Genomic DNA, 57,671 nt, shown 5'->3' with positions numbered 1-57,671 from the left:
AATCCATTCTGGTTTGAGCACATAATTTTCAGGATCAGCCATGTAGGAATCAATCGCTTGACGATAGACATTCACGACGGTAGCCACATAGTGAATGGACTTCATACGTCCCTCCACTTTAAAGCTGTCTACACCTACATCAATCAGATCAGGGACATTTTCAATCATACACAGATCCTTGGAACCCATAGAAAAGGCATTATCGCTCTCTTCGAACAGTGGAAGCTGGTTAACACCAAGCTGGAACTGTTTCAGTGCATTGCTCTCCTGTGCCTCTTCCTCAGATATCCAAACCTCACCTGGGCGGGCATCCTCAAACAAATCGTATTTCCAGCGGCAAGACTGACAACATCCTCCACGATTGGAATCACGGTCTGTAAAGTGATTGGACAACACGCAGCGGCCGGAAAATGAAGAGCACATCGCACCATGGACGAATGCTTCGATTTCGATGTCCACATGCTTTTTAATTTCTTCGATTTCCTCCAGACTGGTCTCACGTCCCAGTACCACACGCGGTAGTCCCTCGTTTTTCCAAAACTTTACCGCTTGCCAGTTCAGTGTGGACTGCTGTGTACTCAAATGCACTTCCAATCCAGGAACAGCACGCAATGCCACGGATACAATAGCCGGATCAGCGACGATAACGGCATGAATTCCTGCCTCGTACAGATTGCGCAAGTATTCTTCGATTCCGGCAATATCCTCATTGTGGGCATAGATATTGGTGGCTACAAGCACCTTAGCACCGTACTTGTTAGCAAATTCTACACCTTCGCGCATTTCTTCAAAACTGAAATTATCGGCGTTAGAACGCAGACCATATTTTTGTCCACCAATATATACAGCATCCGCGCCATAGTGAACGGCAAACTTCAGCTTTTCCAGATTTCCGGCAGGAGCCAATAGCTCCGGCTTATCCAGACGATTCCGTTTACCTATATATTTTCTTGTTTTGGTTATCGTCCCCATGACGTTCCCCCCTCTGTGAATTCATTTTAAAATTAATAAACCTGCTCTTTATAGAAAAATCCGAAGGAAAGTTCCCGTTCCGGATCTTGAAGACGGCGAACTTCATCCAGCCAGCTTTCATCATAAGCATAAGCATCCGGGTCAGCTGTATAATTATCTATGGCTTTACGATAAGCACGAACAACCGCCTCATTGTAAGCCGTAGGTTTCAATAAGCCCTCGATCTTAAAGCTATGCACGCCCGCCTCCATCAGAATATGCAGGTCCTCCATGATACAAAAATCATCTGAACTCATAATATGTGTCCCATTAATATCCTCGTAGATGGGGAACTTCTCTTCCTTTCGCTCTGCTTCAATCAGAAACAAGCCGCGCCCTCTACCCAAATCGCCTTCTACATTACGTCCCTGGTGCAGCATATAACTTTGAACAAGCTTACGCTTGGAGTGATAAATATTGGTCATGCCATGTACCTGAACCTGTGCTTCTATGTTCAACTTTGGTATCATTTCGGTAATTTCATCCATACTGAGCTCACGAGCCAAAATGACCCGGGAGGCTCCTTTTTCACCCCAATAGTTGGCGGTTGCGAAGTTGGTGGAGATCATCTCACCGTTCCAGAACAGCTTAAGATGCGGGGCGTACTCCTTCACGGCCATGAGCACTGCGGGATCATTAAACTCAATGGCGTCTATGCCGCATCCAGCTAGGGTCTGCACATATTCGGGAAGGAGCGGCAATAGCTCGTTCGTCATCAAATTCGTCATGGATACGTATACCTGCGCCGTATGCTTCCGTGCCTCTTCCACCACTTCACGGATTTGGTCCGGTGTAAAATGTCCCGGCAGCCGCATTCCAAAGCGGTCATCTCCAATAAGTAATGCAGTAGCTCCAGCCTCCAGCATATGGCGGGCATCCTCCGGAGAGCTGGCAGTTGCCAGTAGTTCGGGTTTGTAAGCCATAGGCTCACCTCCTAATTTGTCTTACGGTTACTTACCTGAATGTTATGCAAATGTTCTTTATACGTTTTGGCAAACAAATGTTCATGTGTCCCATCTTTTTTGGTCACGTAAAACAAATAATCTGTAGCTTTCGGCTGTAAAGCCGCTATCACTGATTTCAGACTGGGACTTGCAATCGGCCCTGGTGGAAGTCCCTGATGCATATACGTATTATAAGGGCTTTCCACAGCCAAATCCTTGTAATACAGCCGTTCCTTTTGCTTATCCAGCATATATTGAACTGTAGCATCAATTTCCAGCTTCTTATCCTGTTTGAGTCGGTTATAAATGACGCCAGCTACTACAGACCGCTCATCTTCCACAACCACTTCGCGCTCTACGAGAGAAGCAACTGTCAGCAGTTGATGCAGCGTTTCACCCCGCTGTTTCAGCTTCGCATCCAAATCGGAAACAGTTTCCAACCGCTTTTGTGTCTGTTCTAGCATCACCTGTATAATATCTTTGGCCGTACTACCCTTTTTCAGCTCATAGGTTTCCGGGAAAAGATAGCCCTCCAGCGCATAGCGAAGCCCCGCCTGCTTTGGAATGTCCCGCACTAGCGCGACGTCAAAAGCGGACGGATCGTTGGCCAGCTGCAAAAATTGCTGCCGGTCTGCCAGTCCTTCCTTTTGCAGCTTATCAGCCATCTGTCTAATCGTAAAACCTTCCGGGATTGTAAAACGAATCATTTCCTCTTTGACAACATCTCCAGCCGATAACTTAGTAATCAACTGATCAAAGGTTGCGCCAGGCTTCGCCTCATATTTTCCGGCCTGAAATGCGCTTCCTTGCTGTTTGAATTTTACATAAGCCTTAAACACGAGCGCATTACGTATAAGTCCCTTTTGCTCCAGCGTATCTGCAATAGCCGATGTTCCTGTTCCCTGCACCACCGTAAAAGCAACAGGTTGTGTTTGGGGCTGAACAGGCTGCATGGCATTCCAAATATAGAGGGCTGCACCTCCTGCTATAATGATAAGCAGTAGAAATAACGTAAACATCCTTGTCCTTCGCTTCACATCCACCCAACTCCTTCACAGCCAAAAAGGGCGGACTGGTCCGCCCTTTCAGGTTTGATCTCATCGTTATCCAGACTTACAGTTCTTCCGGCAACGTACATTCGTCGTACAGCTCGGAAATATCTTCCCACTCATCATCATCTTCAATGGTGGTGATGGAGATTTCGCCGTCTGTGGATAAGCTTACATGGTAAAGTTCATGTTCGCCAACAGCAGCCCCAGGTCTACGCAATACGGCGTACCGTTGCTCACCTACCTTGAACTCTGCTTCCAATTCCATGCGCATCGCATGGCCCTGTTCATCCTGCAGCTCTACATCGCCGTCGAACGTTTCCTTCAAATCAGAGGTCCAACTCAGGTCTTCACGTGAATAGATCGTCATTTCCCGTCTTCCTCTTCATCTTCTTCTACAAATGTATTAAAGGTCTCTTCGACGATTTCCCATTCGGCATCGTCTTGGATCACAAACAATTTAATATCATCGCCTTCTTCCTCGTAACGGAAGGCGTACACATCGGACTCATCAGCTTCAGGGTCCACTGGCGCAACCATCATGTACTTCGCTTCGGAACCATCTACCTCAAACTTCATAATGACCTCGAACTCTTCCTCGTTGCCCTCGTCATCGGCAATATAAATAATTTCCGGCTCTTCTTCCATACCCACTTGATTTTCAGCCATTACGAAATCCCCCTCACCCTGTACTGTGTGCGTCCAAATAGTTTTGCAAGATCAGGCTTGCGGCCAGTTTATCTACCACCTGCTTGCGTTTTTTTCGGCTGACGTCGGCCTCCAGAAGCGTACGCTCCGCCGAACGCGTCGTCAGCCGTTCATCCCAAAGGTGAACGGGTAAACCCAGTAACTCCTTGAGTCGGTTCGCAAACTCGATGCAAATCTCACCGCGTGGACCCACGGTTCCGTTCATGTTTTTTGGCAAACCTACAACAACCTCGCCCACCTCATTGTCACGAACTAAATTTGCAATTTTACCGAACTCGCTGTCGTCACCGCGTCGTTCTATGACTTCCAATCCTTGGGCGGTCCAGCCGAAGGCATCACTTACGGCGACCCCAATTCGGCGATCCCCGTAATCCAATCCCATTACTTTCATGCCTGTCTCCTAACGGTGCTTGGCGAGATAGAAACGAACCAACTCTTCAATCAACTCATCGCGCTCTTTTTTACGTACCAGGCTTCTGGCATTATTATGCCGTGGCACATAAGCCGGATCACCGGATAGCAAATAGCCGACGATTTGATTGATCGGATTGTATTCTTTTTCCACCAGCGCATCATATACGGTCAACAAAATCTCCTGAGCAGAAGCTTCCTTCTCATCTGCCTTGACATTAAATTTGACCGTTTTGTCCATGGAATCCATTGTTGACACCTCGCTTCCACAAAACATGTGTACATGTTTATGCCAGCTTATTCTTTTACATCATACCATAAGCAAAGCCCTACAAGGAAATATCTAAGCCCGTTTTTTCCCAAAAATCCGCAAAAATTATCGAACTTTATCCTTGTGAGGCTGCCGACACCAGTTCATGCGCACGTTGAAGTGCTTCGTCCAGCTTGCTGGCATCCTTACCACCGGCTTGCGCCATGTCAGGTCGTCCGCCACCACCGCCACCGCATACGGCAGCAATTTCTTTCACGAGCTTGCCTGCATGAAGTCCAGCCTTGGTATGCTCTGCCGGAACTGCTACGACAAAATTAACTTTGTCGTCCATTGCAGCGCCGAGCACCAGCACAGCAGCCGGAAGTTTCCCTTTCAGTTCATCAGCAATCGCACGCAACGCATCCATGCTGGAAGCCTGCACGCGTGCAGCCAACAGCTGCACCCCGCCTACTTGCACGACCTGATCGGTCAGCTGGCCCGCCTCAATAACGCTCAGCTTGCTTTGCAGCGATTCATTTTCACGACTGAGGTCTTTAATTTGTTGCTGCAAAGATTCGATACGCTTTGGCACCTCAGACAGCTTGGATTTTACAAGCCCAGCTGACACCTTCAACAGCTCTAATTGACCTTCCATATATTCAAAGCCAAAACGTCCGGTCACCGCTTCGATACGACGTACACCTGATCCAATGCCGCTCTCGCTGACAAGCTTGAACAAGCCAATTTGCGAAGTATTGCTGACATGACAGCCACCGCATAGTTCAATGCTGTAATCGCCAACCTTAACGACCCGTACGATATCTCCATACTTTTCACCGAACAGCGCCATTGCTCCGAGAGCCTTGGCTTCATCAATCGGTTTCAATTCAATATTAACGTCCAGTTGGCTCCAGATGGCACGGTTTACACGCAGTTCAATATCCGCCAGCTCTTCTGGTGTAATGCTTCCAAAATGGGAAAAGTCAAAACGCAGACGCCCAGGCTCAACCAAAGAACCCGCCTGATTGACATGGTCACCCAGCACTTCTTTAAGCGCTTTGTGAAGCAAATGTGTAGCCGTATGGTTTTTCTCAATTTCTCCACGTGAAGCTTGATCTACTTCTGCTTTCACCGTATCGCCCACGTTCAACTCACCAGCTTCTACAACAACCTGATGCACATGCTGACCTTGTGGCGCCTTAAACAGTCCTTCGACCTTCGCGGTTACCGTACCTCCACGCAGCAAGCCTTGGTCACTGACTTGTCCTCCGCTTTCGGCATAGAAAGGAGTCACATCCAGCACGACCTGACAAGACTGCCCTTCACTAACACTGTCCACCAGTACATCTTCATATACAATCGCCACAATTTTAGACTCAGTTACGAGGTCATTATATCCAACAAATTCACTTTTAACCGCCAGTCCGGACAAAGCTCCGCCCTGAATCTTCATGCTCGCGCTGTCCTGATGAGCATCACGAGCGCGTTTGCGTTGCTCCTGCATCGCTTCATCAAAGCCTTCACGGTCTACTTTCAAGCCCTGCTCGTCCGCATAATCCTCTGTGAGATCGAATGGGAACCCGTACGTATCATACAGTTTGAAAGCATCTGCTCCGCTAATGACATTGCGACCTTCGGCCTTCGCCTGAGCACTGATATCGGACAAAATTGCCAATCCATCTGTCAGTGTTTCATGGAAGCGTTCCTCTTCCGTTTTGATCACTTTGATGATGAAATCACGCTTGTCCACTACCTCAGGGTAATACACACCCATGACATCCCCAACGGTTTTCACCAGCTCAAACATAAATGGACGGTTCATGCCCAGCATTTTTCCATAGCGCACAGCCCGGCGCAGCAAACGGCGAATCACGTAACCCCGTCCTTCATTAGAAGGCAGCACACCGTCACCAATTGCAAAAGCTACGGTGCGGACATGGTCAGCAATAACCTTAAGAGCCACATCACTGTCCACATTTTCGTTATATTTTACTCCCGCCATCGCCGCTGTTTTTTGGATTAGTGGCTGGAAGATATCCGTATCAAAGTTGGAATCCACATTTTGCAAAATGGATGCAAAACGCTCTAATCCAGCCCCTGTATCAATATTTTTGTTTGGAAGCGGCGTATAGCTACCGTCTTTGTTATGGTTGAATTGTGAGAATACGAGGTTCCACACTTCCAGATAACGCTCATTTTCTCCCCCCGGATACATTTCAGGGTCCGTCATGTCGCTGCCGTAGGCTTCGCCACGATCATAAAAGATTTCCGTACAAGGTCCACAAGGGCCTTCACCGATATCCCAGAAGTTATCTTCCAATTTGATGATACGCTCGGCAGGAAGTCCAACTTTTTCGTTCCACAGCTTGTACGCTTCCTCATCCTCAGGATACACAGTTACAGCCAGACGTTCCGGATCAAAACCAATCCATTTTGGATCCGTCAGAAACTCCCATGCCCATGTAATGACTTCTTCCTTAAAATAGTCACCAATGGAAAAGTTGCCGAGCATTTCGAAAAAGGTGTGATGACGGCGCGTTTTGCCGACATTCTCAATGTCGTTCGTCCGGATACATTTTTGCGAATTGGCAATACGTGGATTTTCTGGCTTCACACGTCCGTCAAAATAAGGCTTAAGCGGTGCCATACCCGCATTAATCCACAGCAGGGAAGGATCTTTATGTGGAACAAGCGGCGCGCTTGGTTCAATCACATGTCCCTTGCTTTCAAAAAACTCCAGCCATTTGGAGCGGATTTCACTAGCTTTCATATAAGTAGCCTCCTAATTATGGTGTCACTGGTTCCTGGCACAGGCCATAAAAAAACAGAAAAACGCCCCTGAACGGATCAGGGACGATTGTATCGCGGTACCACCCTGGTTAACGCCGTCCCCTCTGTACGAAATGCCCATGCGCAAGCTGCACACCAACATTTGCTTAACGGACGATCGATCGCCTTGTTTTCACTGGTAACGGGAGCATCCCGGCGGGTTCAGCCCGCACTTCGAAATGAGCTTTCCCTACTGGATAAACACATTTAAACATACTCAACTCAGTATATCCGTGTCATTTAGCCGTGTCAACGCGATTTCAGACAAGATACATACGGTGTATGGACAAAATCAGATTGTTTTCCGCTTCACGTAATAAGCAAAAAAATGCTGAAGTCCTACCTTTAAGACTGCCATCACGGGAACCGCTAAAATCAAGCCGGTAATTCCCGCAATTTCCCCACCCACTAGCAGAGCGAAAATAATGGCTATCGGATGCAGATGCAACGTTCGTCCCACCACCTGGGGAGAAATGACATTGCTCTCCAACACTTGAATACAGGTGTTAACGACCACGACCAAAAGCACCATTTTTAAGGAGACCGTAGAAGCCATGACTACTGCCGGAGCGGCTCCCAAAAAGGGGCCCAAATACGGAACGATGTTAAAAATTGCAACCACTCCTGCCAGCAACAGCGCATAAGGCATGCCAATGAGCATATATCCGAGATAAGCCATCACTCCAATAATGACGCATACCAGTAATTGTCCCCTGACATAGTTGCCAAGCGCCTGATCAATTTCCTTAAGTACCGTTACAATCGCCTTGCGACGAGAACGCGGGAGGTAAGACACAATCGTCCGCTCGAACACATCAAAATCCTTCAAAATATAAAAAATGAGGAACGGTACAATGAACACATTGAACAGCATATTGATCATCCCGCCGATGTTATCCATAAAGTTAGAAATCCCTGTTGCCATCCGATTCTCTAGTTGGAAAAACCATTGATTCATACCCGTTCGCACCCCTTGGGGCAAAATGCCGCTATCCATATTCGTCATTAATCCTTGTGCATGCATGGTCAGCTCAGGCAGATGCTCATTCAGCTCATCCAGTTGTTCAATGAACATCGGAATCAGGTTCATCAGAATCACAACGAGACTGGCTAAAAACACAGCATAGATGAGCAGCACAGCTACGCTTCGAGGCACCTTGCGACCGCCCAGCATACTGACAACCGGATTAAGTACATAGGAGATGATCATCGCTACCGCAAACGGAGCAATGATTGTTTTCAGAAATTCGTACAAATGCAAAAACAAAGGTCGCAGCAGCCAGATAAAATATAGAATGACAAGTCCCAGCAGCGTCCATATTCCGTACCGGAACAGTCTACTTTTCGTTAATTGCTCCATTTCGTGCCCCCTTACTGGACTAGCCTCCTTTAAGTATATGCCTGTACCTCTACTTTAATCCTTCCCGCGAGTCTGGAATGCCCCATAGATTACCATTGTAAAAAAATGATGAAAACGGATGAAAACAATTAACAAAGTCATTCCATCTGACGATATAAGTACAAAGCACTACTTTAAGTTTTCACATTTCTGAAACATCGGGGGTCGTTACATGAACTTAAAAATCAAGCTTATTCTCCTTTTCACTTGCATTGTTATCGTTGCAGCTGGGCCATTGTCGATCATTAGCATGACAAGCGTTAAAAATCAGGCCAATCATGATATCCAAGAGCTTATGAACAGCAAAACCTCCGAAACCGTCAATCAGCTCGACGGATGGATAGGTGGTAATGCCAAAATTATTGAAACATTGGCTGCAGGTCTGGAATCCAGCGATATTTCATCAGATGCCAAAGCCGTATCTCTGAAGGCAGCTTTTCAAAACTATAAAGATCAAAATATTTCCAATATTTACGCAGGCTTTGAAGATGGAGCCTACTGGGATGGATCTGGCTGGTTTGAAGCAGGTTATGATCCTCGCGCTCGACCGTGGTACAAGGATGCCAAAACCAAGGGAGAAATGTATTACTCGTCCCCGTACATTGATGCAAATAGTACGAATTTCACCATTTCTATTGCGAAGCCTCTCAAAAATTCGAATGGCTCCGTCTCTGGTGTGGTCAGCGAGGATATAATGCTCAACGATATGACAAAAATAATTAAAAGCATAGACCTGAACGGATTGGGCTACGCATTTTTGATTGACCAAAATGGAGCCGTGATCGCGCACCCAGACAACAAGCTGGCTGGCAAAAACCTCAAGGACAATCCCGAGTTGGGTTCATCAACCGCAGCCCTGCTGAGCGCAGCTTCGGGAGAAACAGACTATAGCTATAATGGTAGTGACCGTCAGCTTTATTTTAAAAAGATGCCTAGCACAGGCTGGATTGTAGGGTTGTCCATTTCCAAAGATATTGCTTTTCAGGAGTATTACTCCACTCGTAATATGTTGATTATAACGGTTGCTATCATCTTGGTTGTCGCTATGCTGCTGGCGATCTGGGCGGCAAACAACTTTATTAAGCCGATTCGCAGACTCCAAGCGAATGTCAAACGTATAGCTGAAGGCGATATGACCGCTCGTGTGGATGTTAAAGGTAAAGATGAAATTGCCAGCCTGGGGACAGATTTTAATATCATGTCTGATAATCTCTCTCACCTGTTGCGCAAGGTATCAGATACGGCGGGCGATGTCAGCTCAGCTTCCCATGATATGCATCAGCACGCTAAGGATACCGGAACCATCGCGTCACAAATCTCCAGTGCAGTTCAGGAGCTTGCCCAAGGAGCGAGCGATCAGGCTGAGGCTGTATATTCCGGCTCTGAGAAGCTGACTCACATGACAGGCTCCATCGACCAGATTGGCGAAAGTGTTAAACGGACCCAAACTGCCGTATTCGAAACAGATTCTGCCGTGCTTGCAGGGTATGAAACAGCAGAACGTCAAGCGAAACTGGCCGCCGAGTCCAGACAAACGACGACTGCGGCAGGAGAAGCCGTAGATTCGCTCGCGCTGAAAACTCAGGATATTGAGCGGCTGGCCGGGGCCATCCACGATATCGCCGCACAAACAAACCTGCTGGCCCTCAATGCATCCATCGAAGCGGCACGGGCCGGAGAACACGGACGAGGTTTTGCCGTCGTCGCGGGAGAAGTGAGAAAGCTGGCTGAACAAGCGGGCAGTTCCAGTGACAGTATCATGAGTAAGCTGGAAGAAATTAAAATTGCAGGAGTACAAAGCGCGGAGGAAATGAAGAAGGCTCTTGCTGTAACTGTAGAACAGGAGCATGCTGCCATTGCAACGAGACAGGCGTTTGAATCCATTCGTGGGGCTTCTCAGCATATGCTTGCCCAAATTGAGGACGTTACCGCCGCTACAGATCATCTCCGTGTGAATGCTGGACATATTTCCGATGTCATTTCCAGCGTTGTCGCTGTTTCTGAACAAAGTGCAGCATCTACAGAGGAAGTGGCTTCCTCTGTGCAAGAACAAGGTCATGCCATGAACAATATTGCCGACCTTTCTGCCAAACTCGATTCTCATGCAGATCTTTTATTGGAAGAGGTCAAACGCTTTAAATTGTAGAACTAACCATCTTCACAAAAACGGTATACAAAAGAGGGTGCCCCAGCCAATATGGCCGTTCGGGGCACCCTCTTCGTTGTTTTTATCAAGCATTATCCAACCTACTAAGCGTATGTAGATCACACCTCTTAGCAAGCAGCCTGTCCACTTTCGGTGTCAAGCTTAGGAAGAAGCATGAATTTGCGGCAAGTCCTGTTGTGCCATCTCATCTCCAAAGAATAGGTCGTCCAGCGAACTGAGCGTTCCATCCTCTTCCACTTGGTAGACAGACATTTTTTCACCATTCACCTGAAGTTCGATAAAGCATCCCCAGCAATAAAATTGATGGGAGCCGATTTTGCCGATATCTTTGGAATTACAATTCGGACATCTCAATAAACTCACCCTATCCATTAACAGAATATATGGCTTTTTCCAGACGCTGCTCGCTTAACGGGGGAACCATAACAGCATTTTCCCCGATGGACATATCTTCGGTGCAGGGCAGCCATTTCCGCCCCTCTATAATATCCGATACAAAACCATCGCTGATTTCCAAGCCTATTATGTTATTGCCCATTTCCTGGTCAAAATAAACATCCGAGATGTGCCCGAGCATAAGCCCTTCCTCTGTTAGCACGGATAGATCCTTCAGTTTACCGGGTCCAAGCAAGTACGTATGTTGTATATCATGGGCCTCCGTTTTACGGACAGCCTGCTGATTGCGAATCATGATCGCATCCTCACCGTAAGCAACGATGTCATCCCAAGCAACCATTTTCACGTGAGAAGAAAAAAGCCCTTTTCCTTCCAACTCGATCCCTGTGATCCGCCAATCAGCTGTCACCATAAAGTCATGTATTTTACCAATCTGCTTCCCGTCCTCCACATCGAAAACGGCAAGTCCGATCATATCTTGAAGCTTCATATATAGGGTACCTCCTCATTCTGCAATCCGAACGAAGGTGCGGTCCTTTTCCTACATGCCTGTCAGACCTTGCTTCCGTTCATGCAATGAAATGGAAAACCGCCCCTCCCTTCTTATTAAAATGCGGAGAAATCCCTAGTACCTAGTACGCAGCCGCTTCCATATGGTTTCAATTTTCTTGGCCGTGTATTCCATTTCTTCCGTAGTATTACCCAAACCGAAGCTAAACCGAATCGCTGAATGTAAAACATCTTCAGGAAGATCCATCGCCTGCAATACATGCGATAGCTCTAGAGATCCGGAAGTACAGGCTGATCCGCTTGCTACTGCGATTCCTTCCATGTCAAGGTTCATCAGCATGGTCTCTGTACCAATGGCCGGAAAGCTAACATTAAGGACATTAGGTAAAGAATGATCAGGATCACCGTTAATTACAAAATTTTGGCTACCCAGAGTGTCTTCCAACCCTTTAAGCAGTGTCTGGCGAAGAACCGTATCGTGCACCCCACGCTCCTCAATGGAAGCATTAGCTAGAGTTGCGGCTTTAGCCAGACCCGCAATACCGGCGATGTTTTCTGTCCCGGCACGGCGTTTCTTTTCCTGAAGTCCCCCATGCATTAGCGGCTGAATGCGTGTACCTTGGCGGATATATAATGCACCCACCCCTTGTGGTCCGTTAATCTTATGACCCGACACACTCAGTAAGTCAATTGGGAGATTCCGGCAGTCGATGGATATATGACCGTAAGCTTGAACCGCATCTACATGGAATACAATGCCATGTTCTCTCGCAATCTGCCCTACTTCTGAGATCGGCTGAATGACGCCCACCTCATTGTTGGCATACATCATGCTGATCAAAAAAGTGTCCGGACGAATGGCAGCCTCGATATCCGCAGGGTTCACGCGTCCAAAACCGTTGACCGGGACATAAGTCACCTCATACCCCGCTTTTTCCAGCTCATCACAAGCATGAAGCACTGCGTGATGTTCAACCGCGGTTGTAATCATATGCCCGGAAGTACGGCCGTCTGCCGTAGCCGTCCCAAACAGGGCCAGATTATCGCTTTCTGTCCCTCCGCTCGTAAATATAATTTCTTCAGGCTTGCAGCCCAAAGAGGCCGCAACGGCATCCCGAGCAGCGCTGACGGTGCGCTTGGCATCGCGGCCAAAGGCATGAACGCTCGAAGCGTTGCCATATTGGCCGGTCATGATGTCCATCATAGTCTGCGCAACCTCAGGATGCATAGGAGTCGATGCGGCATGATCCAGATAAATTCTGTTCATGTTAATCCACCTCAAATATAGAACATGTAATTGTCCAATTCATCATGTTCTTGGTATGTGATCAAGTCCTTAAGTGTAGTAGAATCCAACACTTCAGCGATGCTGTCACGAATCCGCAGCCACAGCTGACGTTTTGCCGGATCGTCTTCTTCCGTGAAATCTACCGGAGATATCGGACCTTCCAGTACACGAATGATGTCTCCCGCTGTTACTCCTGCCGGTTCATTCGCCAAAATATAACCGCCGTAAGCACCACGGATACTTTTTACCAAACCTGCATTACGCAAAGGCGCGATGAGCTGTTCCAGATAATGCTCTGACAACTGATTTTTTTCGGCAATACTTTTCAAAGAAGTTGGACCTTCGCCAAACCTGGCTGCAAGTTCCATCATAATGGTCAGGCCATAACGGCCCTTCGTTGATATTTTCAATTGTGCCACCTCACTTATAGTAACAATTCCGTTAAACACGCGGAATAACTGGTGTTGTAAACCTCTCTATTCCGATCCTAACCCTCAGCTTATGTTAACATATTAGGGCAGGTAAAGGGAAACATTACGGTAACAATCTTAAAAAAAGTTGCTTTCGAGCGATTTGGAACAGCTTTAGCCCATTTTATATAGCTTTCTTCCATCGTTCGCCGTGTCGTTTGATCGTCCAAACATCGTATCTTATTATCGTTTATGTTACAATAGGTGGGTTCTACAACAATATTGAAAGAATTGGGTGATGACCATGGCTAAAGCCAATCATGAAACCCGTGTCGTCGTCGGGATGTCCGGTGGCGTCGACTCATCCGTTACCGCGCTGCTGCTGAAGGAGCAGGGCTATGACGTAATCGGCATCTTCATGAAAAACTGGGATGACACGGATGAATTTGGCCGTTGTACGGCTGAGGAGGATGCGGAGGATGTGCGCCGCGTCTGTGAACAGATCGACATTCCTTACTATACCGTCAATTTTGAGAAAGAATACTTCGATAAAGTATTCTCCTATTTTCTTGATGAATATAAAGCTGGACGCACACCCAACCCGGATGTCATGTGTAACCGTGAAATTAAATTCGGCGAGTTTCTAAATAAAGCGCTGGATTTGGGAGCAGATTATGTTGCTACTGGACATTATGCACGGGTTGTGGAAGAAGACGGCCACTTTACTTTGCTGCGAGGTGTGGATAGCAACAAGGATCAGACTTATTTCCTAAATGCATTAAGCCAAACACAGTTGTCCCGAGCGATGTTTCCCATCGGTCATCTGCCGAAACCAGAAGTACGTAAAATTGCGGAAGCTGCGGGACTGTATACGGCCAAGAAGAAAGACAGCACAGGCGTATGCTTTATCGGCGAGCGTAATTTCAAGGAGTTTCTGAGTGGATATCTGCCTGCAAAAGGTGGAGACATGGTGGATATCGCTACTGGTGAAGTCAAAGGACGTCACGATGGTCTGATGTACTATACACTGGGTCAACGACAAGGCTTGGGCATTGGCGGATCGGGTTCAGGCGAACCGTGGTTTGTAGCGGATAAGGATCTGGAGAAGAATATTCTGTATGTGGTACAAGGTGATCGTCACCACAGTCTGTATTCTACCAGCCTGATTGCAACGGACGTGAACTGGATTGAAGGCGCAGATACTCGTCCGACCAGCGAATTCCGTTGCACAGCCAAGTTCCGTTATCGCCAACCTGATCAGCAAGTAACTTTACAATGGCTTGCGGATGGAACCGTGCATGTCATATTCGATGTACATCAAAAGGCCATTACGCCTGGACAAGCTGTTGTATTTTACGACGGGGAACGCTGTCTGGGTGGCGGAACCATTGATAAGGTTGAAAAACTTCAGCCTGAAACAGTTTAAATAAAATGACCATTTTGCATTGATATAGCAGGGAATTAAAAAAGTCGTCTCTCCAGATTTGGGAGGCGACTTTTTTAATGAAAGATGTTTTTAGTAATGGCTTGTAAAGAATTGATAATCTGCTCTTTATGATGTCTGTCATGCTGGACAAACATTCCTTGCAAAAATTTTCCATGGTGTATGCACGTCCCTTTTTTAATCCATTGGTATGCTTCCCATTTTAAAATAGGAACCGTCATATTTAAATAAGATCGCTACAAGGGACTTCTAACTTCTTCCCTATGTAATCCTTTTCGAATTAACTTGAAAGACCATTAATACATAAGGAACTTTTGATAACATCCTCATTTGGGTATATGATGTAGACAAGATCATACTTCAATTGAAAAGGAGCGTGCCTTTATGTCTGATTCATTAGGAATGCTGACACCGGGTAAAAAAGTTTCTTTGAAAGAATGGGACCCCAAGGATACGAAGAATATCAAAAATAAAGAAGAAATCCGACAGGAAACAGATCAATTGAAGGAACGCTTCACGGAATTACAAAGCAAATTATTTACAGAGAAAAAACAATCCGTTTTGTTTGTATTTCAGGGTATGGATTGCAGCGGCAAAGATGGCGTCATCAAACAGGTATTTTCCAACCTTAACCCTGCGGGGGTGACTGTCCACAGCTTTAAATCACCTACGGCTGAGGAATTAAGTCATGATTTCTTGTGGCGTGCTCATAGCGTTACTCCAGGACGTGGATATATTGCAGCATTTAACCGTTCTTATTATGAGGATGTGCTGATTACACGTGTTCACGGACAGATATCCGATAAGCAGGCCAAACGGAATATTAAGCATATCAAGCATTTTGAACAGTTGTTGCTGGATAATGGTGTAAAGGTGGTTAAAATCTTTTTACATATTTCAAAGCAATTTCAGTTAGAAAAGCTGATCGACCGGATTGAAAAGCCTCACAAAAACTGGAAACTCGATCCAAGTGACTTGCAGGAACGAAAATTTTGGAAGCAATATACCCAGTATTATGAGGATGTATTAGAGCTAAGCGCAACCAAACAAGCTCCTTGGTATGTCGTTCCTTCAGACAACCGTTGGTATAGGGATTATACTGTGCTACGGATTGCCGTCCAAACGCTGGAGGAAATGAAGTTGTCTGATCCTGATCCAAGACCTGAACTTGAATCCCTTTTACCTGAATTGTACAAAGAACGAGATAAAAAATAGCTGTATAGGTACAGCACTAAGCTTCCGAAACCTTATCACGGCTGAAAATGCCTTGAGTACGGGATTGGAAGCTTTTTATTGCATTTTTACGTGTTATTTCGAAAATGTATAAAGCTTAACTGACTCTGTACCCGATAGCCGCAGCTACAACTCCTATCACGACAGAGGACAGTACATACGTAGCCATGCGTCGGTATTCTTTACGCTCCATCAGTTGAAGAGATTCATAGCCAAATGTGGAAAAGGTGGTGTAGCCGCCACAAAAACCTGTTCCTAGCAGCATCCAGAGTGCAGGAGACAAATGGTTTTGCGTAAACTCGCCATAGAGCCAGCCTAGCAGCAATGAACCGCTGACGTTAATGATCCACGTCCCCCACGGAAATGCGGTACCAAACCTCTTTCCGGCCCACATGCCAAGCCCGTATCTCGCCAGTGTACCCACGATACCGCCTGCCGCTGCCCACCAGATCATAAGCGTTCCTCCTTGGGAGCAGCCTGCGTCATTTTTGAACCTAGGCGGATACCTATCCATGTCAAAAACAGCCCTCCGCCTACGCTAAGCAGCAGGTACAACACAGCCGTCATCATACGATCGTGAACCGTGAGGCGGACAGCATCCACTGCAAAGGTGGAAAAGGTGGTAAAGCCCCCTGTAAAGCCTGTTCCGATGGCAAGTCGCAATCGCGGCTTGATCCGCCATGATCGCAAGGTTACCGTAAAGAACCAACCAAGAAACAGGCAGCCGATCCAATTGATTAGCAGCACACCAAGTGGAAAATCCGCACCCGCCGCAGGCAACAGCGATTGCAGGCCATAACGGGTAGAGGTTCCAAGCGCTCCGCCCGCGGCAACGAATAGCACGTCTTTCATCTTCTTATCCCCTTCTTCGCTCTTGCACGATCATGGTGTAACGTGACGATTTCGTACACACTCTGTATATTAAGTCGTACATATATATTAAGACTGGGAATCCCGCCACCGCTGGTTTTGCCTGATTTTGGATTCATTCCCCTGCTCAGTAGCCTGGTAGAAGGTTTGGTCTGCTATCGAATCGGGCAAATATTGCTGCTTCACATAATGATTCGGATAATTATGTGGATATTGATAGCCAACATGACCGAGCTTTTCCGAGCCTTTGTAGTGTGCGTCACGCAAATGGAGTGGCACCTCGGCCGATTTGATATCGTCCATAGCCGACATGGCCCGTGAAATCGCCGTATATACGGCATTCGATTTGGGGCTTTCCACGGCGAACAAAATGGCCTGTGCAATGTTCAGTTTGGCCTCGGGCCAGCCGTTATTGCGATAGGCTTCAAGCGCACTCACCGCTTGCACCATTGCCTGCGGGTTCGCCAGGCCAATGTCTTCACTGCTCGCCGCGATGAGGCGGCGGATAAAGGTCATCGGGTCCATGCCGAGCTTTTCTACGGCATACAGGAACCAGAACAGCGCGGCGTCGCTAGAGCCGCGAATGCTTTTGTGAAAGGCCGACAGCACGTCATACTGCGTGGATTCATCTGCTTTGACAATCGGGCGGCGAATGGATTCCTCTGCGACTTCCAGTGTCACGTGAATCGTGCCGTCTGCCAGCGGAGGCGTCGTGAGCGCCGCCAGTTCTAGCGCGTTCAAAGCGCGGCGGATATCACCGTTCGCCATGGACGCGATGTGAGCCAGTGCAGCTTCATCTACCTGAAGCTGCATGTAGCCGAGCCCTTTGTCCGCATCACTCAAGGCGCGGCGCATAGCAGCCAGCGAATGCTCCTGCGTTAGCGCTTCAAGCTGGAACAGCGTAGAACGGCTCATTAAAGCGCCGTTGACGTAGTGAAAGGGATTTTCAGTCGTGGCGCCAATAAACACGATCGTGCCCTTTTCCACCGCAGGCAGCAGTGCATCCTGACGTGAACTGTTAAACCGATGTACCTCGTCGAGAAACAAAATAGTTTTTTTGCCATACATCGATTTATTCGTCTGTGCACGGTCAATGACTTCTCTTACGTCTTTCACAGATGCTTCTACAGCATTCAGACGTACAAAATCGCCTTGCGTGTGTTGCGAGATGATATGTGCCAGCGTTGTTTTGCCGCACCCCGGTGGTCCGTACAACAAAATAGAAGAGACCTGATCTGCCTCTATAGCTCTTCGCAGCAGCTTACCCGGACCCACAACATGCTCCTGTCCAATATATTCATCCAGCGAAGTCGGACGCAAGCGATCCGCAAGCAACCGATTGCTTGGCGTTGACTCTTGGGAATATGAAAATAAGTCCATTTCATTCACTTCCTTATGGTTTATGAACGAACACTTTCTCTTTTTCTTCGAAAACCTACTATATTATGTTCGCTCATACGGTTAAAAATCATGAAAATTCAAGTCATCTATAATCCTGATACAGTGTAAACCGCCTCTTATTCTACCATATCCGTTAACAAGTTGCAGATAGCATGGTCACGGCACAGCTGTAGATCTCCAAGTCAGTCGCCCACAAAAAAAGAAAGAACAGCCTTAGACGAAAGATGAATTTCGTGGCTGTTCTTCGACTGACATGACTTCCTAATTTCCATCACTAAGATAAACATTAAACAAAAAGGAATACAACAACTCAGGCGATGCTTTACAACGCTTTTCTGTTTACTCCGTCTGTGCCTGTACGTAACTAGGAAGTGAGCCATCATGCAATAGCCACAGCTCATGCAGCGCACGGGTACATCCTACATACAGCAGCTTGGCATCCCATGCCCGTTCTCCATAATGCTCATGGTCGGCATCCGCCACAATAACTGCATCGAACTCCAGACCTTTGGATAGGTACACAGGCAGTACCGACAATCCGCCTTCATATTGCTTTTTACCACCGTCAATCAAATTCACATCCAACCCCGCACTTGTGAAAACCTCATGTAGCTCCACAGCCTCTTTTAAGGTACGGGTCAGCACAGAAACAGTACGATACTCCTTGGAGGACAGCTCTTTTAGAGCGGTGAGCAAACTCTGCTCACGCACCGATGAGTCGTAAGACATCGTACGCACCGGATCGCCACTACGAAATACCGGAACTGCCGTAATACCGCCGCGAACTCCCTGCTCCAAAATCGTGTTTGCAAATTCTATAATTTCCAAGGTTGATCTATAGCTCCGCGTAAGTGCAAAATACCCTGTATGTTCCGGCGCAAAAAGAGAACTCATTTCCTCCCACGCATGTACGCCACGGTATTCATGAATACCCTGCGATAAATCGCCCAGTATAGTGAAGGAATGCCCTTTCACGAACAAATCCAGCAATGCGATATGAAAAGGTGAAAAATCCTGCGCTTCATCAATGACCACATGGTCAAAACGTTGAGATGACTCTACCTCATGAATCAGCACGTGAAGATACACTAACGCAGTCAGATCTTCTTCACGGATAATCTGTTTTCGCAGGTCCGACTGTGTGGTCTTAAAAATAGCAGTCGGCAGAGAAGCCTTCATCTCCGCAGCCGTATCTGCGGGTAACCCTTTAGCTGCCTGAAAAAGCTGCTTATAGAGCGTCAGTGCGTCATATTGTGGCCATTTTTTAGCATATGCCTTTTCCCGTGTCCCTGCCTTTTTCTTGCGTTCCTTGAGCGCTGCCGCCGAAGGCGACTTTTTCAGTTCCATTTCAATCCAGCGGTGCACTCTTGCCAGCACACGCTCCTTCCGCTTCGCGAGCGGATAAGGCTTATATTCCTCATTAAACCAATTCAAAATCTCAGCTTGTGGCAGCACCGCTCCATCCCATGGTGAAAAATCCCCCTCGGGCACGGAGATGGGCTCCAGTCGTTCAACAAAAGCTTGAAGCAACTCCATAAAGTGAACCGAGCCCTTGAATCTTCCCGGCGCCTCATCCATGGATTCCTTTCTCAGACTGCCACTCTCAAACCAATAAGATAATGTTTCGGCAGGATCAGCCAAAGGTAAATCCAAACCCAATAAGTCCAGTGCCCAGTCTGCAAATGTACTTTGCTGAATATTCCCGACCCCCAGCTCTGGAAGTACATCTGAAATATAGTCAAGGAACATATGGTTTGGTGCGAAAATTACCATTTTGTCCGCTGATACCTGATCCTTGTATTGATACAGCAAAAATGCGAGACGATGCAGCGCTACCGTCGTCTTGCCACTACCCGCTACCCCCTGAATAACGAGGGCTGTATTTTTGGCCGCGCGGATGATCTGATCCTGCTCCGCCTGAATGGTAGACACGATATCCCGTAAACGGTTATCCTTGTTTTCTCCCAAACGATAAACGAGAAACTCATCAGAAACGGCAGGCTCGTCGCTTTCACGATTATATGTATCGGCTACCCGTTCCAGGATTTTTTTGCGAATGACAACATTACGCTTCAGATAGACCAAGCCCTCAATGGTTCCCTCAGGAGCTTCGTAAGACGCGGTTTCTTCACCACCTGTAAACGAATAAAACAAGCTGGCAATCGGTGCACGCCAATCAATCACCAGCGGATACGCTGACGTTTCTTCACGCTCCACTCCAATTTTACCGATATAAAGCGGCTTCCGCTGCCCTCTGCCACGCTCGTCAAAATCCATACGACCAAAATAAGGCTCCTGTGAGCTTTTGGCCAAAGCCTGACGTTTTTCCTCCCGTGCCGATTCCAGCACTTGCTCCGTAAAATCATGCCCGGTGTACACCGGCGTATTGCGAAGCCGTTCCAATCTCCGATCAATTTCCTCCATAGCAAGCGACAGCCTATGCTGTTCTTCTTGATAGGCACTTTGAAACTCATTCTCCATTTCAGTTACCTCCTAAGAATATCAAGTCTCGATTTCTGCATCGCATTCACTTGCTCCGACACAAAAAAAGGAAAGTAAGCGTAACACATTTAACCATAAAAATCCAACCTTATTTCCTAATACGCCTTTTTCCCTATTCTTTTACAAAAGTATGAAGCTTTGCGGCACCAGTGGAGCGTGTGACTTGAATCCGAAGAAGCGGAGCGATCGGAGGATCAAATCACACGCGAAGCGGCCTCTAATACTCCATACTTCTTTCCCCCATCTCCACAAACTGCTTTTGAGCCAGCTCACGGTACACCTGATGGGACTCTAATAACTCAGTATGAGTTCCTGCACCGGTCACCTTGCCCTTGTCCAACACGATAATCTGATCGGAGTGAACCACTGTAGACAAACGATGAGCAATGACAATCGTCGTGCGTCCTTCCATCAAGTTCGCTAGGGCCTTCTGTACCTCATGCTCAGATGAGCTGTCCAGACTAGATGTAGCCTCATCCAGCATGAGAATGTCAGGGCTACGAAGAAGCGCACGCGCAATAGCGATCCGTTGACGCTGCCCTCCAGACAGCTTCATTCCCCGTTCTCCCACCTCAGTGTTGTAGCCTTGAGGTAGATCCATAATAAATGTATCCGCATACGCCATCGTGGCTGCTCGTCTCACTTCTTCCAAGTCAGCTTCGCGCCCCAAGCCATATGTAATGTTATCTCTGACCGTTCCGGTCATCATTGAGCTTTCCTGCGATACATAACCAATTTTGGAGCGCCAGGAGGAAAGTGTATATGACGATATCGGTTCGTCTCCATAACGAATTTCCCCTGTATCCGGCACATAAAAGCGTTCCAACAATGAAAACAAGGTGGACTTCCCACTTCCACTCGGTCCCACGAATGCTGTCGTCCGGTTAGCCGGGATGACCAAGTTCGCATTATGAAGGACCTCTTCACCTTCAGTATAGGAAAAGGCAACATCACGAAGTATAATATCTCTGCTCTCTTTTGCCGCTTCCTGCTTCAACTCGAGCGGTTCCTCTTCATGATCTAAAATAGTCTGAATCCGTTCAGTAGCCCCAACCACCTTTTGTAGACGTGAATACAGGGTCGTGAATTGTGCCATCGGTGTGATCACCTGAAACAGCAGCAAAATAAAAGCCACCAAATCCCCAGCGGTCAGCACACCCGATGCGACACGAACACCACCAACACCCAATATAATGACCAGCACTGCAGTCAACAAGAAGGTAGAAATGGGACCTACAAGGGCTAGGATGCGTGACTCTTGCAAACCGAAGCGGAACATCCGGTAAATACGATCCTCACCGGCCTGAGCCTCTCTGCTTTCGGTTCCATAGGCCTTCACCAGTCTGATTTCGCCGATAACCTGACTCAACACTGAGGTCAGATCTGCCATCTCATCCTGCTGTTTTTTGGAGATACGGTACATTTTTCTGCCTACAGGAAATAAAATTAGGGCTGTTAGCGGAACAATAGCCATAATAATGAGCGTCATCACCCAATCCAGATAAAATAACAATGCAATACCACCAATAATTGCAATCACATTAGAAATCAGATTGACTAGATACTCCGTAATTAAGTTCATAATCAGGCTTGTATCATTGGTGACACGACTCATCGTATCTCCTGACCGATTTCGATCAAAGTAAGGGATAGGTAGAGATAAGATTTTATGCCATAAGCGTTTGCGCAAATTAGCCACAATCTTATGCCCAGCATAGTTCAACATATAGATAGAAACCGCCGAAGCCACCGCTTGAAGCACAAAAGCGCCAAGCAGACCAACAATGACCATACGGTTTAATGAAGAAAAGGTCAAGCCATCAATCAACCCTTTGGTCATCATGGGTACGATTAAACCAGCAGTGGTCTGAATCAGCGTCAGAATCAGGGCGATGATCAGAATGGCCTTGGGCGGATGCGCACTCGCAATCAATTTGATAAACCGCCCCATGCCAGCCTTATCGGGTCTTTTACCCGGCTTTTCCTTCATCCGGTCCTCCTGCTCATCTCGGTGTATATGATGTTCTTTTTCCATATACCATCAACCTCGCTTCCTGTCTGACCATTCTTGTTCAAACAACAACACCCGCGCTCTGCGCGGGTATGAACAGTACAATCTATCTTCGAGTTTACTACACCAGAGAATGAAGCACAAAGTTAGCCACAAACAGTACAGAAATGATATATAATGCGACAGGCACTTCCTTGCCCCGTCCTGCTGCCAGCTTGGCTACGGGGTATGCAATAAAACCAAATGCCATCCCGTCTACAATACTGTAAGTAAAGGGCATCATTACCATGATCAGAAATGCAGGAAACGCTTCAGTAAAATCACTGAAATCCATCTCTCGCACATTTTGCACCATTAGACCCCCAATGATGATCAACACGGGCGCAATGGCACTGTCAGGAATATAAGCCAACAGTGGAATAAAGAAAAACGTCGCCCCGAATAAAATAGCAGTTACCAGCGGTGTCATTCCCGAGCGTCCCCCCGCTGCAATACCAGCCGTTGATTCCGCAGCGGCTACCGCCGGACTGCTGCCCAAAATACCGGCAAAGATATTGGTTACAGCCAACACACGCAAGCTGTTTTTAAATAAATCCGGTCTTCCGATCATGTTGGTTTGTGCAGTAATCATACCAATATTCTCGAATAGTACAATGAGTAGGAGCAAAAAGACAGCGATCCAAAAAGCTACCGAGACAATGCCTGAAAAGGAAAGCTCTCCAAACAATTGCCCATACTGTCGCACCGTTTCTGAGGTTCGTACCGTGCTTGTAGGCTCTACAGCTCCCAGTATATAAGCAAGCCCAGTTCCCGCCAAAATGCTAATTAGTAAACCTCCCTGAACGTTACGCACAAACAATACAATAGCGAGCAGCAACGTTACACAAGCCGTAATTACCTTGGGATCATTAAAATGGCCAATAGCCACAAAAGTCGTCTGATGAGCAATCACGATGCCGCTTTTTTGCAATCCGATAAAGGTTAAAAACAAACCAATGCCTACCGTAATTCCGTGCTGCAAATTATGGGGAATCGCTTGGCTAATCAGCTTGTACAATGATGTAAAGGCCACAATGGCGAATAAGATCCCTGTGATGGCAACCACCATTAACGCTTCCTGCCAACTCAGCTTCATAGAATGTACGAGCGTATAAGTGAAAAAGGCATTAATCCCCATCCCTGGTACAACGACCATTGGAGATTTCCCACCAAAAGCCATAAGCAGGCAGCCAATCATTGATGTCAGCAGTGTCCCGAGCATCGCCCCTTGGAGAGGAATCCCGGCATCTGCCAAAATAGTTGCATTAACCATAACAATGTATACAACGGAAAAATAAGAAATGGCCCCAGCGGCTAATTCCTTTTTCCAATGATGCTCGGGCTTGAAACCGAGACTTCTGGACCACAGTCCATCCTTCATACCAAAACCCTCCAGCAAGTTGTTCAATCTGTTTGCAGTAAGCTGCGCTTTTTCAAAACAAAAAAGAGCTGTAGCAACTGTGACACAAAGGATGTGATGCACAGAACTACAGGTCTTAAAGTGAATACATACTGATGTAAATCTACGAATGAACTGCCATGCTATTTTTGCAACTTACACACCAGCATGTTCTAACAAATCCTTCACGGCTACACTAACCATGATCAGTCCTGCTACCGGAGGTACAAATGCATTGCTTGCAGGCGGCTGCTTCGCCTTCCGGATTTCAGGTGCGTTTGCAGGTACAATTTTTTTTGTAATTTCTTCACGTGGCTTCATTGGTTCTTCATCGGAGAATACAACCTTGACGCCTTTGGTAATACCTTCCTTGCGCAACTTGGTGCGGATGACACGGGCAATCGGGTCCATTCTCGTCTGGGAAATATCTGCAACTTGAAAACGACTCGGATCCATTTTGTTCGCAGCCCCCATACTGGAGATCATCGGAATCCCCCGTTTCAGGCATTCCTTAATCAAATGAATTTTGTAAATAATCGTATCCGAAGCATCCAGCACATAATCCAGTTCGTACTTGAACAGCTCCTCATATGTTTCTTCCGTATAAAACATGTTCAGTGCAATCGCTTCACATTCAGGATTAATCAGCTTCACACGCTCTACCATCAGATCAGCCTTTTTTTGGCCTACCGTCGTTGTCAACGCATGTATCTGGCGATTAATATTGGTGATATCTACAACATCTTTATCAATCAAAATGATACGTCCAACACCCGTGCGCGCCAGCGCTTCCACTGCAATCGAACCGACACCGCCGATACCCAGCACGGCCACCGTGCTATTTTTCATAACCTCTAGACCTTCAGTTCCGATGGCCAATTCCGTTCGTGAAAATTGATGCAACAATATGGTATATCCTCCCTCACTGATTTAAACTCTATGCCTGAACTCCAGCATACAAACCACGAACCCATTATCCATATGAGGGTAACGGGTTCATGGCATTCTATAAGCTATCTCATGCCAATGGATGGCACTTGCAAACGTCTTAAGCTTTAGGAGCAACAGGCTTCGGAGCAATACGGATATGAAGCTGTTCCAATTGAGCTTGATCTACTTCGGCTGGTGCATCCATAAGCAGGTCTGTCGCACTAGCTGTTTTCGGGAATGCAATCGTTTCACGCAGGTTTGTACGACCTGCAAGCAACATCACGAGGCGGTCAAAACCGAAGGCAATACCACCATGTGGAGGCGTACCATATTCGAACGCATCCAACAGATAGCCGAATTTATCAGTAACTTCTTCCGGCGCCAGGTTGAGAGCTTTGAACATTTTCTCCTGAACATCACGTTTGTAAATCCGCATCGAGCCGCCGCCCACTTCGTAGCCGTTCAGTACGATGTCATAGGCTTGAGCACGAACTTGACCTGGATCGGTATCCAAGAGGCCAAGGTCTTCGTCCTTCGGACGGGTGAACGGATGGTGTTCCGCCACATAACGTTTTTGTTCTTCGTCATAGCCGAGAAGCGGGAAGTCTACAACCCAGGCAAATTTGAATTTGTTATCGTCGATCAGTCCCAAATGACGGCCAATTTTCAGACGAAGTGCGCCCAATACATCAGCAACTACCTTTTTATTATCCGCAGAGAAGAGTAACAGATCGCCTTCTTCGGCTCCTGTGCGCTCCTTCAATGCTTCGATTTCTTCCGGTGTGAAGAATTTAACGATAGGCCCCTTGAATTCGCCTTCCTTCACTTGAATCCAAGCCAAGCCTTTAGCTCCATAGCGTGCAGCGTAAGGACCCAGGTCATCAATCTCCTTACGACTCCAAGTGCCACATCCTTTGGCATTGAGGACTTTTACTTCGCCACCCTTTTCAATTACGGAAGCGAATACTTTTACACCACTAGTTGCCACGATATCATTGACTTTAATCAACTCAAGGCCAAAACGCAGGTCCGGCTTGTCCGAGCCGTATTTGTCCATCGCATCAGCATGTGTAATCCGTTGGAACGGTGTTTCCAGTTCTACCCCAACGGTTTCTTTGAACAATTTCACCATAAGACGCTCCATCATTGGCAGCAAGTCATCCTGTTGCATGAAGGAGGTCTCGATGTCGACCTGCGTAAATTCAGGCTGACGGTCAGCACGCAAATCTTCATCACGGAAACAACGTGCAATTTGGTAGTAGCGCTCCAGGCCACCCACCATCAGCAATTGCTTGTACAGTTGTGGCGATTGCGGCAAGGCGAAAAACTCACCTTCATGCACCCGGCTAGGTACCAGATAATCACGTGCGCCCTCTGGGGAGCTTTTCGTCAAAATTGGTGTTTCCACCTCGACGAACTCTTCTCCGTCCAGGAAGTCACGGAATATTTTTGCTGCTTTGGAGCGCAGTTTCAACGTCTGGTACATTTCCGGACGACGCAGGTCCAAATAACGGTATTTCAAACGCAGAGACTCGTCCACTTCTACACCATTTTCAATGAAGAACGGAGGTGTTTTGGACGCATTCAATACTTCAATTTCAGTGACACGCACTTCAATTTCACCTGTAGGCAGGTTCGGGTTAATCGTTTCTGCATCACGCTTAACAATAGTACCGGTAACCTCAAGCACGTATTCACTACGAACACGATCCGCAATTTGCAGCGCGTCACCGGAATATGCCGGATTAAACACAATTTGTACAATTCCGCTACGGTCGCGCAGGTCAATAAAAAGTACGCCCCCCAAATCACGACGGGTTTGTACCCAACCGTTCAATGTAACTGTTTCTCCGATATGCGCATGAGTCAATGCGCCGCATTCATGACTCCTTTTCATAATACACACTCCTGTTTATGTTTAGTAGTTAATGCTATATGACAACCAGAGGAAGCTCCACCGATTGATGTTACACCATTTTCTTTAGCCTAATTCTTCCACCAGCTGATCCAGCTTAACGGTACGCTGCTCGCCAGTTTCCATGTTTTTCAGTGCGATTTCACCTTGAACCAGCTCATCCTCACCCAGAATCGCAGTATACCTTGCTTTAAAGCGATCGGCTGATTTCATCTGCGCCTTCATTTTACGTCCCAGATAATCTCGCTCCGCGGAAAATCCGGCTTGACGCAACTTGAATAGTTGTTTGGTTACTTCCGTTTCTGCTGCTTCTCCCAACGCTACCATATAGATATCTAATGGCTTGGCTTCGTTCAGTTTGACACCTTGATGTTCCAGGATCAGCTGAATTCGCTCCAGTCCAATGCCAAAACCAATGCCCGGCTGATCCGGTCCGCCCAAATCTCCAACCAATCCGTTGTAGCGGCCGCCTCCACCGATCGTATCTATGGCACCAATTCCTTCAGCTTTGAATTCGAACGCTGTCAACGTATAATAATCCAGCCCCCGTACCAAACGCGGGTTAACTGTATATTCCACGCCCATGGCATCCAAATTTTGCTTCACTTTCTCAAAGTGTGTGCGAGATTCCTCGTCCAAGCTATCCAAAATCGAAGGTGCACCTCCAAATTTGTCCTGGTCATCTTTGCTATCCAGCACTCGCAGCGGATTACGCTCAATGCGTGCTTGGCTCTCCTTGGTCAACGTATCCTTAATTGGCATCAAGAAGTCCACCAGATGCTGACGATAAGCTGCCCGGCTGGCTGCATTACCGACGGAGTTAATCTCCACCTGTACTCCTTTCAAGCCCAGCTCACGGCAGAATTGATACCCGAAAGCAATAACTTCTGCATCCAGCGCCGGATCGACCGCACCAAATGCTTCAATTCCAAATTGGTGAAACTGGCGCTGACGCCCAGCCTGTGGACGCTCATACCGGAACATCGGGCCGATATAATACAGCTTAGTTACATCCGGCTCCCCGTATAGTTTGTTCTCCACATAGGAGCGGACAACCCCTGCTGTTCCTTCCGGACGCAAAGTCATGCTGCGCTTCCCTTTATCCTCAAAAGTATACATTTCTTTTTCCACCACATCCGTCGTTTCACCCACACCTCGAACGAACAAATTCGTTTGTTCGAACATTGGCGTACGAATCTCTCGGTAATTAAAGCGGCGGCTAATCTCACGGGCTTTTTCCTCGACAACTTGCCACTTTTCTACACTGCCCGGCAGCAAATCCTGTGTTCCTGTCGGTTTTTGAAAGGCCATTAACGTATCCCCCCATCGTTGTATTTCGTATTGTGCACTTTCTTCTTGCTCCACTTTCAATATAAAACAAAAAATCCCTCGTCCTGTTAACATTAACAGGGACGAGGGATTGTCGTTTACAATCACCCGTGGTACCACCCACATTCCGGAGTTTGCCCAGACAACCAGCATAAGAATCACTCATTGCCCGTCAGCATTATGCTGACTCCGCTCATACGTATAACGCCCGTAACGCGCAGTACGGCTATTATGCAGGACCATCCACTGTAGGCACAGTTGCAATGCACTTTCAGTAGGGTTTCCTCAATTGTTCGCCGCCTGTTCTCGGGGAGGTCATTCATCCGCTCATCAAGGGAATTTTTACAGCCTGGAAATTCCTCTCTGCGCTTGTGGGTTCGGAGTACTTGGTCCCGTCATCAAATCATTTTTCATTATTTTATGATTTTAATGAACCGCTTCGACAAAGTCAAGACATTCTCCCTATAATCAGACAAATAAGGCTTATAAAAAGAAAATAACCTGCGGAAACGGTCCGCAGGTTCAAAAAGATATATCAAAAGGGGGTCATGCTGTTATTATAAACAACGAATATTAAGGAATGATGTTTCGAATATTACAATTGTATTACAGTCACTCTTTTGCGGCTAAATCCCTCAAGTATCGACAATCTTGTGGCGCGCTCTCAGCTTTAATCCAACTGCGATACATATCCACGATTGGAACGTAGCTTATAAATGACCTCATCATAATCGGCGTCATTCACCTTTGCTGATAATACATACCGCAATTCATCTTGATCACCGTTAATATACACATCTGTCGCACGGAGCAACCCCCCATCATGATTCGTTGTTCCGTTCCGATCTTCATCCAGATCCCTTTGGGCTGAGCCAGAGTTAATCTGGTCATCCTTCGCATCTGGTAGAATATTCTCGCCATAAGCACCCGCCGCAGGGATTGCCGCACCCGCAGAGCCTCCTGTGCTCACAGAGCCTGTATTGTTATAGGGGACCAGCGGAATTAAAACTCTCGTCTCCCGGCCGAGCGTATCACCCAAAGCACCTACTTCCAAATGTTCGGTTCTATAAGCTTGAAGCGAAGCTCTGGCACCCTCAGCTTCATCTTCTGTGCGAAAATAAGCCTGAATCTGTTTTGCCATATCAAATCCTCCTCGTTTGGGAATTGTACTGGCATTAATCTAAAGAAATATTCGCGTTCAGCTTACAATACTTTTAATAACTCACGCACAAAGGCAGGCTCATCCTTAGGGGTCCGAGACGTAATAAAGTTACCATCCACAACCGCCTCTCGATCCTCAAAATGAGCACCCGCATTAATCAAGTCATCTTTCAATGGAGGATAAGCTGTAATCGTCCGGCCTTGTAACAAATCAGCACTCGCCAAAATTTGTGGTCCGTGACAGATAGCGCCTATCGTTTTTTTGGACTCATTAATTTCAGTCACAAATTTCAGAACATTTGCATCTAGTCGTAGATTTTCCGGGGAGGATCCGCCGGGAATAACAACTGCATCATAGTCACTTGATTTCACATCTGCAATGGCTTTTTCAATAGTGTAGCTTGCTTTACCTTGCTTACCGCTCACTTTTTCACCTTGCTTCAGCCCAACAATATCTGCCTCATGTCCAGCCTTTTTTAATTCATCATAAGGTACCTTCATTTCGGAATCTTCAAATTGGTCAGCCAATAAAAATGCAATTTTACTCATTAATGTTCAGATCTCCTTTCCGGTTATCCTCAAAACAAGTTTAAAATTAAGTTTGTTTGTCTATCACGCTTTGTTATTACCCGCTTGATTAGTTTTTATAACAATTCGCAGCGGTGGAAAAGAAAAAGGAGCCTTTCGGCTCCTGCACTAATTCAATGCTACATATTTTGTTTTTGACCTCTTTGTGCTGCTTTCGGGTAGAACCTCATTAACGCTCCATTTAACCCGATGTTACCTGCGCGGCAAAGCACCGCGTCCCGGCTTGTCGATGGCTGTTGCAACATGCTGCAATAACGTATCAGCATTACGAGTAAGGCTGATTGCCTCCTGCATACTACCGGGAAAAAGCAGCACAGTGCTTCGATGCCCGTCCATTTTTGGGGTTTGACGCATAGCTTCGTCTCTCCTGTCACCCTTAGGCTATCCGCCTGGCTAATCACCAATCAGGATGACATTATGGTCCCTCTGAACAGCTATTTTATTCTACTCAGATCACGCCATGAATGCATAGTTACGAACGTTCGGTATCCAAAATCAGTGTCACTGGGCCCCAGTTCGTCAATGAAACATCCATCATAGCCCCAAAAATTCCCGTTTCTACCTCCAGGCCCTTGGCTCGAAGCTGACTGTTGAAGAAATCATACAGCTTCTCCGCTTCCTCTGGTTTGGCCGCCCCCATAAAGTTAGGCCTTCTTCCTTTACGGCAGTCACCATACAACGTAAATTGAGAGACAGACAAAATGGCTCCACCGACATCCAGAACGCTGTCATTCATTTTACCTTCAGCATCCTCAAATATACGTAATCCCGCTGTTTTATCCGCCAAATAAACGGCATCGGCTGCTGTATCTCCCTGACCAATACCAACCAGCAGCATTAATCCGGTTCCAATCTTGCCGACCACCTTTTGATTCACCGTCACCTGAGCGTCTTTACAGCGCTGAATAATGATCTTCATCGCCTATCCGATATCTCCTTTAACCTTCCCTTTTAAAAGGTGCTCACAGCCGTATTACGGCTCTTTTCGCAGCCTATGGGTCTTTCTACCCAAGATGTGTTACAAAGGCTATAAACCTATCTGTACGCTTAATAAGGTTATTGCATAATCCGATGCACAGTGTATACATCCTTCACCCGTTTAATCCGTTCGACAACAGAATGCAAATGATCCGTGTTGCGAATGAGAATCGTGATGTGAATCATCGCCATTTTATTTTTATCTGTACGACCTGTAACGGCCGAGAAGCTGGTTTTGTTCTCAGAAATGGCCTGAAGCACTTCATTCAGCAAACCGTTGCGATCATGCCCCGTAATCTCAATATCGACGCTGTAATTGACTTCCGCTGCTTCTTCCCACTCCACTTCAATCACGCGCGCCTGATCTTCGCCCGTACCCGAAGGAATATTCGGGCAATCCGTCCGGTGAACGGATACGCCGCGTCCACGTGTTACATAGCCGATGATGTCATCTCCCGGTACGGGATTACAACATCGTGCAAAACGAACGAGCAAATTATCGACGCCTCTGACGCTGACACCGTTGGTCGGTGTTTTTTTCCGTTCGCCCTGCGGCTTGTACTCCTTGACCTCGGTCGTCAATTCGATCAACCGTGCCTCTTCTTGTTCCTTACGCAGCTTCTCTGTCAAACGTGTACAGACCTGCGCTGCGGTTATACCACCAAAGCCAATCGCAGACAGCATATCTTCGGAATCGTTAAAAGAGAACTTCTGTGCCACTTCCTGAAGCTTGTCGTCGCTCATCCACACCGATGGCTCGATATCCCGTTTTCTTAGCTCACGTTCCAGATTTTCGCGGCCTTTTTCAACATTCTCCTCACGCTTTTCTTTCTTGAACCATTGTTTGATTTTACTGCGCGCGTGAGAGGACTGAGCAATTTTGAGCCAGTCCTGACTAGGTCCATAAGAATGCTTGGACGTCATAATTTCGACAATATCACCGGTTTTAAGTCGATAATCCAAAGGTACGATTCTTCCATTTACCTTAGAGCCAATCGTTCGATTGCCAACTTCGGTATGAATACGGAAAGCAAAGTCCAGCGGAACGGATCCGGCCGGCAACTCAATGACCTCTCCCTTAGGAGTAAACACAAACACAAGGTCTGAGAAAAAGTCCATTTTGAGCGATTCCACAAATTCCGACGCATCCTTCGCCTCATTTTGCAGCTCCAGGATTTCTCGAAAAAAGGTGATTTTATCCTCAAAGTTAGTGTTGTTTGCTCCGTTGCCTTCTTTATAGGCCCAATGGGCCGCAATCCCGAATTCAGCGGTACGGTGCATATCCACTGTGCGAATTTGTACCTCGGTAGGCTCCCCGTTGGGACCTACTACTGTCGTATGAAGGGACTGATACATATTGGCCTTAGGCATAGCGATATAATCTTTAAACCGCCCCGGCATTGGCTTCCACAACGTATGGATAATCCCCAGTGTGGCGTAACAGTCTTTAATGTTATCCACAATAATTCGAATCGCCAGCAAATCATATATCTCATTGAATTGCTTGTTCTTCGTCGTCATTTTTTTAAACACACTGTAAATATGTTTAGGGCGTCCGGACAGATCAGCCTGAATGCCCATCTCTTCCAGCTTCTCTCTGATACGCTGTATGACATTATCAATAAACTGCTCCCGCTCGGCCCGCTTCTTATGCATCAAATTAGCGATGCGATAATACTGCTGAGGATTCAGATAGCGTAGAGCAATATCTTCCATTTCCCATTTAATGGCTGAAATACCCAGTCGATTCGCAACCGGACAGAAAATCTCCAACGTTTCATAAGCAATCCGACGCTGGCTTTCCTCTGACTGATATTTCAAAGTACGCATGTTGTGCAGACGATCTGCTAGCTTAATGACGATGACACGAATGTCCTGCGCCATAGCAATAAACATTTTTCGATAATTTTCGTTCTGTTGTTCTTCCTTGGAACGGAACTGGATACGCTCCAGCTTCGTCAGACCATCGACAAGCATCGCACATGTATCGCCAAAATGCTCGCGAATCTGCGCCAAAGACACCGTCGTATCCTCCACAACGTCATGTAAAAGAGCGGCGATAATGGAGATGGTATCCATCTGCATATTAACGACGATATCAGCAACCGCAAGCGGATGCAGAATATAAGGTTCACCGGACTTACGAGTCTGGCCGGAATGGGCCTGCTCGGCAAAATCATAGGCGTCCCTGATGCGGATAAGATCTGCTTCTCTGGTATAGGCCCCGGCCTTTTTAAGTAATTGCTCTATCCCCATTCTGCTCTATTCCGTGTCCTTTCTATGCAAAATGGAACCCGCCGATCAATGTCGCGCAAAGGTTCCCTTTTAAAAGTGATTTCCTACAATTATGACGGTTAGCACGTCGCACGTCAACTATTACAGGTTTGGCATTGTCGCATTATTCTGTCACACATGGATAAGTAAAATGAGGATTGTTGACGAAATGAAACGAATTATATTGAAAAAATTACGAAAAGTAATTAATGTATATAAGAATAATTGAAAGAACTAAGGAGTGAACTGCGTTGCAACGCGAAATTCAAGTTAATGAAAAGCTACCGGCAGGACCCGGGTTCCTGCTCAGCGTACAGCATTTGTTTGCCATGTTTGGCAGCACTGTGCTGGTACCGAATATTTTCGGCGTCGATCCCGGCATGATTTTGCTAATGAACGGTATTGGCACATTGTTGTACATATGGATCTGCCGCGGCAAAATTCCCGCCTATCTCGGCTCTAGCTTCGCTTTTATCGCTCCCGTCAGTCTTGTGCTTAAAAACAATCCCGGCGGCAACGGCTATGCTATGGCCCTCGGTGCTTTCATCGTTACAGGTATTATTTTCTGCCTCGTCGCACTGGTAATTAAATATGCCGGAACCCGTTGGCTGGACGTCGTTTTTCCTCCAGCTGTTATGGGCTCCATCGTAGCCTTAATCGGTCTGGAACTGGTTCCGGTTGCAGCAGGCATGGCAGGCATTATCAATGCCGATCCTACTAAAGCCTGGACTCCAGATCCCAAAACGATTACTCTTTCGCTCGTTACACTCGGGGTCACTGTTCTGGGTGCAGTGTTGTTTCGCGGGTTTGCCAAAATCATTCATATTCTGATCGGTATCGTAGTGGGCTATGTGCTTGCTTATTTTATGGGCATGGTCAATACACAGGCCATTGCAGACGCTCCTTTTTTCGGACATCCTGCAATTACCACTCCCGTTTTTAATACCTCTGCTATGCTGACGATTCTTCCTGTTGCTCTGGTTGTCATCGTAGAGCATATTGGTCACTTACTTGTGACTAGCAACATTGTCGGGCGCGAGTTGTCCAAAGATCCTGGTCTCCATCGCTCTCTGCTAGGTAACGGTATTTCCACCGTCATTTCCGGTTTTGTTGGTTCTACACCTAATACGACTTATGGTGAAAATATTGGTGTCATGGCATTAACTAAAGTGTACTCTGTATGGGTCATTGGCGGAGCGGCTGTCATTGCCATCTTGCTGTCCTTCTCAGGCACGTTCTCAGCGATTGTTTCTAATATTCCAGCTCCAGTTATGGGCGGCGTATCCTTACTATTATTCGGTGTCATCGCTGCCTCCGGTCTAAGAATCTTCGTTGAGCAAAAGGTGGATTTCGCCAAGCCAACCAACATGCTGCTTGCGACCATCGTGCTTGTTGTCGGAATCAGTGGTACTACGCTCACTTGGGGTGCTGTAACCCTGAAAGGTATGGCATTGGCTACAATCATCGGCATCATCCTCAGCTTGTTCTTCAAGCTGATTGACGTGCTCGGCTGGTCCAACGATAAATCGCAGGAACCTTTAACCGAGAAAACACCAGATTGATATCTGTTTTTAAACTTTAAAACGCTGCTCCATGAGTCACGTATCAATACGCTTGAGCTGTTAAGATAAGCGTGTAAGGATCCGTCTCCCATGGTGTCGGCGTTTTTTTATGCACGGCCTTTTTAAACCTTCATCCATCTTCAGAGCACCCCATCCAAGTCAGTTGCAATAACTGCTTTAACCCTCGATAAGCAACGAGCAGCATTTTTGACTTATTTCCGTATCTAGCTTCTGCTTACAAAAAATAAAACAAAAACTGATTGAAATCAGTATGACCACTATGCTCCTTATGACCACCTCTGCTCCTTTTTTTATTGTTCATAGACATTTACGAAATTTTTTCATACCTATTTTCCAACAAAGAAACAAAATAGTCCGATGGAGCAACTCTTTAGATAAAGAGATGTTCCATCGGACTATTTAGGCGATCCGCACATAATTATTTCCCGGGAAACCCGGGTTTCAAAATACTTAATACGTAATCAGGGTGAATACATCTACATCAGTCAGTTTCGCCCGACCGTTTAAGTCAGACAGCTCGATAAGAAAAGCAGCCCCTGCCACATTACCACCAAGCTGGCGTACCAAGTTCACGGATGTAGCAATAGTTCCACCTGTAGCAAGCAGGTCATCAGCAATCAGAACATTTTGGCCTGGCTCTATAGCATCCTTATGCATCGCCAGCGTATCTTTACCATACTCCAAACCGTATGCTTCCTCAATGGTTTCCCCAGGGAGCTTGCCACTTTTACGGATGGGAATAAAACCAACACCAAGCGCATAAGCCAAAGGAGCACCAACAACGAACCCACGTGCTTCTGGCCCTGCAATCAAATCAATTTTCAAATCCGATACCAGTTCCTTCATATCGTTGATAGCCTTGCGGTATAGTTCACCATTTTTCATCAGGGTCGTAATGTCCTTAAAACTAATCCCTGGTTGTGGAAAATCGGAAATCACCCGAATATATTCTTTGTAGTCCAACTTAGTTCCTCCTACTGTAAACTTCAAATTAGTATATACATTTTACAACATAAATTGCGAAATAGTATCTCAAGACGCACCCTTCATAAGCGACATAATCCAGCTCGTCATCTGGGTAGTGTCCGCATCCAACAAGTACTTCTCCATCTCAGCCATATTATACAATTCCTGATATCGTGGAGAAGCTGTTAAATCCCGCTTAGGCGGATTGGATACAAAACAGAATTGACCATCTGTACGCGTCATAAACTCAAGTTCTTCGAAGATGTCCAACACTTTGGATAACATGCGTACTGAACAGGAGCACTGTCGGCTAAGAGCAGGCAGCATTGCTTTTTCATCAACAGGCTGTGTCCCCATTCGGGAAAGCACAACGTAAATACGCTTGAACAGCTCTCTGTCGGGGCTTACGAGTCGACCGCCACGCTCACTGACCGAATGAAGGAGAAATACGTTCTCTACATTCTCAAAGGTAGACCATAATGCCTGAAACTGATCCGGTGTATCCGGCGGCTCTAGTACGAACAGCGACTTTACAGAGTGCTGTGCATCTCTTTGACCATCACTGGGAATAACGCTGCCATCTTTATCGTACAACCATAAGGATTCAGCATCCACGGAGCCCGAGGGACGAAGCCTAGATGACGGGTGGATCAACACCGCAACGTCTTTCTTTCTTTCCTCTATGCGTGGATGAAAGATCTTGAGTCCCCGCTCTAATTCGGCAAAAGGGTCCGACACTCCACGATAATCAAAAATTTGCGGCTCCTGCACTCGAATGTCCTGCATCATTAGCTGGAGAGACCTTTTACCGTTCCATTCGTTAATTGACAATTCACCCAGCAGATCTATCTCCGTTTGTTGCTGTAAAAAATCAGCCAAATCGCCACGACGGAAGGCAATCGCGTCCAGCGATAAACCGTTCTGCTCCAGCAAGAGCTTCACATGATTTTTCTCACGTCCCATTTTACGAGCTTCACGCAATTGCAGTCCCTGTAATACGAATCGTGGAGAAGGATTCCCCATACCAAAAGGCTGAAGCAACTCCAGTTCTTCAACCACTTGCAAAGATACCTCGTCCAAACGACAGACCATATCAGCTTCAGCTACAGGAATGAGATCTTCTGGTGTCAGAATGGAACCCGCATAGCGGTTCAGCTGCTCTTCAAACAATTCCAGATTGTCACGGGACAGCGTCATACCCGCAGCCGAAGGATGACCCCCAAAATGCTCCATAAGCTCATGGCTGTCCGTAAGAGCACTGTAAATATCCAATGCAGGAATAGAACGGGCAGAACCTTTGCACATGCCTGTCTCAGCATCTATACCAAGAATAATGGTCGGTCGATAATAACGATCCAATAGCTTGGATGCCACAATTCCGACAACGCCGACATTCCAGCCTTCACCAGCTAACACAATAACTGACGGAAGCTTGCCTCCATTCAGTTTGGATGCCAATTGTTGCTCGGCTTGCTCCACAATACGTTCGACCACCTGTTGACGCTCACGATTGAGCAGGTCCAGCGCATGCGCAAGTTGATCTGCTTCTTCCTCTTTTTCTGTCGTCAGCAGAGAAACTGCTCGTCCCGCATGATCCAAGCGCCCGCTGGCATTAATCCGCGGAGCCAATGCAAATGCGATGTTGACTGAAGTCACTGTAGATATATCCACGCCCGCTACATGGAGCAACGCACGAATACCCGGAAATGCAGAGTTTCTCATGGATTGAATCCCTCTGCGTACCATCGTCCGATTTTCACCATGTAGTGGCATCAGATCGGCTACCGTGCCGATAGCGGCGATTTCAAACCATTCCTCCGGCACCTCACCCAACAGCGCCTGGGCGAGCTTCAGGGCAACACCAACACCTGCAAGACCTTTAAATGGGTATGGGCAACCGGGTAGCTTCGGATTAATCAAAGTATATGCCTCGGGAAGTACAGCAGGCGGCTCATGATGATCCGTCACAATAACATCTATCCCCAAGGAAGTTGCATAAATAATTTGCTCTACTGCACTAATTCCCGTATCTACCGTAATGACCAGCGTAACTCCCTGCTGATGAGCCCAATCAAGGGCATGATTATGCAGACCATATCCCTCATTAGAACGATGGGGAATATAAATATCATAAGAAGCCTTCAGAAAACGCATGAGCTGAATCATCAATGATGTACTGGATACGCCGTCCGCATCATAATCGCCATAGATTAATATATGCTCGCCACGTTCCAGAGCCTGGCGAATTCTCGGCACGGCTTCTTTCATACCAAGAAGCAGAAAAGGGTCGTGTACATCGTCCACACTTCCGTACAAAAAGCGGTTTGCTTCCCCGGCGGTAGTGACGCCCCGGTTCACTAAAAGCCGGGACAACAATGGTGAAATCCCCAGTTCTTCTGTCAACAGCTGAGCCGCTTCCAGGTTAGCCTCTGGGGTCTTCCATCTGTACTGCGAATGAAGCAATCCTATTCACCTTTCTTTCATAGTCGTCCTGCCCTATTGAAGCAAAGACGACACATCATTATCTGGCAGTTCATGATTGGATTTGTAAGGATACCCGGCTTGATAAGAAATGAACTGCATTTGTACATGGGTCACCTGTGGAAAACGGGCTAACAGTAAATTTTTTGCTCGATCGGCAATTTCCTGCGCTTCCTGTACCGTAATCCGCGGGTTCACACTTATCGTTACATCCACTGTTATGAAATGGCCTGTTTCCTGGGCATGTAAGTGTTCAACCGTTACAATACCATACACCCGTTGAATCGTCTCCATAAAGCGTCGGGAGTCTTCCTCCTGCAAGGGCTGTGCAGGAACCTGGTAAGCGGTATTCATTACCATCAAATATCCTTTACGCAGCACCAGACAGGCTACCAGCAAAGCTGCGGTTGGATCAAGATATAATAATGCAGGCCATTCCATTGCTTCGCCAGTCATTGCACCGATCATGCCGATCAATGCAATCAACGATGCATACAGCGAGTAACGTTCATGGTTAGCGTACCGATCTGCTTCCGCTTTATGACCATGTTTAATCGAGTAGCGATATTGAAACTGAAATAGCGCCTCTCTCAACACCAACGCAATAAATACGGTAATTAATGCATACAGACCGGGAGCCTCCGGTTCCGAACTGCTTAATGAACGAACCGCCGAGATAGCTAGCTGAAGACCGCTCATCAGCACTAAAATAGCCAGCACCACAGATATGACCGTCCGAACCTTTTCACCGTTCCGCAACCGTGCCAGCATTCCGTGCCCTGTAGCACCCTTGGAAAACAGAAGCTCCTGCAAACGGGAAGCACTATCCGCAGCCGTGTGCAGTGCATCCCCCAACAACGCCTTGCTGTTTGCAGCATAACCGACGGTTCCCTTTAGAACAGCCAGCGCGAGATTACCTACAATCCCGCTCAACGCCGCAGTTTCCAATGATCGGCTGCGTTCGCTATTCACAACGTTTCCCCCTCAATCCTGAACTAACCCTTTCCCAATAAAGCTCATTCTAAAATAACCGAATTTCTCAAAACCAAAAACCATTCACATTTAAGTGCCACTACTGTGCCTTACTCAAGGTAAATCTCAAAACCTTAGAAAACCGCGCCCAAGCAGACGCGGCTTTCTCTTTAATTTATACTACTGGTATTTGCGTAACTTAAGACTTTGCAGTTTTGACCGCGCCCCCGCCAGCTGTCGGGGATTTTTGTTTTCCTTTCAATGCCACCCACAGCGGGCTGGCAATGAAAATGGAGGAATAAGCACCAAACAACAAACCAATGACCATTGCAAGTGAGAACATACGGATCGATTCGCCGCCAAATATGAACAAACATACGGAGGCAATAAACACCGTAAACACGGTTGCAAGTGAACGAGTCATTGTCTGCGCAATACTGTGATCAACTACCTGCTCTAAGTCGTCTCTGGACTTCTTCTTCGCAAATCGTAGATTTTCCCGAATACGGTCAAAAATAACGACGGTGTCATTAATGGAGAAACCAACAATCGTTAGAATTGCCGTAATAAAGGTCAAATCCACCTCAAGCCGGAAAATCGAGAAAATACTGATAACGAGGAAGGCATCATGCAACAACGAAACGATGGCTGCAATGGCAAACCGCCATTCAAACCGGATCGAAATATAGACCGCGATGGCTACACATGCTAGCAAAATCGCCCATATTGCATTCCGCTCCAGTTCTTGTGCCATTTCCGTATCTACTGTATTGACCTCAAAGGAAGCCTTTGGATCAAGCTCTTTATTAAAGGAAGTCTTAAAGTCATTCACTTGCTGATCCGTCAAAACCTGTGAGAAGCGAATGCCGAAACGCTCTTTCCCCGGTGTATAATCCACCTCTTTACCGATCTTCTGCTTGTCCAGCAAAGTTTGAATCTGTTCCTGCGTAACGACTTTAGTCAAATTGACATCCACATTGGAACCGGAACGAAAGTCTACCCCGTAATTCAAGCCGAATATCGACAAGCTCAGAATACCAAGCAGTGTGATAATAATCGAGAACGTGTAAAACCACTTGCTCATCTTGATATATTTATAGTCCCAATTAAAGCGCACTAATATCACTCTCCTTCACACCAAAATACTTGGGCTTCTTCACAGCATCCGCTTTAACCAGCAGATTGAGCAAGAAGCGGGAGAAGAAGATATTCGTCAAGATACTGGTGACAATATCAACGATAAGCACCAGAGCGAAACCTCTAACGGAGCCTGTTCCGAGACCAAACATAACCGCTGCCGCTATAATTGTCGTAATATTGGCATCCATAACGGTACGGAACGAAGCCTTACTACCTGCGATAACGGAAGAACGAATCGTTTTGCCCGTCTTGATTTCTTCTTTAATCCGTTCATACGTAATAATATTGGCATCGACTGCCATCCCGATCCCGAGCACGAAGGCGGCGATACCTGGGAGCGTGAGCACGAATCCACCCAAGTAGAAGATCGCAAGCACCAGCCAAGTATGAACGATGAGACAAAAACTGGCCACTAATCCTGGTATACGGAACATCGCAATCATAAATACCAGAATAATGATTGAGCCGATCAACCCAGCACGAATCGTCTGATCCAGTGACAATTGACCCAGCGTAGCACCTACACTCTGAGAATATTTTTCCGTCAGTTTGAGCGGAAGGGCACCCAGATTAATCGTATCCGCCAGTTTATTCGCTTCATCACGAGTGTAGCTACCTGTGATTGACGCGCTACCGTCCGTTAATTCCCCACGTACTGTAGGTGCAGACAGCAATTCCTGATCCAGGAAAATAGCTAATTCTTTATTCAGAAGTCGCTTTGTGATTTCTGCAAATTTAGCTTTGTCCTTCACTTTGATACTAATCTCAGGTTGATTCAGCTGGTCATAGCCTACAACAGCGCCATTCTCCACAAAATCATTACCGCGGAGCTCAATTTTGCTGTATTGGCCTGGCTTTTTAGCATCTGCTGCCGTTGCACTGCGGAACGTTAATTCTGCAGGCTTTTTCAGCATGGAGCGGACTTCTGCCTCATTAGTGACACCAGCAAGCCGCACGCGAATTCGGTTGCTTCCCTCTGTTGTTACTTCCGGCTCAGTCGTACCGAGCGCATTAATCCGTCTCTCCAGACTTTGAGCTGTTTGTATAAGAGACTGTCTGGTTACACTCTGCCCGGCTTCCAAAGGCTGGGCTTCATATAAAATCTCAAAGCCTCCCTTTAAATCGAGGCCTAATTTTAAACTGTTCAGTAGGCCCGGGCTTGTCCCGATCATAACACCAGTAGTTATGAGCACGACCACGATGAAACTTAGAATTCTCTTCATTCCGTCCCATGTTCCCCTTTCATTCTCAATATTCCTATTATAGCTACCCCTCAAAAAGCAGTCAATTTGAACGCAAAAAAAGACCCCCTTCTATTCGAAAGTGGAGCCCCGTAATGCGGACATAGTCAAATAGTTCATAAAGCTCGTCGCTTTAAGGGAAAGTATATCGTTAACGAGCTTGTGCAGCGGAGGGATACCCTCCTTTTCATATTTATGGCTGACGCAATTCCACACGTCCTTACTTGTGACATGCTCATAACCTACGAGAATCAACTCGTCCGCCTTACTTTGACAGAGCATCTCAATTGCGTCATCCCAATCCTGCTCATCCAGCTCTTCCATACCCACGATGGCCGTTCCTCCTCCCAGCGACTACCGGTTCCGCAGATCAGCAATTAGCGGGGTTATTGACTGCTTTGTAGAACATTTCTGTCCTGATCCTGGAAAACCCTTCTTTTCGTTGAAAATAGCCTTAAATCAACAATATATGCATTCATTTCGCTCGTCAATAGCAGAATTCACCACTCTCCCTCTTGTTGTCTAAATCACTTTGTTTCTGAACGGAAAAGCTTGTCATGAAGATGGACAGGTCCAGCATATCTTCTAAAGTAATGTATAGACGCAGAATTACATTTTGGGGAAGAGGGAGTTGCGATTGAAAAAGCAGACATTCATCCATGGAGCAATTATTTTATTGGCAGCAGGAATTATCAACCGGATACTAGGTTTTATTCCCCGAATCGCACTCCCGCGTATCATCGGCCCCGAAGGAGTTGGCTTGTACCAACAGGGGTATCCCTTTTTTATCGTTCTGGTGACGCTTATTACAGGGGGAATCCCTCTTGCGGTAGCCAAGCTAGTAGCCGAAGCCGAAACGGCGGGACAGCCCGAAATGTCGCGGCGTATTTTGCACACCAGCCTGCGCTTCACCATTACACTCAGTCTGATCGCCATGGTGCTCTGTCTTGTGTTCGCGCCTTGGATCACAAGCCATCTCCTGACCGACAGCCGCGTGTATTATACATTCGTGAGCATGAGCCCAATGATAGTCATTGTAGCTGTTTCCTCAGCTTATAGGGGCTATTTTCAGGGAAAGCAAAATATGATTCCTTCTGCCACCTCCTCCATTGCGGAGACCGTTATGCGCATTTTTTGTGTCATTTGGTTTGCTTACTTGTTACTTCCTCATGGGGTAGCCTACGCTGCTGCAGGTGCCATGCTCGGTGCTCTGGCGGGCGAATTCATTGGCATGATTGTGCTGCTATGGCAATACGTGTGTAACCATCGAAAAGATCGCATCCTTCAGCCGAAGTCGCCTATCCCCTCCTCTGAGGTTCAACCCGAGCAATCATCCGTTTTGTCACGTCTTATGTCTATATCCGTTCCCGTTACTGCTGGAAGGCTTGTTGGTTCCTTATCCTATTTGCTCGAATCTATCTTGTGCATGCGTAGCCTCGCCGTAGCAGGCATTGCAACTGGCGTGGCAACCGCACAATATGGAGCCATGCAGGGCATGGTCATTCCTGTATTATTACTACCTGGGGTTCTTACCAGTTCGCTAGCAGTTTCACTCGTTCCTTCGTTATCCGAAGCAGCAGCCAAGGGGCATATTACAGCCATTCACAAACGTCTACATCAATCGCTTCGGCTCGCTTTGGTTGCAGGAGCCCCCTTTGCCGTAATCATGTATGTTTTGGCAGAACCTCTGTGTCTGCTACTCTATAATAATGGCGATATTGCAGGCATGCTTAAGCTCATGGCACCTTTTGCTCTTTTTATGTACATTCAGGCCCCGCTTCAGGCAGCACTTCAGGCATTAGACCGTCCTGGAAGTGCCTTATTAAATACCTTTATCGGAGCCGTTATCAAAATTGCGCTAATCGTCTGGCTTGCTTCCCAACCTCAGTACGGTATCTACGGAGCTGTCATCGCCATTTGTATTAACAGTGCCATTGTTACACTCCTTCATGGCTTCAGTGTCAGCAGACTGCTTCGCTTCCGCGTACGTTTGCTCGATTTCTGGAAGACCGGGATAGGTATGATCATCATGGCAGCAGCAGTATTATATACCTACAGACATCTAACGATGTTCAACCAAATGTGGCTTCAGTTTATTTTTGCCGCAGGTTTGGGAATTATACTGTACCTTTTCCTAATGACCTTGATCAAAATGATTGATTGGGACAACCTTACACGCATTCCAATCCTGAGAAGATGGTTTAAAGCATAGGAAATCTAATCCGAAGATTTTCCATAGGCCGGTGGTGTAATATACACATCACCTCTATGGTTAACCGAGCATAAAAAAACATCCTTAAAATCTTTGTGTCCCTTTGCTTGAATCTGATTTTTAAGCCAAAAACGGTTCATATCCATCCGTTCCAAATTTCGATCCAGCACCTTGCCATCCATGATTAATGGAATAGGCAGTCCCTCATATCTAAACTTTCCACCGATTTGTGGAGAAGGATGGACCTTATTCACCTGTTGCTCTTTGTTTATCAAATCTGTTCCGTTTAATTCTTGCTTCATTTTTCCGTGTTCCACTCCATCGTTATCATCCTTACCTATAACCGTTAGCTTACCTGTCGTTTCCAAAATAACATATTCGACTTCGTCCAGACTTTCTATATTTTGTTCACGAAGTTGTAACAGCAAGTCATCTAAATTGTAACGTTGTTTCACCATTTCGTCCTTGTTTAATTGTCCATTGGAGTACAATACACTGGGCCTACCATCAAATAGTAAGCGCAGTCGCCGACTTTTCAGACTAAAAAATGAAATCCCGATTTGCAAAATTAACAGCACTCCTAAAGGAATCAGCCCTTCATAAAGTGGACGTTTTATATCCTCCAGGCTGAATACAGCAATTTCTGCAATCATAATCGATATGACGAGATCGAAAACAGACAATTTGCCGATCTCCCTTTTACCCATCAAGCGCATCACCAGATATACAATAAAATACATGAGCAGCGTCCGAAAAATATGAGCAAAAATATCGTGACTCAATATGTTCGCCTCCTCCCCTGTACTTGCAATAAGACATTAGTCGTTCATTGTACACGTATTCTGACCGTTCCTCACTTGGCTCATACAAAAAACCAAAGGCTAAATTATTGAAATAAAGAGAAAGACTGCTTGCGACTTGGTACTAAGCCGAGAGGCTTGGCCATAGAATGATAATAGTTCAAACCTTGGTACAGGAGGAATTATCAATGGAGCTCATTCGCCGCTGGTGTTCGTTTCGTCTGGCCCATCCCATTTTATCCGGCTTATTTTATGCTTTTGCATGGATGCTGCTTGGCGCATTGATTCTTTCACTACTCTTGTGGCTGACACAGATGCAGGAACAGGACTTATCATTGTATACGTACATCGTCCACGCATTCGCCATGCTATCTGGCGGCTTCGTCGCCGGTAAAAGATCCACAAACAAAGGCTGGTATCAAGGCGGTATTACAGGCATCCTGTATGGACTAATCGTTCTTCTGGTCGGTTTTCTGGCATTGGATGCGGGCATGAACGGCAAGGACCTGTTACACTTAGCTTTCGCGTTTGTCATAGGTGCAGGTGGTGGGATGTTTGGCATTAATCTCAGCAAGTAATCAAAATGTTTGTATCCATGTAATAAAACAACACAAAAAAACCGAGCCTCCTCAAAGGCTCGGTTTTTGCATAACGGTCAGAAGCATTTTACGATTTGGAAACAACTTCCTCAGATGCCGTGTCTTTTGCAATCGCATTACTAATTGCACTGCGGTCAAAGGTCAGCTTCGTGACATCATTCACACGCAAAACTACTACATCATCCGTAATCTCCACAATTGTACCGTGAAGACCTCCGATCGTAATTACTTTATCTCCCTTTTTCAAAGCTTGAAGCATCGTTTGACGCTGCTTTTGTTTTTTCTGATTCGGGCGAATCAGCAAGAAATAGAAGATTACAAACATCAGAGCCAGTGGCCAGATCATTTGAAAAAGTCCGCCAGTTCCACCGGGTGCAGTAGCGGCTGTAGCAAAATGAAACATGTTAAATCCCCCTTTCGTATACTCTCCCTAAAACTTAAAAGCCTTTATCATTATCATGAAGACCGTACTGCTCAAAAAATTCATCTCGGAAATCAAGCAGCCTGTCATCCATAATCGCTTGTCTGACATTACGCATCAATTGTATTAAGAAATGCAAGTTATGATACGTTGTCAGTCGGAGCCCGAAGGTTTCATCCGCTTTAATCAAATGCCGCAAGTAAGCACGTGAATAATTGCGACAGGTATAACAATCACAAGCGGGATCGAGCGGGCCAAAATCACTTGCATATTGGGCATTGCGAACGACAAGACGACCTTGGCTGGTCATCGTTGTCCCGTTGCGAGCAATTCGCGTTGGAAGTACACAATCAAACATATCCACACCACGGATAGCGCCTTCAATCAAGGCATCTGGAGAACCTACACCCATCAAATATCTTGGCTTGTTGGTGGGAAGCAGAGGCAGCGTGTAATCTAGCACTTCATACATCAAATGCTTCGGTTCACCTACGCTCAGTCCACCAATAGCATACCCCGGGAAATCCATGGAAGTCAAATCCGCAGCGCTTTGCTTACGCAGATCTTCATGCATGCCTCCTTGAACAATGGCAAACAGCCCTTGATCATGAGGACGCGCGTGTGCCTCCAAACAACGCTCAGCCCAACGGCTGGTACGTTCCAGTGACTTTTTCACATACTCATATTCAGCCGGAAATGGCGGGCATTCATCGAAGGCCATCATAATATCTGAGCCAAGCGAGTTTTGTATTTCCATCGCCACTTCAGGCGAAAGAAACTTCTTATCTCCATTTAAATGAGAGCGAAAATGAACACCCTCCTCTGAAATCTTGCGCATTTCACTTAAGGAAAACACCTGGAATCCACCGCTGTCCGTTAAAATAGGGCGATCCCAATTCATAAACTTGTGCAGTCCACCTGCTTCACGAATAATATCGTGGCCAGGACGAAGAAACAAATGGTACGTGTTACTCAAAATAATTTGAGCATCCATCGCTTTCAGTTCCTCAGGACTCATCGTTTTAACAGTAGCTTGAGTTCCCACAGGCATAAAGGTTGGTGTCTCAATAACTCCATGAGGTGTGTGTACACGCCCAAGACGGGCTCCCGATTGCTTGCAGGTTTTAATATGTTCGTATCTTATTGCTGGTGCCATATTTTCTCTACCATCCTTAATTAATAAATGAACATTGCGTCCCCGAAGCTGAAAAACCGATATTGTCGGTCAATCGCCTCCTGGTAAGCATGCATAATATTCTCCCTGCCCGCCAGTGCGCTGACCAGCATAACCAAGGTGGATTTAGGCAAATGAAAATTCGTAATCATCGCATCCACCACACGGAATTCATAGCCTGGATAAATAAAAATCTGTGTCCAGCCACTACTGGCCTCTAATACTCCATCTAGGAATTTATTGCCCACCGTTTCCAGCGTTCGGCAACTGGTCGTCCCCACCGCCACGACTCTTCCGCCGCGCGCCTTGGTTTCATTGAGTACATCCGCTGTTTCCTGTGACAATGAATAGTATTCTTCATGCATCACATGTTCTTCAATCGTATCCACAGACATCGGTCTGAACGTCCCTAAGCCAACATGAAGTGTGATAAAGGCAACGGTAACGCCCTTCTTTTTAATCTGGTCCAGCAATTCTTCTGTAAAGTGCAGCCCTGCCGTTGGAGCCGCAGCAGAACCTTCATGCCGAGCATAAACTGTCTGATAACGCTCGCGGTCATCCAGTTGTTCCTTGATATACGGCGGAAGCGGCATCTGCCCCAGACGGTCCAAGATCTCCTGGAAAATACCGTCATATGAAAATGAAAGTACCCTTCCGCCCATATCTCCTTCTTCCTCAATTACTGCTTTCAGCTCATCACCGAAAACGATAACAGCACCCTTTTTCAGCTTTTTACCGGGTTTCACCAGTGCTTCCCATCGATCCCCTTGCAGTTGCTTAAGCAGCAAAACCTCAGCCTTAGCTCCCGTGTCTTCCTTGATGCCAAACAAGCGTGCAGGAATCACTCTCGTATCGTTTAACACCAGCGTATCCCCTGGTTGAAGATACTGCACAATATCCGAAAACGTATGATGACCCACTTCACCATTATTTTTGTTTAACGTCAGTAATCTGGAAGCACTCCGATCAAGCAAAGGTGTCTGTGCAATTAATGTTTCAGGCAGTTCAAAATCGTAGTCGTTTACATTCATATATTGGTCAGTCCTTAACTATATCCACATTTTTGTAATAGTGTTGCAAAATTTTCTTGTAATCATACCCCTGCTCGGCCAAACCGTTGGCACCCCATTGGGATAAGCCCAAACCATGACCATTTCCTTTACCTGTAAAAATAAAGCTTTGTGTTTTGTCAATGACCCGTGCATGACGATCTTCATTCATGACGATCACCCCGTTACCACTTGAAGTACTACTGCCAGATGCGGACAGGATTTGAGTGCCTTGTGTACCACTTACATGAGAAGTAGCCCCATCAGCGCCTAATACAGTATAACTTCCGGTACTCGCAATATCAAACAGTGTGCTTGGGAGTCCGCCCATCGCTGAGCGAAACATATCCGGATATTTCACTTTCAAAGGGGATCCGTCCGCTTCAACCTCCAACACTCGCCCTGATGGACCACGTTTGGTGACATCAAGGTGATTAATAGAGGAAGGCACTGTGCCCGTGACTTTCCCTTGCAGGGATTTAGCAAGCTGAGCTGACGTAAAGGGCCCCCGCACCCATGCATAGTCTCCGGACTGAGGCACCTTTTCTAATACAATTATCTCTTCGCCCGGCTGCGCCTTGGCTATTGGTGTAACTGTCGATTGGATTTGGGGAATAGGACGCACATTTGTATTTTCCGCAGTGACGGTGATTTTGTCTAACCCCGCTTCTGTGACACCCTCCAGTTCCTTAGCATTATCCTCACGAATATAACCTGTCTTGCCACTGGAGAGAAGTACATGATACCATTCCTGTGCTCCTTTTTGTGCCGAAGTATCCCCCGAGCTGTCTACGCTGGCAAAGGCTTCGCCACCACTGTTCCACACTTCGGAAGCATCTGCTGTCACACCGCCCGCATTAGATGAAAATACAGCTTCGACCACTTTGCCGCCACTTTTAATGACTTCACCAGCTGTTGCATCTACAGCCTCATTGACATTGGCATGTTCCGAGCTCTTACCGTTGTAAGCCTGGCTTAACGTACCATCTACTACATTGCCGATCTGAAACCGATTGCCTTGGGCAAGCGCGTAGCTACGAGCCGCTACCGCTTGAGCCTTGAGCGCTTCATCTGGCCATGAGGAATAGACCTCTGCTCCTACCACGGAATACAAATACTGCTCCAAAGGAACTTCGTTCACAAGCGCCAGCTGGCCTGACGTCATGCCGATCTCCATCTCGCCGCGATATGTACGCTGGGATCTTTCGACCACTTGTATTCCATTATTACCGCCGTTAACAATTACCTTGCTATTATCAGAACCACTTAGAATGTAATGAGACATCACCTGCGAGCCAGTCGTGACTCCTGCTTCCTGTCTTATAATGAGGCCAGTTTGAGTAGCATTAACTTTAGACAGCGTGAGTCTTGGTTGCTTGCTCTCCAGCTCTGTTTTCAAAGCCGACAGCTTGCTGTCATTACTTTCTTCTCCAACCCATACAGCATACTGGCCTCTTGATTGAATCACAGTAAAAGCATCAAAGCCTGCCGCAGCAATTGTCGTTCGAACGAGATTAGCTTCCTGCTCGCTTCCGTAGCTTCCTGTGGACCAATGCTTGTTTCCCTTAACCTCGGGCTGCGCTCCGGTTGCGGAGGAAATCCGCTGTACAGCAGCCTGCGCAGACTGTTCACTAGCATATATTCCCGCGTACACTTGATACACAGAGCTACCATTTTTTGAACCGATAAAAACCGTAGGTTTATCATTAGTCTTTTGCAGGGCTTGGGCCGCTTTTATCGCCGCTGCTTCATTTCCTTCAAGTACCTTCACCCGATAGCTGTCTACACTAAAACGAACCGTACTGTCTGGCAGTCCCATCCAAGTTTGAAAACTGCCTCCACTGTTCTGTCCAACACTCAGACCTCCTGATGATTTCAAGGTTACAGCGGGAACTGTCGCTTTATATTTGCTACCTAGATCCGCAAAAATCACTACACGAATATCCTCTTGGGCGGCAGCAGCGTGAACGCCCGAAGACCAAGGTATGCACACTGTAGCTAATACCATAATCGCTGCTGCTCGTTTGGCCCGGCCCATCCATGCACCGAAAATACTTTTTCGGTTAAATGCTTCTCCACTCATTTCTGGCTCCCCCAATCTAGCTGTCTAGCACTTATATTGCGTAATTTATCGGGATCTCGACCCTTGTCTGTCCCTTTAAATACATCGGCGGAATAAACCAAAATATGAACCCGCTCGAATCTTACTTACATTCTCACTTCCCTCAATCATCCGTCAGCCGATATCGTATTCACCATACTTGCGTGTAACCATGCAATGATTTTTTTAAAAGTGCTTCATGTTTCCTAATCACCGTGGATCCGTTGGCATTGGAATTCCAAGGTGGCCATATGCCGCCGGAGTCACTGTTCGTCCCCGAGGTGTTCTTTGTAAAAGGCCAATTTGTAACAAATAGGGCTCGTACACATCCTCAATTGTCTGGCTCTCCTCCCCAATGGTCGCAGCAATTGTGTCCAATCCTACAGGCCCGCCCCTGAATGAATGAATCATGGCCTTAAGCATTTTATGATCAATTTCATCAAGTCCGAGTGGATCTATTTGAAGCCTCTTTAGCGCCTCTGCAGCTAACTCAGAATGAATAATACCGTCTCCAGCAACCTGGGCAAAATCACGCACCCTTTTTAACAGTCGGTTGGCAATACGCGGTGTCCCCCGTGAACGCAATGCGATTTCCTCTGCCGCATCCCCGACAATTTCAATCTCCATAATATCCGCGTTCCTGGACACGATGTAAGCCAGCTCGTCTGTCGTATAAAACTCTAATCGACTAATAACACCAAACCGATCACGCAATGGCGCAGAGAGCAGCCCAGCGCGCGTAGTGGCCCCTATAAGGGTAAAGGGTGGCAAATCCAGACGGACCGAGCGTGCACTCGGGCCTTTACCAATCATAATGTCCAGCGCAAAATCCTCCATTGCAGGATACATGACTTCTTCCACCGTACGATGAAGGCGATGAATCTCATCAATGAACAAAACATCACCCTCTTGAAGATTGGTCAGCAATGCTGCCAAATCTCCCGGTCTTTCAATTGCAGGACCTGAAGTTGTACGCAGATTAACCCCCAACTCATTGGCAATAATGTTAGCAAGAGTTGTTTTACCCAACCCCGGCGGTCCGTACAACAGTACATGGTCCAACGCTTCTTTACGCATTTTGGCCGCTTCAATATATACTTTCAGATTTTCCTTAACCTGATTTTGGCCGATATATTCATTTAGATAACGGGGGCGAAGGCTTAGCTCCGCCGTCTGGTCTTCCATCATCAAATTGGCGGAAATAATCCGGTCATCCATATTCCATCGCTCCTCTTTTCACCAGACATTTGTTAACGGACATCAGCGTCCTATCCGGCAAACAACAGTTGCAAAGCCCGCTTCATCAAAATATCAGCAGATTCATCAGGTTTCGCATCTTTCTTCATTCTGCTCCATACCTTATCCAACTCAGCATCAGTGTAACCCAGCGCCTTGAGCGCCTCACGGGCCTCGCCCCAATATGAACCTTCGCCTTCTTCTACGACAGGCTCAGCAAACAATCCGGTTGCCATCCCCAACGAGCCAATACCGTCGAGCTTATCTTTCAAATCCAGAATCATACGTTGTGCCGTTTTTTTACCGATCCCCGGTAACTTGGTGAGAAATGTGATATTCTCCTGATAAATCGCCGTTACCACATGAGCAGGCGTACCGCCTCCTAAAATACCAAGCGCAACACGCGGTCCAATACCAGATACATCAATCAGTTTACGGAACAGCTGCTGCTCCTCACGAGTCGCAAAACCGAACAGTAAAATAGCATCTTCCCTTACATGATGGTGAATGTAAATGACCACTGAACCTTCAGTTTTGGCGAACGCGTAAGGATTCGGACAAAATACCCGGTACCCTACACCCTGCACATCTAAAACGACATATTCATTTTCCAAATGGGCCACAGAACCACGCAAGAAATCTATCATTTTCGCAATACCTCATTTAATTTTGAATTTAGTCCATAAGAATGCGCATGACAAATAGCCACCGCCAAAGCATCCGCTACATCGTCCGGTTTGGGCACAACTTGAAGCTTTAGAAACATTCTAACCATTTCTTGTACCTGTTTCTTCTCAGCCTTACCATACCCTACAATAGCCTGCTTTACCTGCATCGGCGTGTATTCACCTATAGGCAAATTACGTTGTTTTGCAGCTAGTACCAGCACCCCACGTGCCTGACTTACAGACATAGCGGTTGTAACGTTGCGATTAAAAAAGAGCTTTTCCAGTGCTACCGCATCAGGCTTATATTTATCTATTAATTGCAACATGCCTTCATACACATGAAGCAGCCTTTCTTCTTCCGGTGTATGGGCCTCCGTCTGGATGCAGCCATACTGTACAGGAACCACCTTGCTGCCAATCTTGTCTACAAATCCGAAGCCCACAATGGCAATGCCCGGATCAATTCCTAAAAAACGCAAAAAAATCTCTCCCCTATCGCTCAAACATGGCTTAACTAAACAATAGCCAGACGTTATCCTTAATATAATCATGGCCAAATACCATATAAAGCGAACATATGTGTCGTTCTTTTCATTATAACAAAACTTTGTATCTAATAGAGGAAAAAATTTAAACGTGAGTAAAAACATAAAAAGAGACGCTTCAAGCCTCACCTCATGGGCAATGCCTAACGTCTCCGTAGTTGTAATCAATAGTGCTGCTTTAATACCCTTTGTGTTCGCTCCACGGCAAAGTCACTAAAAGTGGAGATTACACTGTTATACTCATTTATATCCTGTACACGGATCCCCTGCTGAAGTTGTTTATACACCCCTTCTGGCAAGGCCGTCTCCATGGAACCCACATCCAATTGAAAAAAAGTGCGGATAACTTTTTCTCTTTTAGGTAGCCCTTCATACAATGTAAGCTGGCCGTCAGTGCTCAAACCCATGTATCCACGCTCTTTGCATGACTCTGACAAGTCTTCCACCCTGCGCTCCAGCCACACCTCTCCTTTGGTATTAAGTCGCCCCTTCCAATCGGGATGTTGCTTCAGTAAGGTCTCTAGCTGCTGTGAACTTAGTGTTCCCAAGGAAAGTGTTTCCGTACCACACACGTAGGTGGTTAATAGACGGGTCTTCCTGCTTATACCGGAAGCACGAATACTTTGCAATAGTTGCGTCTGTGAGGAGTGATCTTCAGTTGGACTCAGATGTGAAGCCTCCTCCACGCTCTCCTCTGCCATGACGGTAGTAGCGAGTGGCTGTGACAACATAGCCTGCAAATAATTCGAAAACAGAATACCCAACCCTGCCAGCAAACAAGCCGCACCAAAAATGCTACAAGCCCACACTGTTCTTCTCCACTGTTTCCAGCGCCGTTTCATCTGTTTTTTCCAACTTAATCGCTTCACAGTAATCCCTTCCGTCCCACTTTTTGTGTTAGTGTGACCTGACGATTACTGATTTATACAAAAAGATATGAATATAACAAAAAAGCCGCTGCTTCCAGCGACTTTCCTTTTGAATCGGGATGACACGATTTGAACATGCGACCCCCTGGTCCCAAACCAGGTGCTCTACCAAGCTGAGCTACATCCCGAAATAGATGCCGGTGAGAGGACTCGAACCTCCACGGTTTCCCTCACGATTTTGAGTCGCGCGCGTCTGCCAATTCCGCCACACCGGCTTATGAAGTTAATGGCGCGCCCTGAGAGATTCGAACTCCCGGCCTTTTGATTCGTAGTCAAACGCTCTATCCAGCTGAGCTAAGGGCGCAAATATGGAGCGGACGACGGGAATCGAACCCGCGACCCTCGCCTTGGCAAGGCGATGCTCTACCGCTGAGCCACGTCCGCAATATCATTATATCCATGACATATAAGTTCATGAATGGTGAGCCATGAAGGACTCGAACCTTCGACACCCTGATTAAAAGTCAGGTGCTCTACCAACTGAGCTAATGGCTCCCAACAGGGTAATATAACTTTGTAAAAATGGCGGAACTGACGGGATTCGAACCCGCGATCTCCTGCGTGACAGGCAGGCATGTTAGGCCTCTACACCACAGTTCCATAGCAGTTTACATTCAAAAGTTAATTGGTTGCGGGGGCAGGATTTGAACCTGCGACCTTCGGGTTATGAGCCCGACGAGCTACCGAACTGCTCCACCCCGCGATAATATTAGGGACTTCTATTTAAATAAATGGTGGAGGCTGAGGGGCTCGAACCCCCGACCCTCTGCTTGTAAGGCAGATGCTCTCCCAGCTGAGCTAAGCCTCCATACTACTTATGACCCGTAGGGGATTCGAACCCCTGTTACCTCCGTGAAAGGGAGGTGTCTTAACCCCTTGACCAACGGGCCATACAATAAAATAATTATGGCGGAGAGAGAGGGATTCGAACCCTCGAGACGCTTTTGGCGCCTACACGATTTCCAATCGTGCTCCTTCGGCCAACTCGGACACCTCTCCATATGGCTCCCCGAACAGGACTCGAACCTGTGACAACTCGATTAACAGTCGAGTGCTCTACCAACTGAGCTATCAGGGAATATTAATCATAAAGCTCTGCTTGGCGACGTCCTACTCTCCCAGGACCCTGCGGTCCAAGTACCATCGGCGCTGGAGGGCTTAACGGTCGTGTTCGGGATGGGTACGTGTGGAACCCCTCCGCTATCGCCACCAAACATGAATTTACATCGTAAATTCTATCGTACGGTTATTCGCTTCATCACATATCGTGTGAATGAATAGCCATGCGTTTATTGTATGTCACTTGTACATACCTTCAAGGTTACACCCTGAAAACTGGATCCGAAACTCATTTGCGTTTTATTCTTAGGATAAGCCCTCGACCGATTAGTATTGGTCAGCTCCATGCATTACTGCACTTCCACCCCCAACCTATCTACCTCGTCGTCTTCAAGGGGTCTTACTAATTGGGAAATCTCATCTTGAGGGGGGCTTCACGCTTAGATGCTTTCAGCGCTTATCCCTTCCGTACATAGCTACCCAGCGGTGCTCCTGGCGGAACAACTGGTACACCAGCGGTACGTCCATCCCGGTCCTCTCGTACTAAGGACAGCTCCTCTCAAATTTCCTACGCCCACGACAGATAGGGACCGAACTGTCTCACGACGTTCTGAACCCAGCTCGCGTACCGCTTTAATGGGCGAACAGCCCAACCCTTGGGACCTACTTCAGCCCCAGGATGCGATGAGCCGACATCGAGGTGCCAAACCTCCCCGTCGATGTGGACTCTTGGGGGAGATAAGCCTGTTATCCCCAGGGTAGCTTTTATCCGTTGAGCGATGGCCCTTCCATGCGGTACCACCGGATCACTAAGCCCGACTTTCGTCCCTGCTCGACTTGTAGGTCTCGCAGTCAAGCTCCCTTCTGCCTTTGCACTCTTCGAATGATTTCCAACCATTCTGAGGGAACCTTGGGGCGCCTCCGTTACTCTTTAGGAGGCGACCGCCCCAGTCAAACTGCCCACCTGACACTGTCCTCGCACCGGATCACGGTACCAAGTTAGAACCTAGATACGATCAGGGTGGTATCCCAAGGATGCCTCCTCTCAAGCTGGCGCTCAAGATTCAACGGCTCCCACCTATCCTGTACAGATCGTACCCAAATTCAATATCAAGCTGCAGTAAAGCTCCATGGGGTCTTTCCGTCTTGTCGCGGGTAACCTGCATCTTCACAGGTATTAAAATTTCACCGGATCTCTCGTTGAGACAGCGCCCAAGTCGTTACGCCATTCGTGCGGGTCAGAATTTACCTGACAAGGAATTTCGCTACCTTAGGACCGTTATAGTTACGGCCGCCGTTTACTGGGGCTTCGGTTCATAGCTTCGCCCGAAGGCTTACCACTCCCCTTAACCTTCCAGCACCGGGCAGGCGTCAGCCCGTATACTTCGCCTTGCGGCTTCGCACAGACCTGTGTTTTTGCTAAACAGTCGCTTGGGCCTTTTCACTGCGGCCCCCTCGGGCTATTCACCCTACCGAGGCACCCCTTCTCCCGAAGTTACGGGGTCATTTTGCCGAGTTCCTTAACGAGAGTTCTTCCGCGCGCCTTAGAATTCTCTTCTCGCCTACCTGTGTCGGTTTGCGGTACGGGCACCTTCTCCTGGCTAGAGGCTTTTCTTGGCAGTCTGAGATCATGACCTTCGCTACTACAATTTTCGCTCCCCATCACAGCCCAGCCTTAACGATGTGCGGATTTGCCTACACACCAGCCTCACTGCTTAGACGGACATCCATCAGTCCGCGTCACTACCCTACTGCGTCACCCCATCGCTCATAACGGATTACGGTGGTACAGGAATTTCGACCTGTTGTCCTTCGACTACGCCTATCGGCCTCGCCTTAGGTCCCGACTTACCCTGAGCGGACGAACCTTCCTCAGGAACCCTTAGGCTTTCGGCGGATCTGATTCTCACAGATCTTTTCGTTACTCATACCGGCATTCTCACTTGAATGCAGTCCAGCGCTCCTTACGGTACACCTTCAACCCGCATTCAACGCTCCCCTACCCCTGATGCAAGCATCAAGCCATAGCTTCGGTGGTGTGTTTAGCCCCGTTACATTTTCGGCGCAGAGTCACTCGACCAGTGAGCTATTACGCACTCTTTCAATGGTGGCTGCTTCTAAGCCAACATCCTGGTTGTCTGTGCAACTCCACATCCTTTCCCACTTAACACACACTTGGGGACCTTAGCTGATGGTCTGGGCTGTTTCCCTTTCGACAATGGATCTTAGCACTCACTGTCTGACTCCCGGAACTAAATCTATGGCATTCGGAGTTTGACTGAGCTTGGTAACCCTTGCGGGCCCCGCACCCAATCAGTGCTCTACCTCCACGATTCTTTTTTCCGAGGCTAGCCCTAAAGCTATTTCGGGGAGAACCAGCTATCTCCGGGTTCGATTGGAATTTCTCCGCTACCCCCACCTCATCCCCGCATTTTTCAACATGCGTGGGTTCGGGCCTCCAGTGCGTGTTACCGCACCTTCACCCTGGACAGGGGTAGATCACCCGGTTTCGGGTCTACGTCCACGTACTCATTCGCCCTATTCAGACTCGCTTTCGCTGCGGCTTCAGCTCTTCACCTTAACCTTGCACGGGAACGTAACTCGCCGGTTCATTCTACAAAAGGCACGCCATCACCCATAGATCGGGCTCTGACTTCTTGTAAGCACACGGTTTCAGGATCTATTTCACTCCCCTTCCGGGGTGCTTTTCACCTTTCCCTCACGGTACTGCTTCACTATCGGTCGCCAGGGAGTATTTAGCCTTGGCAGATGGTCCTGCCGGATTCATACGGGGTTTCACGTGCCCCGCACTACTCGGGATCCGTCTCGGAGAGAACAAGTTTTGAACTACAGGGCTTTTACCTTCTCTGGCGGGCCTTTCCAGACCTCTTCATCTAACCGGTTCCTTTGTAACTCCATGTGAGACGTCCCACAACCCCAAGGAGCAAGCTCCTTGGTTTGGGCTAATCCGCGTTCGCTCGCCGCTACTGACGGAATCACTATTGTTTTCTCTTCCTCAGGGTACTTAGATGTTTCAGTTCCCCTGGTC

The 57,671-nt window shown here is 47.1% G+C and carries 48 protein-coding genes, 11 tRNA genes and 2 rRNA genes (2 of these 61 running past the window's edge); 6 read left to right on the top strand and 55 right to left on the bottom strand.

Annotated features, from left to right (window positions below):
* The 9 genes from MHB54_RS20070 to MHB54_RS20030 form a co-directional block, all read right to left on the bottom strand.
* Window positions 1-972, bottom strand: the 5' portion of a protein-coding gene (locus MHB54_RS20070; RefSeq protein ID WP_013311519.1) for a peptidase U32 family protein. 360 nt of this gene lie to the left of the window's left edge; the window shows 972 of its 1,332 coding nt (coding positions 1-972); it begins with the start codon at window positions 970-972; its stop codon lies off the left edge, out of view.
* Window positions 973-1,004: 32 nt separating this feature from the next.
* Entirely contained in the window at window positions 1,005-1,934 is a 930-nt protein-coding gene (locus tag MHB54_RS20065) for a peptidase U32 family protein (RefSeq protein ID WP_023989901.1), read from the bottom strand.
* Window positions 1,935-1,945: 11 nt separating this feature from the next.
* A complete protein-coding gene (gene mltG / locus MHB54_RS20060) occupies window positions 1,946-2,974 on the bottom strand; it encodes an endolytic transglycosylase MltG (protein ID WP_034095082.1) in 1,029 nt (342 codons plus the stop codon).
* Between the two features lie 94 nt (window positions 2,975-3,068).
* On the bottom strand, window positions 3,069-3,374 hold the full coding sequence (locus MHB54_RS20055; RefSeq protein WP_053325955.1) for a DUF1292 domain-containing protein: 306 nt from the start codon (window positions 3,372-3,374) through the stop codon (window positions 3,069-3,071).
* Window positions 3,371-3,673: a DUF1292 domain-containing protein gene (locus tag MHB54_RS20050; RefSeq protein ID WP_023989904.1), complete on the bottom strand. Its 303-nt coding sequence runs from the start codon at window positions 3,671-3,673 to the stop codon at window positions 3,371-3,373. The genes MHB54_RS20055 and MHB54_RS20050 overlap by 4 nt, the downstream gene beginning before the upstream one ends.
* 13 nt (window positions 3,674-3,686) lie before the next feature.
* The gene (ruvX, locus tag MHB54_RS20045; protein WP_023989905.1) at window positions 3,687-4,103 is read right to left on the bottom strand and encodes a Holliday junction resolvase RuvX; all 417 of its coding nucleotides are present in this window, start codon (window positions 4,101-4,103) and stop codon (window positions 3,687-3,689) included.
* 9 nt (window positions 4,104-4,112) lie between these two features.
* The gene (locus MHB54_RS20040) at window positions 4,113-4,373 is read right to left on the bottom strand and encodes an IreB family regulatory phosphoprotein (RefSeq protein WP_007431624.1); all 261 of its coding nucleotides are present in this window, start codon (window positions 4,371-4,373) and stop codon (window positions 4,113-4,115) included.
* Window positions 4,374-4,509: 136 nt separating this feature from the next.
* Window positions 4,510-7,143 carry an alanine--tRNA ligase gene (alaS, locus tag MHB54_RS20035; RefSeq protein WP_264454655.1) on the bottom strand — a complete coding sequence of 878 codons (2,634 nt, stop codon included), beginning with the start codon at window positions 7,141-7,143 and terminating at the stop codon, window positions 4,510-4,512.
* A gap of 351 nt (window positions 7,144-7,494) precedes the next feature.
* Window positions 7,495-8,562: an AI-2E family transporter gene (locus MHB54_RS20030; RefSeq protein ID WP_023989907.1), complete on the bottom strand. Its 1,068-nt coding sequence runs from the start codon at window positions 8,560-8,562 to the stop codon at window positions 7,495-7,497.
* A gap of 211 nt (window positions 8,563-8,773) precedes the next feature.
* On the opposite strand from MHB54_RS20030, the gene MHB54_RS20025 reads away from it, so the two are divergent.
* Entirely contained in the window at window positions 8,774-10,747 is a 1,974-nt protein-coding gene (locus tag MHB54_RS20025) for a methyl-accepting chemotaxis protein (protein ID WP_075154631.1), read from the top strand.
* Between the two features lie 162 nt (window positions 10,748-10,909).
* On the opposite strand, the gene MHB54_RS20020 is transcribed toward MHB54_RS20025, so the two are convergent.
* The 4 genes from MHB54_RS20020 to cymR form a co-directional block, all read right to left on the bottom strand.
* Window positions 10,910-11,122, bottom strand: a complete 213-nt coding sequence (locus MHB54_RS20020; RefSeq protein ID WP_013311529.1) for a hypothetical protein — start codon at window positions 11,120-11,122, stop codon at window positions 10,910-10,912.
* Window positions 11,123-11,132: 10 nt separating this feature from the next.
* A complete protein-coding gene (locus MHB54_RS20015) occupies window positions 11,133-11,654 on the bottom strand; it encodes a PRC-barrel domain-containing protein (protein WP_013311530.1) in 522 nt (173 codons plus the stop codon).
* Between the two features lie 135 nt (window positions 11,655-11,789).
* Complete coding sequence (locus MHB54_RS20010) at window positions 11,790-12,941, bottom strand: cysteine desulfurase family protein (RefSeq protein ID WP_053325958.1); 1,152 nt, start codon at window positions 12,939-12,941, stop codon at window positions 11,790-11,792.
* 11 nt (window positions 12,942-12,952) lie between these two features.
* Window positions 12,953-13,372 (bottom strand): cysteine metabolism transcriptional regulator CymR, encoded by a 420-nt coding sequence (gene cymR, locus MHB54_RS20005; protein WP_013311532.1) that lies wholly within the window; start codon window positions 13,370-13,372, stop codon window positions 12,953-12,955.
* A gap of 304 nt (window positions 13,373-13,676) precedes the next feature.
* Between cymR and mnmA the strand changes: the two genes are divergently transcribed.
* Complete coding sequence (mnmA, locus tag MHB54_RS20000; RefSeq protein WP_023989910.1) at window positions 13,677-14,798, top strand: tRNA 2-thiouridine(34) synthase MnmA; 1,122 nt, start codon at window positions 13,677-13,679, stop codon at window positions 14,796-14,798.
* Between the two features lie 402 nt (window positions 14,799-15,200).
* Entirely contained in the window at window positions 15,201-16,031 is an 831-nt protein-coding gene (locus MHB54_RS19995) for a PPK2 family polyphosphate kinase (protein ID WP_025723903.1), read from the top strand.
* Window positions 16,032-16,146: 115 nt separating this feature from the next.
* On the opposite strand, the gene crcB (MHB54_RS19990) is transcribed toward MHB54_RS19995, so the two are convergent.
* The 14 genes from crcB (MHB54_RS19990) to MHB54_RS19925 form a co-directional block, all read right to left on the bottom strand.
* On the bottom strand, window positions 16,147-16,503 hold the full coding sequence (gene crcB / locus MHB54_RS19990; protein WP_340981821.1) for a fluoride efflux transporter CrcB: 357 nt from the start codon (window positions 16,501-16,503) through the stop codon (window positions 16,147-16,149).
* A complete protein-coding gene (crcB, locus tag MHB54_RS19985; RefSeq protein ID WP_340981819.1) occupies window positions 16,500-16,901 on the bottom strand; it encodes a fluoride efflux transporter CrcB in 402 nt (133 codons plus the stop codon). The genes crcB (MHB54_RS19990) and crcB (MHB54_RS19985) overlap by 4 nt, the downstream gene beginning before the upstream one ends.
* 87 nt (window positions 16,902-16,988) lie before the next feature.
* Window positions 16,989-18,299 carry a replication-associated recombination protein A gene (locus tag MHB54_RS19980; protein WP_023989915.1) on the bottom strand — a complete coding sequence of 437 codons (1,311 nt, stop codon included), beginning with the start codon at window positions 18,297-18,299 and terminating at the stop codon, window positions 16,989-16,991.
* Between the two features lie 360 nt (window positions 18,300-18,659).
* Complete coding sequence (locus MHB54_RS19975) at window positions 18,660-20,801, bottom strand: HelD family protein (RefSeq protein ID WP_023989916.1); 2,142 nt, start codon at window positions 20,799-20,801, stop codon at window positions 18,660-18,662.
* Between the two features lie 238 nt (window positions 20,802-21,039).
* Complete coding sequence (locus MHB54_RS19970; protein WP_023989917.1) at window positions 21,040-22,857, bottom strand: ABC transporter ATP-binding protein; 1,818 nt, start codon at window positions 22,855-22,857, stop codon at window positions 21,040-21,042.
* 97 nt (window positions 22,858-22,954) lie between these two features.
* A complete protein-coding gene (locus MHB54_RS19965) occupies window positions 22,955-24,253 on the bottom strand; it encodes an NCS2 family permease (protein ID WP_023989918.1) in 1,299 nt (432 codons plus the stop codon).
* Window positions 24,254-24,427: 174 nt separating this feature from the next.
* The gene (locus tag MHB54_RS19960) at window positions 24,428-25,177 is read right to left on the bottom strand and encodes a tRNA threonylcarbamoyladenosine dehydratase (protein WP_013311554.1); all 750 of its coding nucleotides are present in this window, start codon (window positions 25,175-25,177) and stop codon (window positions 24,428-24,430) included.
* Window positions 25,178-25,319: 142 nt separating this feature from the next.
* The gene (gene aspS, locus MHB54_RS19955) at window positions 25,320-27,098 is read right to left on the bottom strand and encodes an aspartate--tRNA ligase (protein ID WP_023989919.1); all 1,779 of its coding nucleotides are present in this window, start codon (window positions 27,096-27,098) and stop codon (window positions 25,320-25,322) included.
* Between the two features lie 84 nt (window positions 27,099-27,182).
* Window positions 27,183-28,427, bottom strand: a complete 1,245-nt coding sequence (gene hisS, locus MHB54_RS19950) for a histidine--tRNA ligase (RefSeq protein WP_023989920.1) — start codon at window positions 28,425-28,427, stop codon at window positions 27,183-27,185.
* Window positions 28,428-29,115: 688 nt separating this feature from the next.
* Window positions 29,116-29,586 carry a hypothetical protein gene (locus tag MHB54_RS19945; RefSeq protein ID WP_028542430.1) on the bottom strand — a complete coding sequence of 157 codons (471 nt, stop codon included), beginning with the start codon at window positions 29,584-29,586 and terminating at the stop codon, window positions 29,116-29,118.
* Window positions 29,587-29,648: 62 nt separating this feature from the next.
* Window positions 29,649-30,155, bottom strand: coding sequence for a type 1 glutamine amidotransferase domain-containing protein (locus MHB54_RS19940; RefSeq protein ID WP_013311559.1), 507 nt, complete (start codon window positions 30,153-30,155; stop codon window positions 29,649-29,651).
* Window positions 30,156-30,386: 231 nt separating this feature from the next.
* Window positions 30,387-30,548, bottom strand: coding sequence for a hypothetical protein (locus MHB54_RS19935; RefSeq protein WP_023989922.1), 162 nt, complete (start codon window positions 30,546-30,548; stop codon window positions 30,387-30,389).
* Between the two features lie 118 nt (window positions 30,549-30,666).
* Complete coding sequence (gene dtd / locus MHB54_RS19930) at window positions 30,667-31,113, bottom strand: D-aminoacyl-tRNA deacylase (protein WP_023989923.1); 447 nt, start codon at window positions 31,111-31,113, stop codon at window positions 30,667-30,669.
* A gap of 137 nt (window positions 31,114-31,250) precedes the next feature.
* Window positions 31,251-33,428: a RelA/SpoT family protein gene (locus MHB54_RS19925; protein ID WP_025720225.1), complete on the bottom strand. Its 2,178-nt coding sequence runs from the start codon at window positions 33,426-33,428 to the stop codon at window positions 31,251-31,253.
* Window positions 33,429-33,697: 269 nt separating this feature from the next.
* Between MHB54_RS19925 and uraA the strand changes: the two genes are divergently transcribed.
* Entirely contained in the window at window positions 33,698-35,008 is a 1,311-nt protein-coding gene (uraA, locus tag MHB54_RS19920) for a uracil permease (RefSeq protein WP_061829372.1), read from the top strand.
* A 471-nt stretch (window positions 35,009-35,479) separates the two neighbouring features.
* On the opposite strand, the gene MHB54_RS19915 is transcribed toward uraA, so the two are convergent.
* The 6 genes from MHB54_RS19915 to MHB54_RS19890 all read right to left on the bottom strand — a co-directional run bounded on the left by MHB54_RS19915 (window position 35,480) and on the right by MHB54_RS19890 (window position 42,159).
* On the bottom strand, window positions 35,480-35,992 hold the full coding sequence (locus tag MHB54_RS19915) for an adenine phosphoribosyltransferase (protein WP_028542428.1): 513 nt from the start codon (window positions 35,990-35,992) through the stop codon (window positions 35,480-35,482).
* 69 nt (window positions 35,993-36,061) lie between these two features.
* Window positions 36,062-38,458, bottom strand: coding sequence for a single-stranded-DNA-specific exonuclease RecJ (gene recJ / locus MHB54_RS19910; RefSeq protein WP_076157653.1), 2,397 nt, complete (start codon window positions 38,456-38,458; stop codon window positions 36,062-36,064).
* 33 nt (window positions 38,459-38,491) lie between these two features.
* Window positions 38,492-39,448: a cation diffusion facilitator family transporter gene (locus MHB54_RS19905; RefSeq protein ID WP_028542426.1), complete on the bottom strand. Its 957-nt coding sequence runs from the start codon at window positions 39,446-39,448 to the stop codon at window positions 38,492-38,494.
* 199 nt (window positions 39,449-39,647) lie between these two features.
* Window positions 39,648-40,565, bottom strand: a complete 918-nt coding sequence (gene secF / locus MHB54_RS19900) for a protein translocase subunit SecF (protein ID WP_023989929.1) — start codon at window positions 40,563-40,565, stop codon at window positions 39,648-39,650.
* Window positions 40,555-41,811 (bottom strand): protein translocase subunit SecD, encoded by a 1,257-nt coding sequence (secD, locus tag MHB54_RS19895; RefSeq protein ID WP_023989930.1) that lies wholly within the window; start codon window positions 41,809-41,811, stop codon window positions 40,555-40,557. The genes secF and secD overlap by 11 nt, the downstream gene beginning before the upstream one ends.
* A gap of 90 nt (window positions 41,812-41,901) precedes the next feature.
* Window positions 41,902-42,159, bottom strand: coding sequence for a post-transcriptional regulator (locus MHB54_RS19890; RefSeq protein WP_013311570.1), 258 nt, complete (start codon window positions 42,157-42,159; stop codon window positions 41,902-41,904).
* A gap of 307 nt (window positions 42,160-42,466) precedes the next feature.
* Here MHB54_RS19890 and spoVB point away from each other — a divergent pair, with 307 nt between their 5' ends.
* Window positions 42,467-44,041, top strand: coding sequence for a stage V sporulation protein B (gene spoVB / locus MHB54_RS19885; protein ID WP_023989931.1), 1,575 nt, complete (start codon window positions 42,467-42,469; stop codon window positions 44,039-44,041).
* 5 nt (window positions 44,042-44,046) lie between these two features.
* On the opposite strand, the gene MHB54_RS19880 is transcribed toward spoVB, so the two are convergent.
* On the bottom strand, window positions 44,047-44,823 hold the full coding sequence (locus MHB54_RS19880) for a DUF421 domain-containing protein (RefSeq protein ID WP_025720234.1): 777 nt from the start codon (window positions 44,821-44,823) through the stop codon (window positions 44,047-44,049).
* A gap of 206 nt (window positions 44,824-45,029) precedes the next feature.
* On the opposite strand from MHB54_RS19880, the gene MHB54_RS19875 reads away from it, so the two are divergent.
* Window positions 45,030-45,419 carry a TIGR04086 family membrane protein gene (locus tag MHB54_RS19875; protein WP_023989933.1) on the top strand — a complete coding sequence of 130 codons (390 nt, stop codon included), beginning with the start codon at window positions 45,030-45,032 and terminating at the stop codon, window positions 45,417-45,419.
* An 88-nt stretch (window positions 45,420-45,507) separates the two neighbouring features.
* On the opposite strand, the gene yajC is transcribed toward MHB54_RS19875, so the two are convergent.
* From yajC to MHB54_RS19770, 21 genes are all read right to left on the bottom strand, one after another.
* Entirely contained in the window at window positions 45,508-45,843 is a 336-nt protein-coding gene (gene yajC / locus MHB54_RS19870; protein ID WP_023989934.1) for a preprotein translocase subunit YajC, read from the bottom strand.
* Window positions 45,844-45,877: 34 nt separating this feature from the next.
* Window positions 45,878-47,017, bottom strand: coding sequence for a tRNA guanosine(34) transglycosylase Tgt (tgt, locus tag MHB54_RS19865; protein WP_013311575.1), 1,140 nt, complete (start codon window positions 47,015-47,017; stop codon window positions 45,878-45,880).
* Window positions 47,018-47,037: 20 nt separating this feature from the next.
* Entirely contained in the window at window positions 47,038-48,066 is a 1,029-nt protein-coding gene (gene queA / locus MHB54_RS19860) for a tRNA preQ1(34) S-adenosylmethionine ribosyltransferase-isomerase QueA (RefSeq protein WP_028542424.1), read from the bottom strand.
* Window positions 48,067-48,073: 7 nt separating this feature from the next.
* A complete protein-coding gene (locus tag MHB54_RS19855; protein WP_023989936.1) occupies window positions 48,074-50,167 on the bottom strand; it encodes a SpoIID/LytB domain-containing protein in 2,094 nt (697 codons plus the stop codon).
* A gap of 228 nt (window positions 50,168-50,395) precedes the next feature.
* Window positions 50,396-51,403: a Holliday junction branch migration DNA helicase RuvB gene (gene ruvB / locus MHB54_RS19850; protein ID WP_023989937.1), complete on the bottom strand. Its 1,008-nt coding sequence runs from the start codon at window positions 51,401-51,403 to the stop codon at window positions 50,396-50,398.
* Between the two features lie 50 nt (window positions 51,404-51,453).
* Window positions 51,454-52,068: a Holliday junction branch migration protein RuvA gene (ruvA, locus tag MHB54_RS19845; RefSeq protein ID WP_023989938.1), complete on the bottom strand. Its 615-nt coding sequence runs from the start codon at window positions 52,066-52,068 to the stop codon at window positions 51,454-51,456.
* Window positions 52,065-52,568, bottom strand: a complete 504-nt coding sequence (gene ruvC / locus MHB54_RS19840; protein ID WP_013311580.1) for a crossover junction endodeoxyribonuclease RuvC — start codon at window positions 52,566-52,568, stop codon at window positions 52,065-52,067. The genes ruvA and ruvC overlap by 4 nt, the downstream gene beginning before the upstream one ends.
* A gap of 230 nt (window positions 52,569-52,798) precedes the next feature.
* The gene (locus MHB54_RS19835) at window positions 52,799-53,503 is read right to left on the bottom strand and encodes a BofC C-terminal domain-containing protein (RefSeq protein ID WP_071642557.1); all 705 of its coding nucleotides are present in this window, start codon (window positions 53,501-53,503) and stop codon (window positions 52,799-52,801) included.
* A 114-nt stretch (window positions 53,504-53,617) separates the two neighbouring features.
* Window positions 53,618-53,691, bottom strand: a tRNA-Pro gene (locus MHB54_RS19830).
* A 7-nt stretch (window positions 53,692-53,698) separates the two neighbouring features.
* Window positions 53,699-53,778: transfer RNA gene (locus MHB54_RS19825), tRNA-Leu, on the bottom strand.
* Between the two features lie 12 nt (window positions 53,779-53,790).
* Window positions 53,791-53,867 (bottom strand) — tRNA-Arg (locus tag MHB54_RS19820).
* Window positions 53,868-53,872: 5 nt separating this feature from the next.
* Window positions 53,873-53,947, bottom strand: a tRNA-Gly gene (locus MHB54_RS19815).
* 35 nt (window positions 53,948-53,982) lie between these two features.
* A tRNA-Lys gene (locus MHB54_RS19810) sits at window positions 53,983-54,058 on the bottom strand.
* Window positions 54,059-54,086: 28 nt separating this feature from the next.
* Window positions 54,087-54,163: transfer RNA gene (locus MHB54_RS19805), tRNA-Asp, on the bottom strand.
* A 26-nt stretch (window positions 54,164-54,189) separates the two neighbouring features.
* Window positions 54,190-54,266: transfer RNA gene (locus MHB54_RS19800), tRNA-Met, on the bottom strand.
* Window positions 54,267-54,295: 29 nt separating this feature from the next.
* Window positions 54,296-54,371 (bottom strand) — tRNA-Val (locus tag MHB54_RS19795).
* Between the two features lie 10 nt (window positions 54,372-54,381).
* A tRNA-Glu gene (locus MHB54_RS19790) sits at window positions 54,382-54,453 on the bottom strand.
* A gap of 17 nt (window positions 54,454-54,470) precedes the next feature.
* Window positions 54,471-54,562 (bottom strand) — tRNA-Ser (locus MHB54_RS19785).
* 3 nt (window positions 54,563-54,565) lie between these two features.
* Window positions 54,566-54,641 (bottom strand) — tRNA-Asn (locus MHB54_RS19780).
* A gap of 19 nt (window positions 54,642-54,660) precedes the next feature.
* Window positions 54,661-54,777 (bottom strand): 5S ribosomal RNA (gene rrf, locus MHB54_RS19775).
* 152 nt (window positions 54,778-54,929) lie between these two features.
* Window positions 54,930-57,671, bottom strand: a 23S ribosomal RNA gene (locus MHB54_RS19770) (it continues 184 nt past the right edge of the window).

Origin of the sequence: Paenibacillus sp. FSL M7-0802 (assembly GCF_038004945.1) — a bacterium.
GTDB classification, from domain to species: domain Bacteria; phylum Bacillota; class Bacilli; order Paenibacillales; family Paenibacillaceae; genus Paenibacillus; species Paenibacillus polymyxa_B.
The sequence above is the reverse complement of the archived record's forward strand: the minus strand, read 5'-3'. Positions and strand labels throughout refer to the sequence as shown.

Bases quoted from the DNA above. Each gene is read 5' to 3' on its own strand.
- MHB54_RS20065 (WP_023989901.1), bottom strand. From the start codon at position 1,934: ATGGCTTACAAACCCGAACTACTGGCAACTGCCAGCTCTCCGGAGGAT.
- mltG (WP_034095082.1), bottom strand. From the start codon at position 2,974: ATGTTTACGTTATTTCTACTGCTTATCATTATAGCAGGAGGTGCAGCC.
- MHB54_RS20055 (WP_053325955.1), bottom strand. From the start codon at position 3,374: ATGACGATCTATTCACGTGAAGACCTGAGTTGGACCTCTGATTTGAAG.
- MHB54_RS20050 (WP_023989904.1), bottom strand. From the start codon at position 3,673: ATGGCTGAAAATCAAGTGGGTATGGAAGAAGAGCCGGAAATTATTTAT.
- ruvX (WP_023989905.1), bottom strand. From the start codon at position 4,103: ATGAAAGTAATGGGATTGGATTACGGGGATCGCCGAATTGGGGTCGCC.
- MHB54_RS20040 (WP_007431624.1), bottom strand. From the start codon at position 4,373: ATGGATTCCATGGACAAAACGGTCAAATTTAATGTCAAGGCAGATGAG.
- alaS (WP_264454655.1), bottom strand. From the start codon at position 7,143: ATGAAAGCTAGTGAAATCCGCTCCAAATGGCTGGAGTTTTTTGAAAGC.
- MHB54_RS20030 (WP_023989907.1), bottom strand. From the start codon at position 8,562: ATGGAGCAATTAACGAAAAGTAGACTGTTCCGGTACGGAATATGGACG.
- MHB54_RS20025 (WP_075154631.1), top strand. From the start codon at position 8,774: ATGAACTTAAAAATCAAGCTTATTCTCCTTTTCACTTGCATTGTTATC.
- MHB54_RS20015 (WP_013311530.1), bottom strand. From the start codon at position 11,654: ATGAAGCTTCAAGATATGATCGGACTTGCCGTTTTCGATGTGGAGGAC.
- MHB54_RS20010 (WP_053325958.1), bottom strand. From the start codon at position 12,941: ATGAACAGAATTTATCTGGATCATGCCGCATCGACTCCTATGCATCCT.
- mnmA (WP_023989910.1), top strand. From the start codon at position 13,677: ATGGCTAAAGCCAATCATGAAACCCGTGTCGTCGTCGGGATGTCCGGT.
- MHB54_RS19995 (WP_025723903.1), top strand. From the start codon at position 15,201: ATGTCTGATTCATTAGGAATGCTGACACCGGGTAAAAAAGTTTCTTTG.
- crcB (WP_340981821.1), bottom strand. From the start codon at position 16,503: ATGATCTGGTGGGCAGCGGCAGGCGGTATCGTGGGTACACTGGCGAGA.
- crcB (WP_340981819.1), bottom strand. From the start codon at position 16,901: ATGAAAGACGTGCTATTCGTTGCCGCGGGCGGAGCGCTTGGAACCTCT.
- MHB54_RS19980 (WP_023989915.1), bottom strand. From the start codon at position 18,299: ATGGACTTATTTTCATATTCCCAAGAGTCAACGCCAAGCAATCGGTTG.
- MHB54_RS19975 (WP_023989916.1), bottom strand. From the start codon at position 20,801: ATGGAGAATGAGTTTCAAAGTGCCTATCAAGAAGAACAGCATAGGCTG.
- MHB54_RS19970 (WP_023989917.1), bottom strand. From the start codon at position 22,857: ATGGAAAAAGAACATCATATACACCGAGATGAGCAGGAGGACCGGATG.
- MHB54_RS19965 (WP_023989918.1), bottom strand. From the start codon at position 24,253: ATGAAGGATGGACTGTGGTCCAGAAGTCTCGGTTTCAAGCCCGAGCAT.
- aspS (WP_023989919.1), bottom strand. From the start codon at position 27,098: ATGAAAAGGAGTCATGAATGCGGCGCATTGACTCATGCGCATATCGGA.
- hisS (WP_023989920.1), bottom strand. From the start codon at position 28,427: ATGGCCTTTCAAAAACCGACAGGAACACAGGATTTGCTGCCGGGCAGT.
- MHB54_RS19945 (WP_028542430.1), bottom strand. From the start codon at position 29,586: ATGGCAAAACAGATTCAGGCTTATTTTCGCACAGAAGATGAAGCTGAG.
- MHB54_RS19940 (WP_013311559.1), bottom strand. From the start codon at position 30,155: ATGAGTAAAATTGCATTTTTATTGGCTGACCAATTTGAAGATTCCGAA.
- MHB54_RS19935 (WP_023989922.1), bottom strand. From the start codon at position 30,548: ATGCGTCAAACCCCAAAAATGGACGGGCATCGAAGCACTGTGCTGCTT.
- dtd (WP_023989923.1), bottom strand. From the start codon at position 31,113: ATGAAGATCATTATTCAGCGCTGTAAAGACGCTCAGGTGACGGTGAAT.
- MHB54_RS19925 (WP_025720225.1), bottom strand. From the start codon at position 33,428: ATGGGGATAGAGCAATTACTTAAAAAGGCCGGGGCCTATACCAGAGAA.
- secD (WP_023989930.1), bottom strand. From the start codon at position 41,811: ATGAAGAGAATTCTAAGTTTCATCGTGGTCGTGCTCATAACTACTGGT.
- MHB54_RS19875 (WP_023989933.1), top strand. From the start codon at position 45,030: ATGGAGCTCATTCGCCGCTGGTGTTCGTTTCGTCTGGCCCATCCCATT.
- yajC (WP_023989934.1), bottom strand. From the start codon at position 45,843: ATGTTTCATTTTGCTACAGCCGCTACTGCACCCGGTGGAACTGGCGGA.
- tgt (WP_013311575.1), bottom strand. From the start codon at position 47,017: ATGGCACCAGCAATAAGATACGAACATATTAAAACCTGCAAGCAATCG.
- queA (WP_028542424.1), bottom strand. From the start codon at position 48,066: ATGAATGTAAACGACTACGATTTTGAACTGCCTGAAACATTAATTGCA.
- MHB54_RS19855 (WP_023989936.1), bottom strand. From the start codon at position 50,167: ATGAGTGGAGAAGCATTTAACCGAAAAAGTATTTTCGGTGCATGGATG.
- ruvB (WP_023989937.1), bottom strand. From the start codon at position 51,403: ATGGATGACCGGATTATTTCCGCCAATTTGATGATGGAAGACCAGACG.
- ruvA (WP_023989938.1), bottom strand. From the start codon at position 52,068: ATGATAGATTTCTTGCGTGGTTCTGTGGCCCATTTGGAAAATGAATAT.